This window comes from Streptomyces sp. NPDC001108, assembly GCF_053598535.1.
Genome location: NZ_JBSFKL010000026.1, coordinates 1 through 55,262, shown reverse-complemented (window position 1 = coordinate 55,262; position 55,262 = coordinate 1). Strand labels below are relative to the sequence as shown.

Genomic DNA, 55,262 nt, shown 5'->3' with positions numbered 1-55,262 from the left:
GCGTGCGCGTGCCCCTGGCTCCCGTAACCGATGACCGCGACCTTACGGCCCTGGATGATGGACAGGTCGGCGTCGTCGTCGTAGAACAGCTCGGCCACTGGGTTTCTCCTTGGTGTGCAGGTGTTGCGTCCCACCGTACGGCGGGGTGCGTCAGATACGTTTTCGGGTCTCGCCATACGGGCGGCGAGCGGCGGGCCCTTCGGGGGCTACGCCGTGCGGTCGAGGGCGCGCAGCGACCGGTCGGTGATCGAGCGCGCGCCACGGCCTATGGCGATGGTGCCCGACTGGACCAGCTCCTTGATGCCGTACTGCTCCAGCATCTTGAGCATGGCCTCCAGTTTGTCGGTGCCGCCGGTCGCCTCGATCGTGACGGCCTCCGGGGAGACGTCGACGGTCTTGGCGCGGAACAGCTTGACGATCTCGACGATCTGGGAGCGGGTCTCGTTGTCGGCCCGGACCTTCACCAGGACGAGTTCGCGCTGGATCGCAGCGGAGTGCTCGAGTTCGACGATCTTCAGGACATTGACCAGCTTGTTGAGCTGCTTGGTGACCTGCTCCAGGGGCAGGTCCTCGACACTCACCACAATGGTGATGCGGGAGATGTCGGGGTGTTCGGTGGTGCCGACCGCGAGCGAGTCGATGTTGAAGCCGCGGCGGGAGAACAGGGCGGTGATCCGGGCGAGGACACCGGGCTTGTTCTCGACCAGGACGGAGAGCGTGTGCTTGGTGGACATGGCGTCGGTCTCTCTCTGTCTCTCAGTCGTCTTCGTTGTCGCCGAAGTCGGGGCGCACCCCGCGGGCGGCCATGACCTCGTCGTTGGAGGTGCCGGCGGCGACCATCGGCCAGACCATGGCGTCCTCGTGGACGATGAAGTCGATCACGACGGGGCGGTCGTTGATCGCGTTGGCCTCTTCGATGACCTTGTCCAGGTCGGCCGGGTCCTCGCAGCGGATGGCGTGGCAGCCCATGGCCTCGGACAGCTTGACGAAGTCCGGGACCCGGGTGCCCTTCGCCGGGGCGCCCTCGGTGTCCGCGCCGGAGTGCAGCACGGTGTTGGAGTAGCGCTGGTTGTAGAACAGGGTCTGCCACTGGCGGACCATCCCGAGGGCGCCGTTGTTGATGATGGCGACCTTGATCGGGATGTTGTTGAGCGCGCAGGTGGTGAGTTCCTGGTTGGTCATCTGGAAGCAGCCGTCGCCGTCGATCGCCCAGACCGTGCGGTCCGGCATCCCGGCCTTGGCGCCCATCGCGGCGGGGACCGCGTACCCCATCGTCCCGGCACCGCCCGAGTTCAGCCAGGTGGCGGGCTGCTCGTACTGGATGAAGTGCGAGGCCCACATCTGGTGCTGGCCGACGCCCGCCGCGAAGATGGTGCCCTCGGGGGCGAGCCGGCCGATGCGCTCGATGACCTGCTGCGGCGAGAGGCTGCCGTCCTCGGGCAGGTCGTAGCCGAGCGGGTAGGTCTCGCGCCAGCGGTTCAGGTCCTTCCACCAGGCCGTGTAGTCGCCCACATGGCCCTCGGTGTGCTCGGCCTGGACGGCCTGGACCAGATCGGCCAGGACCTCGCGGGCGTCCCCGACGATCGGGACGTCGGCGGCGCGGTTCTTGCCGATCTCGGCGGGGTCGATGTCGGCGTGGACGACCTTGGCGTACGGGGCGAAGCTGTCCAGCTTGCCGGTGACGCGGTCGTCGAAGCGGGCTCCGACGGCGACGATCAGGTCGGCCTTCTGGAGCGCGGTGACGGCGGTGACCGCACCGTGCATGCCCGGCATTCCGACGTGCAGCGGGTGGCTGTCAGGGAATGCGCCGAGCGCCATCAGCGTGGTGGTGACGGGCGCTCCGGTGAGTTCGGCGAGGACCTTCAGTTCGGCGGTGGCGCCGGCCTTGATGACACCGCCGCCGACGTACAGCACCGGGCGTTTGGCCTGGGTGATCAGCTTGGCGGCCTCGCGGATCTGCTTGGCGTGCGGCTTGGTGACCGGGCGGTAGCCGGGCAGGTCCAGGGTCGGCGGCCAGCTGAAGGTGGTCCGCGCCTGGAGGGCGTCCTTGGCGATGTCGACCAGGACCGGGCCCGGACGGCCGGTGGAGGCGATGTGGAAGGCCTCGGCGATCGTGTGCGGGATGTCCTCGGCCCTGGTGACCAGGAAGTTGTGCTTGGTGATCGGCATGGTGATGCCGCAGATGTCGGCCTCCTGGAAGGCGTCCGTGCCGATCGCCTTGGAGACGACCTGGCCGGTGATCGCGACCATCGGGACGGAGTCCATGTAGGCGTCGCCGATCGGGGTGACCAGGTTGGTGGCGCCGGGGCCGGAGGTGGCCATGCAGACGCCGACCCTGCCGGTGGCCTGGGCGTAGCCGGTGGCCGCGTGCCCGGCACCCTGCTCGTGGCGGACCAGCACGTGGCGGACCCGGCTGGAGTCCATCATCGGGTCGTACGCCGGGAGGATGGCGCCGCCGGGAATGCCGAATACCGTGTCGGCCCCCACCTCTTCGAGGGAGCGGATGAGGGACTGCGCGCCCGTGACGTGCTCAACGGTGGCGGCGGACGATCCGCCGTTACGGGCCCGCGGCTGGGGATGGTGGGCCCCGGTGGCCTGCTCGGTCATCGGCATTCTCTTCTCGAAGCTGAGGGTTTCTGCGGGTGCTTTGCGACAGTTTGCGTAGTGCCAGTGCAACAAAAAACCCCTCGTGCCGTGAGGCAAGCGAGGGGAGCGCGTCGGTATGGGTCTGCGGAGTGCCGTGCGGGACTCAGCTTCAGCCGACGCGCTGTCCAAGTACGAGAATTCGGGTGCGCATGGCAATGACCCTCTCTCCGACGCACTCGCGATGTCAAGTGGGTGGGATGGGCGTCTCACCATGTGATCCGCTGAGGAGGGGTACGGAACCGCCGGTCAGTACCGGCTGGGCCAGCCTCCCGCCGGGCACCTGGAATTCGCCGCGGGCCAGCGTGCGCCGCAGCCGGTACTCGTCGAGGGGGCCGGAGAAGGCCATGCCCTGGCCGTGCGTACAGCCCATGGCGCGCAGCGCGAGGACCTGCTCCGGCCGGTCCACCCCGTCCGCCACCGACTGGAGGCCGAGATCGCAGGCGATGCGGAGCAGACCGCTGGTGATCTTGTGCAGCCGGGCGGACTCCACCACGCCCTCGACCAGCTCCCGGTCCAGCTTGAGCACGTCGATGGGGAGCCTGCGCAGGGCGTTGATCGCGGCGTAGCCGCTGCCGAAGCCGTCGAGCGCGATACGGACCCCGATGCGGCGCAGGGCCACGAGACGCTGTTCCAGCTCGTCGAAGGAGATCCTGGGGTCGCTGTCGGCGACCTCGATCATCAGCGCCCCGGACGGCAGGCCGTGCCGGGTGAGCAGCGCCTCGACGGAGCCGGACGGCATCCCCTTGTCGAGGAGGCGGCGGGCGGGGAGCCGTACGGCCACGGAGGCCGGGTGCCCGGCCCTGGCCCGCTCGGCGGCCTGCTCGATGGCCTCTTCGAGCAGCCAGCGGCCCAGCTCGGCGGTGCGGTCGCCGTCCTCGGCGACGCGGAGGAACTCGGCCGGGGTGAACAGGATGCCCTGGGTCGAGCGCCAGCGGGCCTGGGCGGAGACGGCGGCGACCGTGCCGCTGGCGAGGTTCACCACGGGCTGGTGCAGCAGGGCGAACTCGCCGTCGCGCAGGGCGGTGCGCAGCCGGGCCGCCAGCTCGGAGCGGCGTACGACGTCGGCCTGCATCTGCGGGGCGTACAGCTCGACCCGGTCCTTGCCGCCGGCCTTGGCGCGGTACATGGCGAGGTCGGCGTTGCGCATGAGGTCGCTGGGGCTGATGCCCGGTTCGGCGAAGGCCACTCCGATGGACGCGGCCACCCGGACGTCGCCGGTGCCGACCCGGTACGGCTGGGAGAGGGTGAGGCGGAGCCGGTCGGCGATCTCGTGGACCTGGCATTCCCGGGCCGACTGGTCGCGGGTGCCGTCGCCGAGGATGATCGCGGCGAACTCGTCGCCGCCGAGGCGGGCCGCCGTGTCGCCGGCCCGGACGGATTCCTGGAGGCGGCGGGCGGCCTGGACGAGGAGCTCGTCGCCCGCCTGGTGGCCGTGGCGGTCGTTGACCGCCTTGAAGCCGTCGAGGTCGATGAAGAGGACGGCGGTGCCCTGGTCGCCGGAGCGGCGGCCGCCGAGGGCCTGGCGGACCCGTTTGGTGAACAGGGCGCGGTTGGGCAGGTCGGTGAGCGGGTCGTGCTCGGCGTTGTGCTGCAACTGGGCCTGGAGGCGCACTCTTTCGGTCACGTCGCGGCTGTTGAGGATCAGCCCGCCCTGGTGCCGGTTGACCGTGGACTCGACGTTGAGCCAGTCGCCCGTGCCGGATCTGAAGCGGCACTCGATCCGGGTGGTGGGCTCCTCGCTCGGCGGGGCGGCGAGGAACCGGCGCACCTCGTGGATCACCCGCCCCAGGTCCTCGGGGTGGATGATCGAGGAGAGCTCGGCCCCGACCAGTTCCTCCGCCTCCCGCCCGTACACCCCGGCGGCGGCGGGGCTGACGTAGCGCAGGACGCCGTTGGGGGCGGCGATCATGATGACGTCGCTGGAGCCCTGCACCAGGGAGCGGAAGTGGTTCTCCTTCTGGGCCAGTTCCTGGGTGAGGGCGATGTTGTCGACGAGCATGATGCCCTGCCGGACCACCAGGGCGAGCACCACCGTGCAGCCGGTGAAGATCACGACACGGTCCACCCGGCGGCCCTCGATGGCGTTGTAGAGGATGCCGAGCGTGCAGACGGCGGCGGCGAGATAGGGCGTCAGGGCGGCCAGGGAGCCCGCGATGGGGCGGCTGGCCGGCTGCCCCCCGCGGGGCGGGAGGGCGGCGGGGCCGTCCGCCGTCCGGTCGGCCCCCCAGGGGGCGTAGGCGAGGAGCAGGGAGCCGGCGAACCAGCCCGCGTCCAGCATTTGGCCGGAATGATAGGTCTGCCGCAGCAGCGGTGAGGTGAACAGCGCGTCGGACAGTACGGTCAGGGCGAGCGCGGCCACGGCGGTGTTCACCGCGGAGCGGTTGACGCTGGAGCGGCGGAAGTGCAGCGCCAGCACCATGGAGACCAGCACGATGTCGAGGAGCGGATAGGCCAGCGCGAGCGCCACCCGGGCCACGCTCACGCCCTCGGCGTCCACCAGGTGCGCGGTGTGGGCGAGGGCGAGGCTCCAGGAGAGCGTGAGGAGCGATCCGCCGATCAGCCAGGAGTCCAGCGCGAGACAGAGCCAGCCGGCCCTGGTGACGGGGCGCTTGGCGAGGACGAGCAGCCCGACGATGGCGGGCGGCGCGAAACAGAGGAACAGCAGGTCGGCCAGGGAGGGGGTGGGTACCGGGCGCCCGAGCACCACCTCGTACCAGCCCCAGACCGCGTTGCCCGCGGCGGCCATGAACGAGGAGAGCGCGAAGAGCATCCAGGCGGGCCGGAACCGGCTGCTGCCCTCCCGCGCGTACCGGTAGCAGGAGACGGCGGCGACCAGCGCCGCCGCGCTGAGGCCGAAGTCGCCCATGAACAGGGCGATTTGCGAGGAGCCCCAGCCGAAGGCCGAGCCCACGGCGTATCCGGCCCAGACGACACCGAGAAGGATCTGCCAGAGCAGCGGGGACACGCCGCCCGCGGCCGACCTCCGGAAGAGCAGCGCCCCGAGGGCGTCGGCCGGCGCGCTCACCGGGGGGCCCCGGGAATCGCCGCGTACTCCGGCCCTCGTCGGTTGTCCGGTGGTGTCGGATCGTGCGCCCATCGCCCGTGCATCACCCGTCGCCCCCTCGCGTGTCGCGTCCTCCCCGGCGCCGTCCCTCCACTCCGCGGCTCAGCGCCCCTTTCGGGACGATACACCAGACTCGTCACACAGGGACATAGTCCCTCTACTCTCCGTGACGACCTGGGAGGTTGTCCGGTACCGTGCGCGACGGCGCCCCCGCGTTGCGTGGTCAGCCGGTGGTGAGCACCACGTTCCGCACCGGTTCTCCCGCGGCGAACCGCCCCAGCTGTGCGGCCAGCAGGCGCTTGGCGCGCGGGAGGAAGGCCGAGGAACTGCCGCCCACGTGCGGGGTGATCAGGACGTGGGGAGCATGCCAGAGCGGGTGGCCCGGCGGCAGGGGTTCCGGGTCGGTGACGTCGAGCGCGGCCCGGAGCCGGCCGGACTCCAGTTCGGACAGCAGGGCGGCTGTGTCGACGACGCCGCCCCGTGCGACGTTCACCAGCAGCGCCCCGTCCTTCATCGCGGCCAGGAACCCGGCGTCGACCAGCCCCTGGGTGGACGGGTTGAGCGGGGTGGACAGCACGACGACGTCGGCCTCGGGCAGCAGCCGGGGCAGCTCGTCGAGCGCGTGCACGGGACCGCGCGCGGATGCCCGTGCGGAGCGCGCGACGCGCACCACCCGCGCGCACTCGAAGGGTTCGAGCCGGTCCTCGATGGCGGCGCCGATGGACCCGTACCCCACGATCAGTACGGACCGGTCGGCGAGCGCCGGGTAGAAACCGGACCGCCACTCCTCCGCGTCCTGGCCGCGTACGAAGCCGGGTACGCCGCGCAGGGAGGAGAGGATCAGGGTGAGGGCCAGCTCCGCGGTGGACGCCTCGTGGACCCCCTTGGCGTTGCAGAGCCGTACCCCGGCGGGCAGCACGCCGAGCCCCGGCTCGACGTGGTCGATGCCCGCGGTCAGCGTCTGCACGACCCGGACGCCCGTCATCCCGGCGAGCGGCCGCACCGACACCTCGGCCCCCTTCATGTACGGCACGACGTAGAAGGCGCAGTCGGCGGGGTCCGCGGGGAAGTCGGGCCCGCCGTCCCAGTGACGGTACGTGAGCGACTCGGGGAGCCCGTCGATCCCTCCGGCCGGGAACGGAAGCCACACCTCGGTCGTCCTCGCCGGTGCGGGGCTGTCGGGGATGTTCGTCGAAGTCATGGTCAGGAGGCTAATCCTCACCGGAGGGGTGATCGTCGGAGGCCGTGCGCGGTGCGGTTAGCGGCAGAGGTTACTTTGGGGTGTGCGGTGCGGTCCCGCCACGGCGGGGCATGGGCCCGGTTCGGCGGTGGGCCCGGGGAGGATCGGGGAGTTGGAGCGCAGGAGTCTCGGTGCGGCGGCGCTCGCCGTGGGGGCGGTCGGTCTCGGCTGCATGCCGATGAGCTGGGCGTACAGCGCCTCGCAGCAGCGCGGTGACCGCGCGTTGCGTACGGTGCACGCCGCGCTCGACGCGGGCGTCCAACTGCTCGACACGGCCGACATGTACGGGCCGTTCACCAACGAGCTGCTGGTCGGCCGGGCGTTGAAGGGCCGCAGGTCGGAGGCGTTCGTCTCCACCAAGTGCGGTCTGCTGGTGGGTGATCAGCACATCGTGGCCAACGGCCGTCCCGGCTATGTGCGGCGGGCCTGCGACGCCTCGCTGCGCCGGTTGCAGACCGATGTGATCGATCTGTACCAACTGCACCGGCCCGACCCCGAGGTGCCGATCGAGGAGACCTGGGGCGCGATGGCGGATCTGGTGACCGCCGGGAAGGTGCGGGCGCTCGGGCTCTGCGCGGTCGGGGCGCGGGCCTCACGGCGTTCCGGGTCCCGCATGTACGACGAAACGATCCGTCAGCTGGAGCGGGTGCAGCAGGTCTTCCCGGTGAGCGCGGTGGAGGCGGAGCTCTCGGTCTGGTCGCCGGAGGCGCTGGAGTCCCTGCTGCCGTGGTGCACCACGCGCGGGGTGGGGCTGCTGGCCGCGATGCCGCTGGGCAGCGGCTATCTGACGGACACGCTGACGCCGGGGCAGGGCTTCGAGCCGGAGGACCTGCGGGCCCGGCACCCCCGGTTCACCGCGGAGATGATGGCGGCGAACCAGCCGGTGGTCGTGGGGCTGCGCAGGATCGCCGAGCGGCACGGGGCGAGCGCCGCGCAGGTGGCGCTGGCCTGGGTGCTGCGGCAGGGGCCGCACGTGGTGCCGGTGCCGGGGACCAAGCGGGAGCGGTGGGCGGTGGAGAACGCGGGGGCGGCCGGGCTGCGGCTGACCGCGCGGGACCTGGCGGAGATCGCCGCGCTGCCCCGTGCGCAGGGGTCGTGGGACTGAGACGCCGCCCCGGTGGCGGCTCGCGTTCATGGGGTAGGAACGGTGGTCGGGTGTCCGTCGAAGGGATCGGTGCTGTGCGCGGTGTTCTGTTCGGATCTGTACGAACCCCTGCCGGGCGGCGGGGGCGCCGGGGCCCGGGCGGCCCGGTGGTGGCCGCGCTGGCGGCCGGGGCGCTGGCGCTGACCGCGGGGTGCTCCTCGGGCGGGGGCCCCGGCGCGGCGGGCACCGCGAGCACACCGCCCGCCTCGCACCCGGCTCCGGCGTCCTCCTCCCCCGCGGCCCCGCCGCGGCCGCCCGCCAAGGGCTCGGTGAAGGTGGTCTCGACGCTGACCGGGGGCCTGGACTCGCCCTGGGGGCTCGCGGCGCTGCCCGGCGGCGATCTGCTGGTCTCCTCCCGCGACAAGGGGACGATCACCCGGATCGACGGCACGACCGGGAAGAAGACCCTGCTGGGCTCGGTGCCGGGGGTGGCGCCCTCCGGTGAGGGCGGGCTGCTGGGCATCGCCGTCGCCCCCACGTACGACGTGGACCACATGGTGTACGCGTACTTCACGACCGCGTCCGACAACCGCATCGCCCGGATGCAGTACGACGAGGACGGCACCACTCCGGGCCGGCTGCTCGGTGCGCCGGACACGATCCTGCGCGGCATCCCGAAGGGGTCGCTGCACAACGGCGGACGGATCGCGTTCGGTCCGGACCGGATGCTGTACGCCGGGACCGGCGAGACGGGGGACACCGGGCTCGCGCAGGACAAGGAGTCGCTGGCCGGCAAGATCCTCCGGATGAGCCCGGACGGGCAGCCGGTGCACGGCAATCCGGCGGCCGACTCCGTGGTGTATTCGTACGGTCACCGCAATGTGCAGGGGCTCGCCTGGGACGGGCAGGGGCGGCTGTGGGCGTCCGAGTTCGGCCAGGACACCTGGGACGAGCTGAACCGGATCGTGCCGGACGGGAACCACGGCTGGCCGCAGGCCGAGGGGAAGGCGGGGAAGAAGGGGTTCGTGGATCCCGTGGCGCAGTGGAAGACGTCCCAGGCGTCCCCGAGCGGGATCGCCTTCGCCGAGGGGTCGATCTGGATGGCGGGGCTGCGCGGCAAGCGGCTCTGGCGGATCCCGCTCTCCGGCGGTGAGCGGGAACCTTCCGCCGCGCCGCAGTCGTTCCTGGAAGGGAAGTACGGCCGTCTGCGCACCGTGCTCGCCGCGGGCGGCGACAAGCTCTGGCTGGTCACGAGCAATACGGACACCCGTGGCACCCCCGGGCCGGAGGACGACAGGATCCTGCTGCTGACCGTGCGGTAGCGGGGCGACAGCGCGGGAAGGACGTGCGGCCGGTGTTCAACTTCTTCGAGGAACTCTTCGCGCCGGGCCGCAAGCACACCAACGACGAACGGAAGCGGCTGGAGCTGTCCCGGGTGGATCTCGGCACCGGCGATCCGGGGCGCGGCCCGATAGACCTGGCCTCCGGGAAGGTGGTCGTCAGATCGCCCGGCGCGGACCGGGAGTCCGGTCCGGACGCGGCGCCGGGCGATCCCGACGACCAGGGCTGAGCGGGGTTCCCGCCCGGCCTTCGCGGGTCAGCCCGTCCGTCGGACGCGGGCCGAGGTGATCGTGCCGTCGAGCACCGTGTAGGTGCCGGTGTACGTCTGCCGGGAGCCGTCCGTCTGGTACGCGGTGATGTCCACGTGGACGGTGTCTCCCACGGTGTCCGTCACCCGGACGTCGTCGCTCGCCGTTTCGGCGAAGCCCGAGGTGAACGCGGAGAAGCTCTTGGTGAGGTTCTTGCCGCCGAGTTCCCAGGCCGTGTCGTAGTCGCCGCTGTTGATCGCCTCGTAGTAGCTCCGCACCGTGTCCGCCGGTCCGTCGGGCGCGGGCGGGACTTCCTCCTGGGCCGGCGGGTCGGGCTCGTAGGTGTCGCTCCCGTACGGGTCGGGCTCGTAGGTGTCGTCGCCGTACGGGTCCGCGGTACCGGGGAGGTCGTCGCCGAAGGCCGTCGGGGGCGGGCCGGACGGGGTGGTGAGGACGGTTCCCCCGCCCCCGGCGCCGTCGTCGCCCGACCGCACCCAGACGGCCGTGCCCGCCACGGCGAGCAGGAGGACGACGAGGGCCGCCACGATCAGCACGCGGGACAGGTCGCTGTCGGGGGGCGGCTCCCCGCTGCCCGTCGCCGGGGAGGAGCCCGGCACCCAGCGCTGTCCCTCCGCGTCCCACTGGCTCATCGGACTCCGCTCCTCATCCGCCGAGCTGGGCGATGGCCTGGACCACCGCGGCGGCCGAGGCGAGCCCCGCCGCCGCGGTCGCTCCGACGTCCAGCCGGTCCCGGAGCCAGCGCAGGCGGTCCCGGCGCACCCGGCCGTCGCCGGCCGCCGCCCCCTCGACCTCCGCGAGCCCCGCGTCGAGTTCCGCGACCTCGTCGGTCCTGGTGAGCACCCCGAGGTGACCGCGCAGGGTGGCGACGGCCGCGAGCAGTTCGGGCGACGCGGCGACCAGTTCCCGCGAGGAGTCCACCGCGTGGGCGTCGTCGCCGGAGGCCACCGCGCCGCCCGTCATCGTGCCGATGCCGATGCCGCCCGCGACGGCCGGCGGGGCGGACGCGGCACCCGGCGGGTGCTCCATCGTCGCGGAGTCCGCCACCCGCTCACCGCGGTCCTCGGCGTGCGCACGCGCTCCGGTCGCCGCCGCGCCACCGGTCATCAGGCCGATGGAGATCCCACCGGGCGCCCGGTCCGCCGTGCCGGCGCCGCTCCCCCGGTCCTCCCGGCCGTCCGTGTCGTCCCCGCGTTCCCCGTCATGGATGCTGTCGCCGTTCCCCGTCATCGGATGTCTCCCTTCCCGTGGGCCGCCGAGGCGCCCTCGCCCGTGGCGACCGCGCCGCCGTGCATCGTTCCGATGAACACCCCGCCGCCGCTGACGGTGACGACCTGGCGTTCGAAGTCTCCGGTCTCGTAGTTCTTCGCCCGCAGCGCCTCGCGCACTCCGGTCGCGATCCGGTCCTGCACCGTCCGTACGTACCGCTTGACGTCCATCTCCTGGAACACCGACAGTTCGGCCGTGCTGCCCAGCTCCCGTACGGAGGTGACCGGTCCGTCGGGGAAGGCGCGGCGCGGGTTGGCCAGCCAGGTGCGGAACTCGGCCATGACCGCGTTCGCCAGGGAGGTCCCCGCCGCGAAGTTGGCGGCGGGCGTCGCGAGCACGGCGCGGACCGCGTCGCGCAGGGGGTCGGGTTCGCCCCGGGCCTCGATCACGTCGACGGCCTGGAACTCCGGCCGCACCGGGGTGAGGACGTGCGGGACGACCTCCAGGACGAGCATGCCGCCCTGGGTGTGGACGCGTACGAGCACCGAGACCACGATCTGTTCGTCCCATGCCCCGACCCGGATGCGCAGGAAGTGGCGGCGGCCCTCCGCGCCCTCGCCGACCGCCTCGGCGAGGTGCCGGTCGACGGCCGACGGTCCGTAGTCGACCTCCCAGCGGGCCGAGCCGGTCGGGAGGTAGACGAACTCCTCGACCTCCAGGGCCCGCAGACGGTCCCTTCCGGAGGCCGCGGCGGAGGTGCGCAGGGCTTCCAGCTGCGGCTTGATGAGGTCGATGACCTCCCGTCCGGTGAGCGGACCGGCCGCGGTGCCGGAGTCCGGCTCCGGGCGGGGGCCGGGCAGGCCGTCCGCCCGTCCGCCGTCGCGCTTCCTCAGCTCCATCACCAGCGACCACGGCTCCTCGTAGGGCCGTCCGGCACCGATGAAGGGACGGAACGGGTCGTAGATCGTGAGGGTCGCGTACTGCTCGCGGGCGATGGCCCCGGCGATGCGCCGGTAGCGGGCGGTGTCGGGGAGCGGCTCGCGCTTCATTCCGGGGAAGTCCGCGGAGCCCAGCTCCGTGCGCATGACCCGGGTGACGTGGCTGCGGTACGCCCACACCGGCAGCGTCAGCAGCAGGGGGAGGACCACCGCCGTCCAGGCGCCGGTCCCGCTGACGAGGGCGAACACCGCGGCGACCCAGTACGTGAGCGCCGCGACGGCGGGCAGGACCGGGAGCAGCATCTTCAGCCGGCCGCTGGTGGCCTGTTCGACCATCCGCCGGTCCAGGGTGAAGAGCGCGACCCCGAGTCCGGTCGCCACGCGTACGCCGCCGAGGAGGACGCAGACCAGGGCGTACCCCAGCCACCAGGGCAGCGGCAGCAGGGGCTCGGACCCCACACCGGCGAATCCGAGCCCGATGAACAGGACCCACAGGACCAGCAGCATCAGCGCGGTCCGGACCTCCGCGCGGCGGGCGCGCAGCGCGTGCGCGAGGACCGGCAGCGCGTCGACGCCGAGCGAGGGGGCGACCGGGCGCTCCTCGTGCAGGACGAGTTCCTGGATCACGCGTCGCCGGAAGTCGCTGTCGAGGTGGACCCCCGCGCACAGCAGCCGGGTGGCGTCGCTGCGTCTGCCTTCGTACGGGGCGTTGCCGGGGCGCCGCGCCCTGCCGTCGTGGGAGGCCGGCCGGCCGGCTCCGCCGCGCCCGTCGCTCGTTCCCGGGCGCTGCCCGGGTCGCTGTTCGGTCATGTGGCGCTCTCCTCCGTTGTCCTCGCGATGTGGGGGGAACCGTGCCCCGGCGGGTCGCGCCGGGGCACGGCCCCTGCCGCCGGTGCCGGGTCAGTCCGCGGCGTCGAAGGCGGACGTGAGACGGGGTATGTAGTCGGCGAAGGCGGCGGCCCAGCAGCCGTAGTTGTGGCCGCCGTTGCACTGCGGCGAGAGCGAGGAGCCGTCGCCGTAGTCGACGAACCGGCTCTTCAGGCCGAGCGCGTCCAGCCGGGACTTGACGTTCCGGGAGGCGATCGCGGTGTAGTGGTCGATGAGGTCGTTGTCGCCGGTGTAGAGGGTGATGCCGGTGCCGTCGAGCCTGGCCAGGTTGACCGGGGCGGCCGGGTCGACCGCCTTCCAGATCCGGTCGGCGTCGAACACCGGGTACGGGGAGCCGAAGATCGCGTCGCTGTCGACGACGGGCCCGTAGCCGGTGCAGTCGCCGGTACCGGAGGTGCTCAGGGCGCACCAGGCGCCGGGCAGGTTGAGCTCCGTGGCCAGGACGACCGCGCGCACCTCCGCCATGCCGAAGTCGATGCCGCCGGAGAGCGCGGCGACATGGCCGAAGAGGTCGGGGCGGGCCTCGGCGTAGTGCAGGGCGCCGAAGCCGCCCATCGACAGCCCGGTGACGGCGCGGTGGCCCCGGTCGGCGAGGGTGCGCAGATTGGCGTCGATGAAGGGGACGACCTGCTTCAGGTGGAAGGTCTCCCAGTTCGCCGCGCCCTCGGCGGTGTTCTGCATGACCCAGTCGGCGTACCAGCCCTTGCGTCCGCCGTCCGGTACGACGGTGATCATCTTGTCCGAGCGCAGCGCGGGGACGGCCGCGGCGTCGTCCGGGCTTCCGGGACCGCCGTGCAGGAAGTACGTCACCGGCCAGCGCTTGTCCGGCTGGGTGCGGTAGCCGCTGGGCAGGAAGACGCGGATCTTGTGCTGCCCGGAGAGCTGCGGGGTGGTGACGGTGATGGTGAAGTCGGTGTCCGAGTGGACCTCGGTGCCTCCGGCGACCTGGGTCAGGCCGAATCCGTCGGTCAGTACCGGCGGGGCGGCGGGCCCCTCGGCGTGGGCGAGCGGGGTGGTGAAAGCCAGGGCCGTGGTCAGCGCGGCGACGGCCACGACCGTTCTCGTCCGGGCTCGCCAGGTGGTCGGCGGGGACGTTCTCATCGGGGGTCCTCTCCGGGAAGGGTGGGTGGACGGCACGCGTGGGTGGCGCCGGCGGAGCGGGTCACAGTGCGCAGAACGCGTCCGTCAGGGCCTTGCCCGTGTGGGCCTGGCCCGGCGTGCCGCCCTGCATGTGGAACTCGTTGTTGACGTGCAGCACCTGTTCGGTGCCGTCCTCGCTGCTCAGCCAGTTGTTGAAGTAGCCCAGCACCGCGCCGTTGTGGCCCCAGGCCCACTTGCCGCAGGGCAGCTTCTGGCGCTCGATGCCCAGCCCGTAGCCGACGTCGGTGGTCACGGGAACCGTAGTCTTCAGCTCGGTCATCTGCTGGGGCTTCAGGAGTTTTCCGGTCATCAGCGCCCGGGAGAACGCGGCCAGGTCGTCCAGGGTCGACACCATGGCCCCGGCGCTGCCGGAGACCTGCACGTTGGAGACCGTGTCGTCGTTGACGAAGATCGCCCGGAGTGCGTAGCCGTGCAGGTGGTTGCCGTGGAGGGCGGGGTCGGAGGTGGGGAAGCTCGTGTCGTTCAGACCGAGCGGGGCGATGATGCGGCGCTGGATCTCTGCGGCCGGTTCGGCACCGGTGACGGCCTTGACGACCATGCCGGCGAGCGCGTAGTTGGTGTTGGAGTAGCCGAATTTCTCGCCCGGGACGCTCGTCGGCGCGTGCAGCCCGAGGGCGACGTCGACCAGGGTCTGCGGCGGGTACGCCTGCCGCTGGTTGATGTTGAGGAAGTACGGCGTGCTGATCTGGACGGAGCGGAGGTAGTCGGGCAGGCCGGAGGTGTGGTTCAGCAGCTGGCGGATCGTGATCCGCTTGCCGTCGTAGCCGTTGGCGGCGACCGCACCCGGCAGCCAGTGGTCGACGGTGTCGTCCAGCGAGAGCCTGCCCTCGCCCTCCAGTTGGAGCAGGACGGTGGAGACGAACGCCTTGGTGTTGCTGCCGATGCGGTACTGGGCCTTCGGGTCGGCGGGGACCTTGTTGGCGACGTCGCCGTAGCCGGCGTGCACGTACTGGGCGGTGTCGCCCTTCCTGACCATGCCGGTCACGCCCGGGTAGCCGTCGGCGACGCCCTGCTGGGCCCCCGCCCGGAGGATCTCGGCCGGCGTCTGCCCGGCGGCGGCCGGGGCGGCGACGGCCGGGCCGACGCCGGTGGCGAGCAGGCAGGCGGCGGTGGCCACCGGCAGCAGCCACCGGCGGTGGCGGCGCGGCGGCGGTCCGTCGAGGTTCGTCATCTTCTTCTCTGTCCCTTTCGGTTGTCCGGGCGTTCCGTGACCGCCCCGCGCGACGCTGCCGTTCCTCAGTACCGGCACATGGCCGTGAGGATCAGGAGGAGGACGAGAACGCCCACGGTCCGCAGACAGCCGGATCTTCCCTCCGGGTTCTTCCGGTTGGTCTCCACATGGCCGCCCGCGGGAATTCCCGGGTGCTGTTTCGCGTAATGCTCCAATTGCCGCTGGGCGCCCTCGTATTCGGCGAGCCACGCCGTCTTGAATCCGCATTCGCCGCACCAGAACCGGAAGGCCATGTCAATTCCTCATGAGTCGCGGAAGGAGAGAGCCACGAGAGGCGGCCGGGTCCGGCGTCGGGCCGGTCCGTGTCCCCCGGGCGCCGTTCGCGCCCGGGGTCCCGACGGGTGCGCCGCCCCGTGTCGGCGCTCCCTGCCGGGCACCACCGATCGTCGCGTTCACGCCGATCGGCGTACAGGACATGCGACCGGCCATATATGACCGGTCGCCGCCGGTAGGGTCTTCGCGACCGCGCACGGTGGTGGGAGGGGTGTCGAAGTGGCGGACCGGCTGGGCACGTTGTTGCGTCGGCTGCGTCATGGAGCGGGACTGACGCAGGAGCAGTTGGCCGAGCGGTCCGGGGTGAGCGTGCGCACGATCCGCAGACTGGAGACCGGCGGATCCGGCGACTACCGGCTGGGGACGGTGGAGTCGCTGGCGGACGCGCTGGAGGCGGGGGCCGAGGACCGGCGGCGGCTCGTGGCCACGCTCGCGGGACCGGCCGCCGGGGCTCCGGCGCCCTCCCCCGTTCCCGCCCGGAATTCCGGGACGGAGGAGAAGAAGGAATCCGGGAATTCACCCGTTCCGGCGGACCGGAATTCCCCTGCGGCCGTATCCGTTCCTCGCTCCATCGCCACCGCGGCCGATGAATTGGCACGGGAGATCCGGCGGCGTTGGCAGCGCGAGGAGGAGCACCGCCGGGTGCACGATCCCTTTCCGCTCCCGGTGCGCTGGCGGGACGCCCCCGCATCGCTGACCGACTTCTCGGAGAACATTCAGCGCCTGCCGCCCGGGGCAACCCCGGACCGGATGGACCTCAGCGGCGAACTGGGCGGCGTCGCCGACGTCTACCGGCGCGTCCTGTCCGGGCGGCTGGTGGTGCTGGGCCGGGCCGGTTCCGGCAAGTCGGTGCTGACGATCCGGTTCGTGCTGGACCGGCTGGCGGACCGGCGGGAGCGGGAACGGGTGCCGGTGCTCTTCAGCGTCGGCTCCTGGGACCCCACCGCCGTGGCGCTGCGGGACTGGCTGATCGACCGGCTGCTGCGCGACCACCCGCATCTCACCCGCCGCGCCCCCGGCGGGTCGACGCTGGCCGCCGCGCTGGTCGACTCGGATCTCGTCCTGCCGGTCCTGGACGGGTTCGACGAGATCGCGGAGGGACTGCGCGGTACGGCCCTGGAGGTGCTCAACGCCACCTCGGTCCCGCTCGTCCTGACCAGTCGGCGCGCCGAGTTCGCCGAGGCCGTCGAGAAGGTCCGGGCCCCGCTGGTCTGGGCCGCCGGGATCGAGCTGACCGATCTCACCCTCGACGACCTGGCCGACTACCTGCCCCGGACGGCCCGGCCGGTCCCCCGCGAGGACGGCGCGAGCCCGGCGGTCTGGACCGCCGTACTGGACCGGCTGCGTGCCCCGGGGGCCGGGGCCGCGCCTCCGCTGGCCCGGGTACTGCGCACCCCGCTGATGGTCGTGCTGGCGCGGACGATGTACAGCGACTCACCCGACCGCGACCCCGCGGACCTGCTGGACACCGGGCTGTTCCCCGACGAGAACGCGCTGGAGGAGCACCTGCTGGCGGGGTTCGTGCCGACGGTCTACCGGCGCCGCGTCGCCGAACGCGGCGCCACCGGCCCCCGCGTGCGCCACCCGGACCCGAAGCGGGCCGAGCTCTGGCTCGGCCATCTCGCCCACCACCTCGCCCGCTCCGACCGCGACCAGCAGGACCTGGCGTGGTGGCGGATCGGTGATTCGCTGCGGCTGTCCGTCCGGCTGCTGGCGGTGGTGGCGGCCTCGGCGCTCTGCGTCGCGCTCGCCTACTGGGTGGTCAACCTGTTCCGTCTGCCATTTCCGAACGGCGAGGTGCTGCTGGTGGGCGGTTCGATGGGGGTGGTCGCCGGTCTCGCGTTCGGGTGCGTCCACGCGGTCCTGGTCCGCCTCGGCGGGATGGCCTTCGAGCCCGCCCATGTGCGGCTGCGGCTGCCCGGGACCGGGACCGGGGTCGGCCGCGGACCGGTGCGCACCTTCGCCGCCCGGTTCGGTGCCGTGCTGCCGGGCGGGTTCGTGATGGGCGTCGGCTGCGCGCTGGCCCTGGCCCTCCAGCGCGCGGTGTTCCACGGGGTTCCGCTCACCGACGGGGCGGTGATCGAGGGCACCCTCATCAACATGCTGGTCTTCGGGCTGATCTTCGGGACGGGCGCCGGGCTGGTCTTCGGGGTCATGGCCGCGCTGGAGGCGCCGCTGGACGTCGCCTCGGCGGCCACTCCGGCCGGGCTGCTGGCCTCGAACCGGGCGACGGTGGTCCGTCAGGTTCTCGTCCTGGCCCCGCTGCTGACCCTGGCCATCGCGGTGGGCGGCCGCCTGTTCGCCGAGCTGCTCGACGGCGTCCTCGGGCCGCTGTACTGGCCCTTGGCGGACGCGGTGTTCATCGGGGCCGTCGGCGGGCTCGGCGGCGCCTTCGCGTACGCGCTCTCGTTCACCGCCTGGGGGCGCTGGCTGGTGCTGTCGCGGGTGTGGCTGCCGCTGACAGGCCGACTGCCCCGGGACCCGATGGCCTTCCTGGACGACGCGTACCGCCGGGGCGTGCTGCGGCAGACCGGTGCGGTGTACCAGTTCCGGCACATCCGGCTCCAGCACCATCTGGCCCGCTCGTACCGCGAGCACCGCAGGGGATACGCACCGGCCCGCTTCGACGCCGCGCCGCCCTCCCGTCAGTCCTGACGCGAGCGCCACTCCGGGGCGAGCACCGCCCAGATCTCCGAGTCGTGCCGCTCGCCCCGGTACAGGTAGCTCTCGCGGAGCACCCCGTCGCGCGTCATGCCGAGCCGGCGGGCGACGGCGGTGCTGGCGGTGTTCCCGGCCGAGGCGATCCACTCCACCCGGTGCATGCCGCGCTCGTACACCGCCCAGTCGATCAGCTTCCGGGAGGCGCGGGTCACCAGTCCGCGGCCCTGGCCCGCCGGCTCCAGCCAGCAGCCGATCTCGCAGTTGCCGGAGGCGGCGTCGAAGACGCGGAACAGCACGCCGCCGACGAGGGTGCCGTCCAGCCAGATGCCGTAGAGCCGCCCGGTGTCGGACGCCTGCTTCTCCGCGTACCGCCGCAGCAGGTCGCGGGCCGAGGCGAGGTCGGTGGCGAAGGAGGCGAACGGGATCCACGGGTCGACGACTTCCCGGGCCCGGTCCACGTGGTCGAGGAACTCCTGCGCCTGCCAGATCTCCAGCGGGCGCAGCTCCGCCCCGTCGTCCCCCAGGGATACCGCGAACATCATGCTCCTTCTCGTACCGCTTCCGGTGTCTGCGGGATCTTCGCACGGCCCGATTCCCGCGCGTCGGGGATTTCGATGCTGATCCGGGGCAGCAGCCGGTCCAGCCGGCGCGGCAGCCACCAGTTCGCCCCGCCCAGCAGGTGCATCAACGCCGGGACCAGCAGGGTCCGCAGGACGAAGGCGTCGAGCGCGACGGCCGCGGCGAGGGCGATGCCGAACATCGCGATGACCCGGTCGCCGCTGAGGACGAAGGCGAGGAAGACCGAGATCATGATCACGGCGGCGGAGTTGATCACCCGGCCGGTCTCCGCGAGGCCCACCCGGACCGCCCGCCGGTTGTCGCCGGTCTCCAGCCACTCCTCGTACATCCGCCCCACCAGGAACACCTGGTAGTCCATCGAGAGCCCGAAGAGCACCGAGACCATGATCACTGGCAGGAAGGGTTCGATCGGACCGGAGCTGCCGAGCCCCAGCGCCTCGCTGCCCCACCCCCACTGGAAGACCGCGACGACGACCCCGAAGGAGGCGGCGACCGCCGCCACGTTCATCACGGCGGCCTTCAGCGGGATGGCGACCGACCGGAAGGCCAGCAGCAGCAGGAGGCAGCCCAGGCCCACGACCACGCCGACGAAGAGCGGTAGTTTGCCGACGATGATCCGGGCGAAGTCGTCGTAGCTCGCCGTCACTCCCCCGACATGGGCCTGGAGCGAGGTGTTCTCGGCGGTGCGCGGCAGGACGTCGGTGCGCAGCCGGTCCACGAGGTCGCTGGTCTCCCGGGACTGCGGCGCGGAGTCCGGTACGACGGTGACGAAGGCGGTGTCGCCGCCGCTGTTGTACGTGACCGGGCCCACCGAGGCCACGCCCGGGGTGGTCCGCAGGGTGGTGGGCAGTCCGTCCATGGCGAGCCGGTCGTCCGCGCCGTCCAGCTGCGCGGCGATCGTCAGCGGCCCGTTGACGCCGGGGCCGAATCCGTCCGCCAGCAGGTCGTACGCCTTCCTGGTGGTCGACGTGGCGGGGTTGTTGCCCTGGTCGGAGCTGCCCAGGTGCAGGGAGAAGGTGGGCAGCGCCAGTACCAGCATCACCATGGCGGCCAGCGCCCCGAGCAGTGTGGGGTGGCGTTCGACGAAGGCGGACCAGCGGGCGGCGAACCCGGTGGGCACCTCGGGCCGCGGGCCGTGCTCGGCGAGCCGCCGGCGCTCGCGCCTGCTCAGCGCCCGGGTGCCGATGAACGACAGCAGGGCCGGGAGCAGGGTCACCGAGGCGGCCACGGTCAGGACGACGGTGAGCGAGGCCGCGATCGCCACCCCGTTGAGGAACCCGAGCCGCAGGATCAGCATGCCGAGCAGCGCGATGCAGACGGTGGCCCCGGCGAAGACCACCGCGCGGCCGGTCGTCGCGACGGCGTTCTGCGCGGCCTCGGTGACGGAGAGGCCGCCGCGCAGCCCTCTGCGGTGCCGGGTGACGATGAACAGGGCGTAGTCGATGCCGACGCCGAGCCCGATCAGCATGCCCAGCATGGGGGCGAAGTCGGCGACCGTCATCAGATGGCCGAGCAGCACGGTGCCCGCGTAGGCGGTGCCGACGGAGACCAGGGCCGTGGCGATGGGCAGCGTGCTGGCGGCGAGCGAGCCGAAGGCGAGGAACAGGACGCCCGCCGCGACGAGGACCCCGACGACCTCGCTGAGATGGGCGGAGGGCGCCTCGGTGAGGGCGACGGCGGGGCCGCCCAGCTCCACCTGGAGATGGTCCCCGGCGGCCGCCCGCGCGGTGTCGACGACGGCCCCGACCTGCTGCGCCGGAATGTCCTCGACCCGCTGGTCGAAGGTGATCGCGGCGTAGGCGGTGCGTCCGTCGGCGCTGATCTGCGCGGTGCCGGACGCCCCGTACGGGCCGGTGACCGCGCCGACCCCGGGCAGTTCCTCGACGGCGTGCAGGGTCCGGGTCATCGTCTGGCGGACGTCGTCGGCCCGCACGGTGGAGTCGGAGGTGTGCCAGACGATGGTGTCGGTGTCACCGCCGAGGTCCGTGAAGCCGCTCCTGAGGAGATCGGCGGCCCGGCCGGACTCGGTGCCGGGGACGTTGTAGTCGTTGGAGTACGCGGAACCCGCGAGGACCGCCGCGGTGGCCGTGCCGCCGAGGGCGAGCAGCCAGAGGAGAACGGTGAGGAGACGGTGCCTGATGCACCAGCGGGCGATGGCGGCCAACGGACGTGCTCCCTGCTGGTTCGTGGCCCCGGGGCAGCATGGAACACGGATCTGCCGCGCAGGACGCATGACCTGAGAACTGTCACTCTTGCAGCCGAATATGATCCTTTGTCTCTTTCGTGGCCTTACTCACAACAGCTGCGGAAGGGGCGCCGCGGCCCCCCTCCGCGACGGCGGTCCGGCCGTCTCACCCGGCTCGTCGTTCCTCCGCCTCCAGTTCGTCCTCGAACTGCTCCTCGATCTCCGCGATGCCCTTCCTCACGGCCTCCGCCAGATGGACGGGGCAGGTCAGCGGCTCGCTCCCGAAGCCCTGGCCGGAATCCGCTCCGGGGGTGTGGAGGCGCACGATGCGTGCCAAGCGGTCGGAGACGCGCTCACGGTCGGGCGCATGGCCGTCCGCGTGGTCGCAGGCGCCGCCGGGCAGGGTGGTGGCGGCGGTACGGAGGATGCCGAGGATCTCGCGGGCGATTCCGTACGACAGCTCCAGGGAGTCGGCCGCCGTGCCCATCAGGAGCAGCAGGACGGTCCGCTCGGGGTCGGGTCCGTCCGGGTCGAGCCGCTCGTAGCGCCGGGCCGCCCAGAGCGCCGCCTCCTCGGAGGCCGTCCCGTCCTGGAACGGGGCGTGCCGCGCGCTCAGCGACTCGATGTCGAGCCGGCCGTCGGGGCGCAGGTACACCCGGTCCAGATGTGCCGTCTCCCGGGTGCCGAAGAGCCGGTCGACCGCTTCGCGCAGATGGTCCCGGGCCTCGACGGCGAGGGCGCGCAGGAAGGTGGGGCATGTCCATGCCTCCAGCGGGGCCCCGTATCCGTCCGCGTGCTCCTTACGCAGGACGGCACGGCCGCCGGGGCTCTGCAGGTGGATGCCGTCGGCGGCCTGCTGGTCGCTGCCGGAGCCCAGGGCCGGGTGGTCGCCGCCCCCGTGCGCGCAGGCCCCGTCCGGCAGCAGCGGCAGTACGGACTCCAGGCCCTCGATCATGTCGTCGAGCAGCGACCGCTGTCTGATCCGGCCCGACCCCGCGTACCAGCAGTTCGCATGGGCGACGACGACATAGCCGGCGAGAGCGGCCCGGGATGGGTCGCCGGGCGGTACGGCGTGGATCTCCAGGTCCCAGAGCGGTTCACCGTTCGGATAGTCGTTGAGCACACTGCCCAGGCGGCGGATGTACCTCTGATGGTCTTCGGGGACGATCTCGGGGATGCCGTCCGCGCTGCCCGGCAGGATCACGTCGGCGGCCGTCCGCGCCCATCCGGCGGCATTGCGGGGGCAGGAGTCGGCCCCGTCCCACTCGTCGAACGGAACCTCGACGTCCGGCGCGTCGGACAGTCCGTCCACGTCCGACTCCCACTCCTCCAGGCTGTCGGTGTACGGATGGTCCGCGTGCCCGCACCCGCCGGCCCGGAGGCCCCGCCGGCCCAGGGCGTCGGCGGCGGCGCCCAGCGCGTCCACCACGGCCCGCTCGACGGCCGCGCCGCGTCGCCCGAGGACGTACGGCGCCATGTTCACCAGCCCGAAGACCAGCAGGACCGCCTGCTCGCCGTCCGGTTCGGCGGCGAGCAGGCGGGCGCACTCCAGGACGACGGGATCCGCCTCCTCGGGGGCGGCGCCCGCCGTGACTCCGTACCACTTCTCGATCAGTTCGTTCATGATCAGGGACACGTGGGCCACGCCGCCGTGGTTCCGGTGGGCACCGGGCTCCCCTGCGGAGGGCCTGCCGGGCGGGCCGTCAGCCCGAGACGCTCGCGCGGCCGTTCTCGATGTGCCCCATCAACCGGCGGCGGAAGACGTCGTCCCCGTCCACCGTGACGGCCAGGTCGTACCAGCCGTGCGCGTCGGCCGCGGAGTGCACCACCGTACGACTGCGGCCCGGCTTCACCGTGACGGTGCGGGTCCAGTCGCGCAAGTCCGCCTCCTCGACGTAACCCAACGGGCGCACGGTGAAGGTGAGCGTGGTGCGGCCGGTGTTGCGCAGGGTGAGGTGGAGGTCGCGCTCGTGGGCGTCGATCCGGGAGGCGACCTCGGCCGCGCCGTTCCGCGCCGATCCGGCGAACTCGCGGCGGAAGCCGTTCGGCCCGGTGACCGTGAAGCGGTACGCCTCCCCGGCGACCGGCACCGTCCACCGGGCCTCGCCCTTCACGTCCCGGTGGACCGGGGCCGGGAACTCGCCCGCGTACGGGTAGAGGGCGAAGTGGGCGGAGGAGCGGCCGGTGTTGCTGAGCACCACCCGTACCGCGCCGTCCACCAGGCTCGCCCGCGCGTCCGGCTGGTAGGGCAGCGGGCGGGCCGGGCGGCGGCCGGGCTCCTGCTCGGGCATCCGCTGCACGGCGGGCGGCTTCGGCGCCCAGCGGCCGCTGAACGGCGGGATGGTGCCGGGCCGCTCCACCTCGGGACGGCGCCGGGCGCGGGTGAAGTCGAAGGCGGAGGTCAGATCGCCGGTGACGGTGCGCCGCCAGGCTCCGATGTTCGGCTCCTTCACCCCGGTCCAGCGCTCCAGGAAGCGGATCACGGAGGTGTGGTCGAAGACCTCGGAGCAGACGTAGCCGCCGACGGTCCACGGGGAGACGACCAGCATCGGGACCCGGACGCCGAGGCCGGTGGGCTTGCCCTCCCACTGCTCCTCGGTCACCTCGGCCGGGGCGACCGGCGGCGGCACGTGGTCGAAGAAGCCGTCGTTCTCGTCGTAGTTGATGAAGACCGCGGTGTGCCGCCACACGTCGGGGTGCTTGCCCAGGGCGTCGAGGATCTTGTAGACGATCGTGGCGCTGTGCACCGGCGAGGAGACGCTCGGGTGCTCGGAGTCGGCGGCGGACGGCACCAGGTAGGAGACCTCGGGCAGCGTCCCGGCCGCCACGTCCTTGGCGAACTCCTCGGCCAGCTTCCCGGTCTCCACCCGGCGCAGCGCCCGCTCGAAGAGGCTGCGCTCGGCCTTGTCCAGGGTGGCGACGCCCTCCTCCAGCAGCCCGAACAGCCGCTGCCGCTCGGCGTCGTCGGCGTCGCGTATCGCGGAGTAGAACGACTCCATGTACGTGTGGCCGCCGGTCCGGGCCAGCGCCTTGCGGGCGACGCGCTTGAAGGTGGCGAAGAACTCGATCTGGTTGTCGGTGAAGTTCTCCCACTCGGTGTATGTGCGCCAGCTGTGCCCGGCCTTCTCCAGCCGCTCGGCGTAGGTGCCCCAGTCGTAGCCGGGGTGGGTGCCCTCGTCGTACGCGTCGTTGCCGACGGCCCGCTTGCCGTTCGGCTCGTTGCCGGTCTTCCCGCTCCAGAGGTGGTTGCGGTTGGGGCTGGTGGAGGAGTGGATGGAGGAGTGGTAGGCGTCGCAGACGGTGAAGGTGTCGGCGAGCTCGTAGTGGAGCGGGAGGTCGCGGCGGTCGTAGTACGCCATGGTGGCGGCGGTCTTCGCGGAGACCCAGCCGTTCATCCAGCCGCCGGCCCACGCCTTGCCGCCACCGCTCCAGGAGTGGTCGAGCGCGCCGATGTACTGGAGATCCTTCTTCTGCGCCTCGGCGGCGTCACGCACCGGGAACGGCAGTACGGAGGCGCCCGCCGGTGCGGGCTGCTCGAAGACCGGCTTCCCGCCGGGCAGTTCGACGGCGTTGCGGTCGCCGAAGCCGCGTACGCCGCGGAGCGTGCCGAAGTAGTGGTCGAAGGACCGGTTCTCCTGCATGAGGATCACCACGTGCTTGATGGCGCCGAGCCCGTCCCGGCCGCCCCCGCCCGCCTGGGCGGGCTGTGCGGCGATCGCGGCCTGGAGCGAGGGCGGCAGCAGCGACCCGGCTGCCGCGGCGCCGAGCGCGCCGCCGCCGATCGCGAGGAGCCGACGCCGTGAGATGTCCGTGGTCAAGTGGGGCCTCCCGAGTCCTGTCGTTCAGCCCGGAAGCTAATCCGGGCGGGTGGCGGGCGGAAGGACTCGGGACGGCTGTGCGGTGAACGTCCAACAGGTCGGCCGGGAAGTCCAAGGCTGCCCGGAGCGGCGGCGCCCGACCGGCAGGACCCGTCCGGAGGCGTTCGCGCATTGACCGGCCCCCTCCCGGGCGGCAACCTTATGCCTCGTCAATTACCTTTATGGGGGGACCAGTTGAACAGCGCTTCGCACCACATCGGGCCGGATTCCGCTCCGGACAGATACCGCCTGCTCAATTCGATCGGACGGGGCGGTGAAGCCGTTCTCTACCGGGCCGAGATCGAGCTCGACGGGGCGCCGGAGACCGTGGTCGTCAAGGTCATGGACTCCAGGACCACGGTCACCGTCGAACAGTTCCAGCGGCTCAGCGCGAAATGGCGGGAGCAGGCGGAGCTGCTGCGGTTCGTGAACCGTCCTGGTGTGGTGGGGGTGCGCGAGCACTTCGAAGGACCGCCGATCCACGGGCGGGGCGCGTCCTCCACCGCCGCCGGGCGCTCGCTCGTCCTGGTCATGAACCATGTGGAGGGTCTCGACCTGCGCGACTGGCGGGAGGAACGCACCCTCACCAGCCACGCCGAGCGGCGCGAGGTGCTCCGGACGCTGGAGCAGCTGGCCGACGTGCTGGACTGGCTGCACTCGGGCCGGGCGACCCCCTCCGGCCGGACCGTCGTGCACGGCGACCTGTCGCCGGGCAATGTGATGATCGACGTGCACGGGCAGGCCACGCTGGTCGACTTCGGGCTGAGCAAGCTGACGGCCGACCACCGGACGGCGGAGGTCTGGTTCACCCCGGGGTACGCGGCGCCGGAGGTCTTCGAGGGCAAGCGAACGCCGCACACCGACCGGTACGCGTTCGGCGCGATCGCCTACTTCCTGCTGAGCGGCCAGTCCCCGCCGAGCACCCCTGAGCAGCTGCGGGCCGCCCTGTCCGCCCTCCCCCAGGTGGCCGCCGCGGCCCCGGACCGGGTGGAGCGGCTGCTGCGGATCTGCGCTGCCGAGCCGGACCGGCGGCCGGAGAACCTGACGTCCTGGGTGAAGGACGTGCGCTCGGCGGTGGTGTCGACCACGGTCACCGGGGCGTCGGCCGTCGCCCCGGTCCACGACGCCGTACCGGGCGCGAGGGCGGCGGACGCGGTCCCGGCCGCCCCGGGCTCGGAAGCGCCCGGCACGGGAACAGCGGGTACGGAGACGGCGGGTACGGGAACAGCGGGCGGGGAAGCGGGTACGGCGGTACCGGGCGTGGGAATGCCCGCCGTGCCACCGCCGCCCTCCCTGCCGCCCGCCGTCCCCGGTGCCGACGCGGCCCCCGCCTTCCCGCCGCCGATCACCGCTTCCGCCGCTCCCGGGGTGGCACCGCCCACCACCGTCCGCGGGCCTGCGACCGCGCCCCCGGCCGCGCCCGCCACCGCCCCGGAGCAACGGCCGGACGTCTCGCGGGGGCCGGGCGTCCCGGACCCGCCACGGCCCTCCGGGACGCCCGGGAAGAAGAAGGGGAAGCGGTCGGCCGTCGCCCTGACGGTGGCGGCCGTGCTCGTCGCCGCCGCGCTCGGCGCGGGCGGGGCATGGGCGCTCCTGCACGAGAACGGCGACAGCGGCCGGACGGACCACGCCGCCGACACCGCCTCCCGGACCCCCACGCCCCCGGAGTCCGGCACCGACGGCGACACGCCCGAGCCGGATTCCGACGGCACGGACGGCGGGGACAGCGACCCGTCCGCCACCCCTTCGACGCCCGGCACCGTCGCCGATGCCCGTGAGGTGTCGCTGACCACGCTGAGCCCGATCGCCGATCCCAACTACTTCGAGGTGGGGTCGGCGACCATCAACGCCCAGCAGCACCCGGAGGCCTACGTGGCGTCGCCCGAATGCAGCGAGGCCCCGTACATGGAGTTCGGCCTCGGCCGCGCCTGGCGGACCTTCGAGCTGACCGCGGGCATCGACGACGACTCGTACTACGAGTCGGGGCGGCTGACCATCAAGGTGGACGACACCACGCTGTGGGTCGGCAAGCTCGTCCTGGGCAAGCCCCAGAAGCTGTCCCTGAACGTCGAGAACGGGTTGCGGCTGCGCATCGCCGTCGACGAGGACTGCAACGGCGCGAAACTCGCGCTCGGTACCCCGCTCCTCAAGAAGTGACCCCCTCCGTGGCGGGTCCGCCTCACACCCCGATCAGTTGCAACGACCCCCACAGCGCCACCGTGGACGCGACCAGGGTGGCCGGTACGGTCAGCAGGCCGAGCCGGGTGAAGTGGCCGAGTTCGGGGGCGATGCCGTGGGCGTGCAGGATGCGGCGCCAGAGCAGGGTGGCGAGCGAGCCGACGTAGGTCAGGTTCGGGCCGAGGTTCACGCCGATCAGGGCGGCGAGCAGCGGTCCCGGGCCGGCCGCCGCGACGACCGGGAGCAGGGCGAGGATCGCGGGCAGGTTGTTGATCAGGTTGGCGAGTACGGCCGCCACCGCGGCCACCGCCAGCAGTGCGGGCAGCGAGGAGCCGTCCGGCAGGAACGCCTCGATGCCCGCCCCGAGCCCGTTGTCCACCACGGCCAGGACCACGACGCCCAGTGCGAGGACGAAGAGGCAGAACAGCGGGTGGGCGGAGCGGACGATGCCCGTGACGGTGGTGTCGCGACGGGCCAGCGCCCGGACCCCCAGCACCGCGGCGCCCGCCAGCGCCGCCCAGAGCGGCTCGGCGCCCGCGAACGAGGTGGCGACGAATCCGGCCAGGGTGAGGGCGAGGACGACGAGGGTGAAGACGGGTACGGGGCGGCGGTCCGCGTCCGGCTCCGGCGGGTGGGCCCCGGCCGCCAGGTCGTCGGCGAAGAACCCGCGGAAGACGGCGTACTCCACGGCGATGGCGGCCGCCCACGGCAGGGCCATCAGCGCGGCGAACCGGGTGAAGGAGAGACCGCTCGCGGTGAACGCCAGCAGGTTCGTCAGGTTGGAGACCGGCAGCAGCAGGGAGGCCGAGTTGGCGAGGTGCGCGCAGGCGTGAACGTACGGCCGGGGGCGGGCGCCCACCCGGGCGGCGGTGGCGAGGACGACCGGGGTCAGCAGGACGACCGTGGCGTCCAGGCTGAGTACGGCGGTGATCACGGCCGCGACGAGGAAGACCCCGCCGAGCAGGGGCCCGGTCCGCCCCCGGCAGGCGCGGGCGACCAGATCCCCGGCGGCCGTGAACAGCCCCTCGTCCGCGCAGAGTTTCGCCAGGACCAGGATCGCCGCGAGGAAGCCGACGACCGGGAGCAGGCTCTCCACCTGGGCGCGGGCCTCGGGCCAGGAGACCGCCCCGACGGCGGTCACCAGCACGGCGGCGGGTACGGCGACGGCGGCCTCGGGCAGCCCCCGCGGGCGCACCACGGCGAAGACCAGCACCCCGAGCAGCAGGGCGACGGAGACGATCTCGGCGGTGACGGTGTTCAGCGGACCCTCCGTCCGGACAGGTGAAGGGGCGGCACACCCTCCACAGGTGTGCCGCCCCTCGGGAAAGGTACCGGGTCAGCCCTCGACGCCGAGCTTCTCCAGGATCAGCTCGCGGACCCGGGCCGCGTCCGCCTGGCCGCGGGTGGCCTTCATGACCGCGCCGACGAGCGCGCCCGCCGCCGCGACCTTGCCGCCGCGGATCTTGTCTGCGATGGCCGCGTTGCCCGCGATGGCCTCGTCGACGGCCGCGGAGAGCGCGCCCTCGTCCGAGACGACCTTGAGGCCGCGCTTCTCGACGACGGTGTCCGGGTCGCCCTCGCCCGCGAGGACGCCCTCGATGACCTGGCGGGCCAGCTTGTCGTTGAGGTCGCCGGAGGCGACGAGCGCGGCGACCCGGGCGACCTGCGCCGGGGTGATCGGCAGCTCGTCGAGACCGCGGCCGGTCTCGTTGGCGTTACGGGCCAGCTCGCCCATCCACCACTTGCGGGCCTGGTCCGAGGGGGCGCCCGCGTCGGTCGTGGCGACGATCAGATCGACCGCGCCGGCGTTGAGGATGGACTGCATGTCGTGCTCGGAGACGCCCCACTCCTCCTTGAGCCGGGCCCGGCGCAGCCGGGGCAGCTCGGGGAGGCCCTTGCGGAGCTCCTCGACCCATGCGCGGGCCGGGGCGACCGGCACCAGGTCGGGCTCGGGGAAGTAGCGGTAGTCCTCGGCGTTGTCCTTGATGCGGCCGGCCGTGGTGGAGCCGTCCTCCTCGTGGAAGTGCCGGGTCTCCTGCACGATCGTGCCGCCGGAGGACAGCACCGCGGCGTGGCGCTGGATCTCGAAGCGGGCGGCCCGCTCGACGGAGCGCAGCGAGTTCACGTTCTTCGTCTCGGAGCGCGTGCCGAAGGTCTCGGTGCCGTTGGGGCGCAGCGACAGGTTGACGTCGCAGCGCATCTGGCCCATCTCCATGCGGGCCTCGGAGACGCCGAGCGCCTTGATGAGCTCGCGGAGCTCGGCGACGTACGCCTTGGCGACCTCGGGGGCGCGGGCGCCCGCGCCCTCGATCGGCTTGGTGACGATCTCGATGAGCGGGATGCCGGCCCGGTTGTAGTCGAGCAGGGAGTGGGACGCGCCGTGGATACGGCCGGTGGCACCGCCGACGTGGGTCGACTTGCCGGTGTCCTCCTCCATGTGGGCGCGCTCGATCTGGACGCGGAAGATCTCCCCGTCCTCCAGCTGCACGTCGAGGTAGCCGTCGTAGGCGATCGGCTCGTCGTACTGGGAGGTCTGGAAGTTCTTCGGCATGTCCGGATAGAAGTAGTTCTTCCGGGCGAAGCGGCACCACTCGGCGATCTCGCAGTTCAGCGCGAGGCCGATCTTGATGGCGGACTCGACGCCGATCTCGTTGACGACCGGCAGCGCGCCGGGCAGGCCGAGGCAGACCGGGCAGGTCTGGGAGTTGGCGTCCTGCTTGAGCTCGGTGGAGCAGCCGCAGAACATCTTGGTCTTGGTGCCGAGCTCGACATGGACCTCCAGGCCCATGACGGGGTCGTAGGACGCGAGCGCGTCCTCGTACGGCACCAGGTCGGTGACAGTCACGGTGAAACTTCCCTCTCAGCCCAGCAGTACGTCGTCGTCGCCGAGGCGCTTGAGCTCGCGCAGCAGCAGGGCGACACCGGTGGCGATGGCGGCGGCGGAGACGACGGCGTCGATCAGCCGGAGCGTGTCGTGCTCGGAGCGGGCCTGCCTGGCCTGCTTGAGCACGCCGACCGCGCCGAAGGCGGTGGTGCCGATGGACAGGTACGTACCGGCCTTGGACTTCTTGAATCCCTTGGCCTTGGTCAGTGCGCTCACAACGACGGAGCCTCCTCCAGCAGCGGGTGACCCCACTTTTCCACGAACGCTGCCTCGACGGCGGCTCCGACCTTGTAGAGCCGGTCGTCCTTCATGGCGGGGGCGATGATCTGCAGCCCGACCGGCAGCCCGTCCTCGGGGGCCAGACCGCACGGCAGCGACATGGCGGCGTTGCCCGCGAGGTTGGTCGGGATGGTGCACAGGTCCGCGAGGTACATCGCCATCGGGTCGTCGGCGCGCTCGCCGATCGGGAAGGCGGTGGTGGGCGTCGTCGGGGAGACGATGACGTCGACCTGCTCGAAGGCCTTCTCGAAGTCCTGCGTGATGAGCGTGCGGACCTTCTGGGCGGAGCCGTAGTACGCGTCGTAGTAGCCGGAGCTGAGCGCGTACGTACCGAGGATGACGCGGCGCTTGACCTCGTCGCCGAAGCCGGCCTCGCGGGTGAGCGCGGTGACGTCCTCGGCGGACCTCGTGCCGTCGTCGCCGACCCGCAGGCCGTAGCGCATGGCGTCGAAGCGGGCCAGGTTGGAGGAGCACTCGGACGGCGCGATCAGGTAGTACGCCGAGAGCGCCAGGTCGAAGGAGGGGCAGTCCAGCTCGACGACGGTGGCGCCGAGCGACTTCAGCAGCTCGACCGACTCGTTGAAGCGCTGGACGACACCGGCCTGGTAGCCCTCGCCGGAGAACTGCTTGACGACGCCGACGCGCATGCCCTCGACGCTGCCGTTGCGGGCGGCCTCGACGACCGGCGGGACGGGGGCGTCGATGGACGTGGAGTCCATCGGGTCGTGGCCGCCGATCGCCTCGTGCAGCAGGGCCGCGTCGAGGACGGTGCGGGCGCAGGGGCCGCCCTGGTCCAGGGAGCTGGAGAAGGCCACCATGCCGTAGCGGGAGACGCCGCCGTAGGTGGGCTTGACGCCGACGGTGCCGGTGACGGCGGCGGGCTGGCGGATGGAGCCGCCGGTGTCCGTGCCGATGGCGAGCGGGGCCTCGTACGACGCGAGGGCGGCCGAGGAGCCGCCGCCGGAGCCGCCGGGGATGCGGGTGAGGTCCCAGGGGTTGCCGGTCGGGCCGTAGGCGCTGTTCTCGGTGGAGGACCCCATGGCGAACTCGTCCATGTTGGTCTTGCCGAGGATGACGACGTCGGCGGCCTTCAGCCGCTGGGTGAGGGTCGCGTCGTACGGCGGGACCCAGCCCTCGAGGATCTTGGAGCCGACGGTGGTCGGCATGTCCTTCGTGGTGAAGATGTCCTTCAGCGCGAGCGGGACACCGGCCAGCGGGCCGAGCTTCTCGCCGGCGGCCTTCTTCGCGTCGACGGCGCGGGCCTGCGCGAGGGCGCCCTCGCGGTCCACGTGCAGGAAGGCGTGGACCTTCTCGTCGACCGCGTCGATCCGGGCGAGGTGGGCCTCGGTGACCTGGACGGCGGTGAGCTCGCCGGAGGCGATCTTCCCGGCGATCTCGGCCGCGGTGAGCTTGATGATCATGCTGTTGTCCGTCATGGCTTCTTAGTCCTCCCCCAGGATCTGCGGCACCTTGAAACGCTGCTGCTCCTGGGCCGGGGCGCCGGAGAGCGCCTGCTCGGGGGTGAGCGACGGACGGACCTCGTCCGCGCGCATGACGTTGGTCAGCGGCAGCGGGTGGGAGGTCGGCGGTACGTCTTGGTCGGCGACCTCGGAGACGCGGGCGACCGCGCCGATGATGTCGTCGAGCTGACCGGCGAAGTGATCGAGCTCTTCGCTCTTCAGCTCCAGACGCGCCAGCCGGGCGAGGTGGGCGACCTCCTCGCGCGTGATGCCAGGCATGCAGCGATCCTCAGGGGTTGGTGTGTGGTTTCGGCCGGGGCCGGCGGCAGGTGGAAATGTGCCACCGGCCCCCAATCCTATGGGGTCGCCCGCCGCGTCTTCCGCCACCTGGGCCATCGTCCGGGCCGGAGCGGGATTTCCGGCAGCGGGACGGATTCCCGGACGGCCCGTCGCCCGTCGCCCGGCCCGGTGCCCGGACGGGGCGGGCCGTCGCGTGCCGGTGCCGGCCGCGCGTACCGGCCCGGAGCCCCGGCCCGGTCAGGTCGCCGCGCGGCCCCGGGGCGGCGCGGGGCGCGGCGCCGGGCGGGGGGCGGCCGTCCGGGCGCCCGGACGCTGCTCCGGTTCCGGCGCTCCACCCGCGGCCGCCGCCGCGGCGGCCGCCAGCTCGGCCGGACGCCGCCAGCCGTGCCGCCCGCGCGCCCGCAGCCAGGCCGTGGTCTCCTGCGGCGGCATCGCGGCGGCCACCAGCCAGCCCTGCACCGCGTCGCAGCGCAGATCGCGCAGCCGCTCCCAGGTCTCGTCGTCCTCGACGCCCTCCGCGACGACCAGCAGGCCGAGCGAGTGGGCCAGGTCGATCGTGCAGCGGACGATCTCGGCGTCCTCGTTGTCCACGGCGAGCCGGGCCACGAACGAACGGTCGATCTTCAGCTCGCTGACCGGCAGCCGCCGTAGATGGACGAGGGAGGAGTACCCGGTGCCGAAGTCGTCGAGGGACATCTTCACGCCGTGCCCGGTCAGCCCGGCGAGCGTGTCGGCGGCCCGCTGCGGGTCCTCCAGCAGCACATGCTCCGTGATCTCCAGCTGGAGGGCCCCGGCCGGGACGCCGTGCCGGGCGAGCCGGGCCGCGACGCCGCCCGCGAACCCCGGGGTGTGGACGTCGCGCGGGGAGACGTTCACCGCGACCGGGACGAACAGGCCCTGGGCCCGCCACCGGGCGACCTGGGCCAGCGCCGTCTCCAGCACGTACTCCGTGAGGTGCGGCATCAGGCCGGACGACTCGGCGATCGCGATGAACTCGTCCGGAGGGACCCGCCCGCGCTCCGGGTGCACCCAGCGCACCAGCGCTTCGAGCCCGGCGACCTGCCCGTCGAAACGGACCTTCGGCTGGTAGTGCAGCTCGACCTCGCCGGCATCGAGCGCGCGGCGCAGATCGCCCAGCAGTCCCAGCCGGTCCGGGGTGTTGCTGTCCCGCTTCGACTCGTAGACCTCGACGCCCGTACGGTCCCGCTTGGCCTGGTACATCGCCACGTCCGCGCGCCGGAGCAGCCCCTCGGCGTCCAGCGCGTGATCGGGGTGGACGGCGACTCCGGCGCTCGCCTCCAGCACCAGGGTCAGCCCGTCGAGGTCGAGCGGGGAGGAGAGCTCGGCGACCAGGTGGCGGGCGACCCGCTGGGCGCTGGTGGTGGAGTCGGCGGTCGGCAGCAGCACCGCGAACTCGTCACCGCCGAGCCGCGCGGCCTCCGCGCCCCGGGGCAGCGCGAGCCGGAGCCGGTCCGCTATCTGGAGCAGCAGCCGGTCCCCGGCGAGATGGCCCAGGGTGTCGTTGACCGCGCGGAAGCGGTCGAGGTCGATCAGGACCAGCGCGGCCCTGGCCCCGACGGACTCGGCCTCCTCCAGCGCCGTCCAGGTGCGCTCCAGCAGCCACTGCCGGTTGGGCAGCCCGGTCAGCGGGTCGCGCAGTTGCTCCTCGGCACGGGCCCGGGCGATCCAGAGGGCGGAGTCCAGGGCGATCAGCGGGACGGCGAAGAGCGGCAGAAGGATCGGGGTGGTCATCGCGACGACGCAGATCAGCGGCGCGATGGCGACCAGGCCGAGCGCGGCCGTCCCCTGCCGCAGCAGGGCGGTCCGGGCGATGGTCGGCAGCCCGCCGCCCTGGGGGGTCCGCGCGTACCAGAGCAGGACCCGGGTGACCAGGAGGTAGGTGGAGGCGGCCAGGAGGACTTCCGGGACGGCGCCGATGCCCCAGTCGAGTGGGTGCCAGGGCGAGACGACGGTGTGCGCCTCGCCGAACGCCACGAGCACCAGGCCCGCCGCGCCGATGCCCAGGACGTCCACCGCGCCGTGCAGCAGCCCCTGGTACCAGCGGTGCCGGCGGGCGACACCGACGAGGACGACCACCACCAGGCTGACCAGCCCGGCGGAGACCCAGCCGTAGAGCAGCAGCACGGCCAGGGTCAGGGAGGCGCCGGAACCGGTCCCTCCCCACCAGCGGTCGCGGCCGAGCGCGACGAGATGGCCGACGATGATCCCGGTCAGGACGGCGAGGGCCCAGCCGACCCGGCCGTCGGGGAAGAGCGCTTCGCCCCCGCTCACCGTGCGATAGAAACCGGTCGCGATCAGAGCGGCCGCGATCACGATGAGAACGGCCCCCACGCTCGGTGCGAGGCCGACGAAACCTTGCGGCCGCGACATCGGTGCGGCGCTCTCGGTCGGTTTCATTCCGTCCCTCTCACAGCCGGCGATGCCGATGTCACCTGTTGGTTCCGCTCCCCGCGGCACGGCCCGGTCTCCCACCCCGCGGCCGGGCACGGCGGGTGCACGTCTCAACAGTAGGCCGCGGAAGGTGCTTACGGGCAGCGCTCGGACGCTCTTGCCCGAATGCGAACCGACCGTCCGTCAGCATCTGCTATGCACCGATCGGGTGAACCGGACATCCGCCGGGACGCTCGCCCCGTTCCGTCCGGTGACGCCCCCGATCCACCGATTCGCCCCGGCCCGCGGGGCGTCCGCCCGTCGCCGGTCCCGGACGGGCGGCCACCGCCGTCGGCGCCCGCCGGGGCCCCCGTGTCCGCCCCGTGCCGCCCGGTGGCGGCGTTCCGCCCCCGTTCCTCCGCTTATCCGCTGCCCTCCGCCGCCCCCTCGGCCGGCACCGCCGCCTCGCGCGCCGCGTCCGGACCCTGTTCGAGCAGGACGGCGAAGCCGCTCTCGTCCAGTACCGGAACCTTCAGCTGCACGGCCTTCTCGTACTTGGAACCGGGGTTGTCCCCGACGACCACGAAGGAGGTCTTCTTCGAAACGGAACCCGTCACCTTCGCACCACGGCTCTGGAGCGCCTCTTTCGCGCCATCCCTGGTGTGGCCCGCGAGCGTGCCCGTGACGACGACGGTGAGCCCTTCGAGGGGGCGCGGCCCCTCGTCCTCCGCTCCCGTCTCGTCCTCCATCCGGACCCCGGCCTCGCGCCACTTGCGCAGGATCTCCCGGTGCCAGTCCTCGGCCAGCCACTGCTTCACCGAGGCGGCGATGATCGCGCCGACCCCGTCCGCGTCGATCAGCTCCTGCTCGGTGGCCTCGTCGATCCGGTCCATGGAACGGAACTGACGGGCCAGCTCCGCGGCGGCGACCGGGCCCACATGGCGGATGGAGAGCCCGGTGAGGATGCGGGCCAGCGGGGCGTTCTTCGCCGCCTCGATGGCGTCGAGCATCGCCAGGGCGTTCTTCCTCGGCTCGCCCTGCTGGTTGGCGAAGACCCGGGCGATCTTCTCCTCACCGGTCTTCGGATCGCGCTTGGGCAGCCCGCTGTCCTGGTCCAGGACGTAGGCCCGGATCGGCAGCAGCTCCTCGACGGTCAGCCCGAACAGATCGCCCTCGTCGCGCAGCGGCGGTTCGGCGGGCTCCAGCGGCCGGGTGAGCGCCGCGGCGGCGACATAGCCGAAGTGGTCGATGTCGAGGCTCTTGCGCCCGGCGAGATAGGCCACGCGCTCGCGCAACTGGGCCGGGCAGGAGCGGGCGTTGGGGCAGCGGAGGTCGATGTCGGCCTCCTTCATGGGCCGCAGCTCCGTACCGCACTCGGGGCAGTGCGACGGCATCACGAAGGCCCGCTCGGTGCCGTCGCGCAGGTCGACGACCGGGCCGAGGATCTCCGGGATGACGTCACCGGCCTTGCGGAGCACCACCGTGTCCCCGATGAGGACGCCCTTGGCCTTCACCACGTTCTGGTTGTGCAGGGTGGCGAACTCCACCTCGGAACCGGCCACTTCGACCGGCTCGACCTGGGCGTACGGCGTGACCCGGCCGGTCCGGCCGACGCCGACCCGGATGTTGACCAGCTTGGTGTTGACCTCCTCCGGGGCGTACTTCCAGGCGATCGCCCAGCGCGGGGCGCGCGAGGTGGAGCCGAGCCGCCCCTGGAGCGGGATCTCGTCGAGCTTGACGACCACCCCGTCGATCTCGTGCTCCACCGAGTGCCGGTGCTCCCCGAAGTACGCGATGAACTCCCGCACCTCGGCCAGGGAGCCGACCACCTTGTTGTACTTGGCGGTGGGCAGCCCCCACTCGTGGAGCAGCTCGTAGGCGTGCGAGAGGCGGTCGATGTCGAAGCCCTCGCGGGCGCCGATGCCGTGCACCACCATGTGCAGCGGGCGGGTGGCGGTAACCTTCGGGTCCTTCTGGCGCAGGGAGCCGGCCGCCGCGTTGCGCGGGTTGGCGAACGGCTTGTCGTCGGCCGCGACGAGCCGGGCGTTCAGCTCCTCGAAGGCGTCCATCGGGAAGAAGACCTCGCCGCGGATCTCGACCAGCTCCGGCACCCGGTCGCCCTTCAGCCGGTGCGGGATCTCGGCGATCGTCCGGACGTTGGGGGTGATGTCCTCGCCGGTGCGGCCGTCGCCCCGGGTGGCGGCCCGGGTCAGCCGTCCGTGCTCGTAGGTGAGGTTGACCGCCAGGCCGTCGACCTTCAGCTCGCACAGGAAGTGGTGGTCGGTGGTGCCGACGTCCCTGGCGATCCGCTCGGCCCAGGCGGCCAGCTCCTCCTCGTCGAAGGCGTTGTCCAGCGAGAGCATCCGCTCGCGGTGCTCGACGGAGGTGAACTCCGTGCGGTACGGCCCGGCGACCTTCTGGGTCGGCGAGTCCGGCGTGCGCAGCGAGGGGTACGTCTCCTCCAGCGCCTCCAGTTCGCGCAGCAGCCGGTCGAACTCGGCATCGCTCACGATCGGCCGGTCGTTCACGTAATAGCGGAAGCGGTGCTCCTCGATCTGCTCGGCGAGGAGCTTGTGGCGCTCCTGGTCCTGTGCGGGCACCGTCGTCTGCTGTTCGCCGGCCATCGTCTCGTCCTCCCGTTACCCGTTGCCCCGTTACTCAGGGTTGTCCGCGAGCGATCTCGCGGCCCGGACGCAGTGGGCGAGCGCGGCGCGCGCGTAGGCGGGCGAGGCACCCGCCAGCCCGCACGACGGGGTGATGGCCACGGACTCCGACAGAGTCCCCGGATTCAGCCCCAGCCTGCGCCACAGCGTCCTGACCCCCATGACGCTACCGCCCGGGTCCGACAATCCGCCCGAGGCCGGGTCGGTGCCCGGCACCACGCCGAGGAAGAGGTGGGTGCCGCCCTCGACGGCTTCCCCGATCGCCTCCTCCTCACGCTCGGTGAGCAGCGAGAAGTCGAAGGAGATCCCGTCGGCCCCGGCCCGGCGCAGCAGCGCGAACGGCACCTCGGGGGCGCAGGTGTGCACCGTCGTCGGCCCGTCCCCGGCGGCCGCGAGGACGTCGCGCAGCGTGCTCTCGACGATCTGGCGGTCCACGGCGCGGTGGGTGCGGTAGCCGCTGGCCGTCCTGACCCGCCCGCGCAGTACGGCGGTGAGCGAGGGTTCGTCGAGCTGGAGGACGATCCGGGCACCGGGCACCCTGCGCCGCACCTCCGCGAGGTGGGCGCGCACCCCTTCGGCGAGCGAGCCCGCCAGGTCGCGGCAGGCGCCGGGGTCGCCGAGCGCGGCCTCGCCGCCCCGGAGTTCCAGCGCGGCGGCCAGCGTCCACGGCCCGACGGCCTGGACCTTGAGCGGCCCTTCGTACCCCTGGGTGAACTCCTCCAGGGCGTCGAGGTCCTCGCCGAGCCAGGAGCGGGCCCGGCGGGTGTCGCGGCCGGGCCGGTCGCTGATCCGCCAGCCGCTCGGCTCGACGTGCCCGTACAGGTCGACGAGGAGGCCGATCGTCCGTCCGATCATGTCCGCGCCGGGTCCGCGGGCGGGCAGCTCCGCCAGGTACGGCAGCCCCTCACCGCCCGCGAAGGAGCCGGTGACGGTCTTCGCCGCCTCCCGGGCGTCTCCCCCGGGCATGGACCCGATTCCGGTGGCCTGACAACCGCTGAACCCGCTCTTCTCGCTCACCCGGAAAGACTAAGGGCTGTCCCGTCGGGGATGACGGAACAGCCCTCGGGGCCTGTCCGGAGCCGGTCCGTGGTCGGCGGTCAGCGGCCCGGGCGGACCGTCAGGTCGTTGACCTCGGCGTCGCGGGGCAGGTCGAGGGCCATCAGGATCGTGGTGGCCACCGACTCGGGATCGATCCAGCGGGCGGCGTCGTACTCCTTGCCCTCCTGGCGGTGGACCTTGGCCTGCATGGGGGTGGCGGTGCGGCCGGGGTAGACGGAGGTCACCCGGACCCCGTTGCCGTGCTCCTCGTGGCGCAGCGAGTCGGCGAGGGCCTTCAGGCCGTGCTTGCTCGCGGCGTACGCGCTCCACTCGGCGTGCGCGGCGAGGCCGGCGCCGGAGTTGACGAAGACCACGTGGCCCTGGGCGACGCGCAGTTGCGGCAGGAGGAGCCGGGTCAGCTCGGCGGGGGCGACCAGGTTGGCGTTGAGCTGGAGGTGCCATGCCTTGGGCGTCAGCTCACCGACCGGCCCCAGCTCCACGGTGCCCGCGACGTGCAGCAGCGAGTCGACCCGCTCGGGCATCTTCTGGTGGGCGAGCGCCCAGGAGAGCCGGTCCGGGTTGGAGAGGTCGCCGACGAGCGTGCGCGCGCCGGGGTGGAGCTCGGCGAGCTCCCGCGCCCGGCCCGCGTCCCGGGCGATCAGCACGGTCTCGTCACCGCGCTCCAGCAGACGACGGGTGACGGCGGCTCCGATGCCGGATCCGGCGCCGGTGATGACATGAGTGGACATGCCCTTCATGATCGCACCCCGCCGCCCCGTCACCGCAGCCCGGACCACTCCTCCAGGTAGGCCAGGGCGCCCACCCCGTCCTTGGCGAAGAACACCAGGTCGGTGAGGGGCACGGGCAGGAAGCCCTCGTCCTCCATGCGCTGGAACTGCTGGCGCAGCCCGTCGTAGAAGCCCGCCGTGTTGAGCAGGACGACCGGCTTGTCGTGCTTGCCGTGCTTCTTCAGCTCCAGGATCTCGGTCGCCTCGTCGAGCGTCCCGGTGCCGCCGACCATGATCACGACCGCGTCCGCCTTCTCCAGGAGGAGCGCCTTGCGCTCGGCCAGGTCGCGGGCGATCACCATCTCGTCGGCGTTGGTCCGCGCCTTCGCGGCGAGGAAGTCGACCGAGACCCCGACCAGCCGTCCGCCCGCTTCCTGGACCCCGTCGGCGACGACCTTCATCAGCCCGCTCTCGGAGCCGCCCCAGACGAGGGTGTGCCCGCCCCTGCCGAGCAGTTCGGCGAACTCACGGGCGGGCACGGTGTAACGCGCGTCGAGGTCGGCGGCGGAGAGAAAGACACAGATCTTCATGCGACCACCGTAGACGCCACCGCCGACAGCCGGTCCGCCCACCGTCACGAACCGGCCACCAGAACGGGTTCTACCGCCCTGACCTGCGATTTCATGGAATCTCAAAAAATCTTGGGCCGGAGCGATGAGTTTCTCCGGGGGCGGCGGTCCACCCTCGCATGGACAAGATTCTCTCCCGCGACGGCACGTCGATCGCGTACCGGCACCGGGGCGAGGGCCCGCCGGTGGTCCTGGTCGGCGGCTCGCTGGATACGGCGGAGACGGGGGCGCCGCTCGCGCGCCTGCTGGCGCCGCGCTTCCGGGTCGTGACGTACGACCGGCGCGGCCGGGGCGCCAGCGGTGACGGCGGCCCCTACGCGCGCGAGCGCGAGATCGAGGACCTGGCGGCGCTCGTCGGGTCGGTCGGCGGCGCGGCCTCGGTGTTCGGTGTGGGCGCCGGCGGCGCGCTCGCCCTGGAGGCGCGGGCCGCCGGGGTGCCCCTGGACCTGGTGGCGGTGTACGAGCCGCCGTACACGCCGGGCGCCGCCGGGCTGCGCTACAAGGCGTGCTGCACGGACCGGCTGCGCCGGCTGCTGGACTGCGGGGACCGGGCGGGCGCCGTCGAGCTGTACCTGTCGGTGACCGGGGTGCCCTCCGACCTGATCGCCCGGATGCGCCGGGCCCCGCTGTGGAACGGCCTGGTGGCGATGGCCCACACCCTGGCGTACGACGACGCGCTGCTCGGGGACGGCTCGATCCCCGCCGAGCGGTTCGCCGCCGTCACCACGCGCACACTGGTGGTCTGCGGCGGCTCCAGCCCCACCCCGGCGCGGCTGTCCGCCCGCGCCCTGGCGGACGCCCTGCCGCGCGCCCGGCACCGCATCCTGACCGGGCAGACCCGGGACCTGGCGCCGCAGGCGGTGGCGCCGGTCCTCGCGGAGTTCTTCGCGCAGGGCGGCCTGGACCTCCGCCGGGCGTCCTGAGGCGGCGGCTCCACCCCGCGCGTCCCCGCCCGTACGGGGGTCGGACGCGGACGCGCGGGGGCGCGGTCGCTCAGGCCGTCGTGACCTGGCGGCGGGCCGTCGTGGCGATCGTCGCCGAGCCGACGACGCGGGTGCCGTCGTAGAGCACGACGGCCTGGCCGGGGGCCACGCCGCGGACCGGCTCGGTGAAGGCGACGTGCAGGGTGCCGTCGACGAGTTCGGCGGTGACCTCGGTCTCGCCGCCGTGGGCGCGCAGCTGCGCGGTGTACGTGCCGGGGCCGGCCGGGGCGGTGCCGCACCAGCGGGGCCTGATGGCGGTGAGCGCGGTGACGTCGAGGGCCTCGGCCGGGCCCACCGTCACGGTGTTGTCCACCGGGGAGATGTCCAGGACGTAGCGCGGCTTGCCGTCGGGGGCGGGGTGGCCGATGCGCAGGCCCTTGCGCTGGCCGATGGTGAAGCCGTACGCGCCCTCGTGGGTGCCGACCTTGCTGCCCGACTCGTCGACGATGTCGCCCTCGGCGGTGCCGAGCCGACTCGCCAGGAAGCCCTGGGTGTCGCCGTCGGCGATGAAGCAGATGTCGTGGCTGTCGGGCTTCTTGGCGACGGCGAGGCCCCGCCGTTCGGCCTCGGCGCGGATCTCGTCCTTGGTGGTGAGGGTGTCGCCGAGCGGGAACATCGCGTGGGCGAGCTGCTTCTCGTCCAGCACCCCGAGGACGTACGACTGGTCCTTGGCCATGTCCGAGGCCCGGTGCAGCTCCCGGCCGCCGTCCGCGTTCCGTACGACGGTGGCGTAGTGACCGGTGCAGACGGCGTCGAAGCCGAGGGCGAGGGCCTTGTCGAGGAGCGCGGCGAACTTGATCTTCTCGTTGCAGCGCAGGCAGGGGTTGGGCGTGCGCCCGGCCTCGTACTCGGCGACGAAGTCGTCCACGACGTCCTCGCGGAACCGTTCCGCCAGGTCCCAGACGTAGAACGGGATGCCGATCACGTCCGCGGCGCGGCGGGCGTCGCGGGAGTCCTCGATCGTGCAACAGCCGCGCGCCCCGGTACGGAAGGACTGCGGGTTGGCGGAGAGGGCGAGGTGCACACCCGTCACGTCGTGGCCGGCCTCGGCGGCGCGGGCCGCGGCGACGGCGGAGTCGACACCGCCCGACATGGCGGCGAGCACGCGGAGGGGGCGCTGGGAAGTCTCAGTCATAGCCTCACCAGAGTACGGGGCGCCGGGAACCGAACGCTCCTCGATATGCGTTGTGGATCACATGGGGAGCAAGGGGACGTCGGGGGCCGGGAGCGGCGGGGAGAAGTCCGGGAGCGGCATCGGCCGGCGCGGGCTGCTGATCGGCGCCGCCGTCACGGCCGCGGGCGCCGCGGCGCTGGCGCGGGACGATCTGCGGCGCGCCTGGTGGCGGCTGCCCGGGGTGGAGAAGCCGCGCAAGCCCGGCGAGGTGGATCACGCCGGGGCCCGCTGGGTCGAGGCGTCCCCGGCGAACTGGCGCCGGGCCGACCGCCCCGACGACTACGTGATCGACCGGGTCGTCGTCCATGTCACCCAGGGCGGCTACGCGGGCGCCGTGCGCGCCTTCCAGGATCCGGCGCACGGGGCGGCCGCGCACTACGTGGTGCGCGAGGACGGCCGGGTGACACAGATGATCCGCGAGCTGGACGTGGCGTTCCACGCGGGCAACCGCGCGTACAACGAGCGCAGTGTCGGCATCGAGCACGAGGGCTTCGTGGACCGCCCGCAGGACTTCACGGCGCGGATGTACGAGGCCTCCGCCCGGCTCACGGCGGCGGTCTGCGAGCGGTACGGGATACCGGTGGACCGGAAGCACATCATCGGGCACGCCGAGGTGCCCGGCGCCGACCACACGGACCCGGGCCGGCACTGGGACTGGGACCGCTATCTGAAGCTGGTCCGGGCGGCGCGCCCGCGGTGACGTCCGGACCGCAGCCGGGCGCAGGCGGTCGGCGGGGCCGGGCGGTCAGCTGAGCCCGGCCGTACGGGCCCGCTCCACCGCCGGTCCGATCGCCCGGGCCAGCTCGTCGACGTCCGCCTTGGTGGAGGTGTGGCCGAGCGAGAAGCGCAGGGTGCCGCGGGCCAGGTCGGGATCGGTGCCGGTGGCCAGGAGCACGTGGCTCGGCTGGGCGATCCCGGCGGTGCAGGCGGAGCCGGTGGAGCACTCGATGCCCTGGGCGTCCAGCAGCAGGAGCAGGGAGTCGCCCTCGCAGCCGGGGAAGGTGAAGTGGGCGTTGGCGGGGAGCCGGCCGCCGGGGGCCGGGTCGCCGCCGAGGATCGCGTCGGGCACGGCGGCCAGCACGGCCGCCGCCAGGTCGTCGCGGAGTCCGCCGATCTCGCGGGCGAAGTCCTCCCGCCGCCCGGTGGCCAGCCGCCCGGCGACGGCGAAGGAGGCGATGGCGGGCACGTCGAGCGTGCCGGAGCGGACGTGCCGCTCCTGGCCGCCGCCGTGGAGCACGGGCACGGGGGTGTGCTCGCGGCCCAGCAGCAGCGCGCCGATGCCGAACGGGCCGCCGATCTTGTGCGCGCTGACGGTCATGGCGGCCAGTCCGGACGCGGCGAAGTCGACCGCCAGCTGTCCGACGGCCTGCACCGCGTCCGCGTGCATGGGGATCTCGAACTCCTGGGCCACCGCGGCGAGTTCACGGACCGGGAGGATGGTGCCGATCTCGTTGTTGGCCCACATCACGGTGATCAGCGCGACGTCGGAGGGGTCGCGGAGGACCGCCTCGCGCAGCGCGTCCGGGTGGACGCGGCCGTGCCGGTCGACGGGGAGGTACTCGACGTTCGCGCCCTCGTGCCGGGCGAGCCAGTCGACGGCGTCCAGCACCGCGTGGTGCTCGACCGGGCTGGCCAGCACCCGTGTGCGGCGCGGGTCGGCGGCGCGGCGGGACCAGTAGAGCCCCTTCACGGCGAGGTTGTCGGCCTCGGTCCCGCCGGAGGTGAAGACCACCTCGCTGGGGCGTGCGCCGAGGGCTTCGGCGAGGGTCTCCCTCGACTCCTCGACGGTACGGCGGGCCCGGCGCCCGGCGGCGTGCAGGGAGGACGCGTTGCCGGTGAGGGCGAGCTGGGCGGTCATCGCCTCGATCGCTTCCGGAAGCATCGGCGTGGTCGCGGCGTGGTCGAGGTATGCCATGGTGGGCCCGATTCTACGAGGCGGGGGCGGGGCGTACGGCGGGCGCATGGCGCCCCGGCACCCGCGCACGGCCGGGTGCGGCCCTCACCGCCCCGTTCCCGGGCGCGTCCGGGCGGGTGGCGGCACCGGGTCCCGCGCCCGGTCCGACCCGCGGGTTCCCGGGCGGCGAGGGGGTCTCCGGCGGCGGGGAGGGGCGCCCCGCACCGGTGGTCCCGCCGGTCCGCGCGGCGGCGTATCCGATCCGCGGCGGAGCCACCGTGTCGTCTTGGCGACATGTCGCAAGCACGGCACCGGAGAGGTCTGGTGCGGCGATCAGTGCGGGCCCCAGTCTTGAGCCGCACCGCGTGTCCGTTTCCTTGCCCCCTGGAAAGGTTCCGATGCACATACGGCATCGCTCCGCCGCCGTTCTGGCGGCGGGCGTCCTCATCGCCACTCTGTCCCCCGTCGCCTCCGGCGCGAACGCCGCTCCGCTCTCCCCCTCCGTCGGAGCGGACTCCGCGGGCCGCCCCAAGGTCGTCTCCGTCACCCTCGTGACCGGTGACCGGGTGCGGCTGGAGACCTTCCCCGGCGGCCGGAAGGCCGTCTCCGTCGAACCGGCCCCGGGCGCCACGCAGGCCGACTTCACCCAGCTGGAGATCGACAAACAGACGTACGTGCTGCCCCGCGCCGCGCTCCCGTACATCTCCTCCGGGAAGCTGGACCGGCAGCTGTTCAACATCACCTCCCTGATCGAGCAGGGCTACGACGACGCCCACACCTCCGCCATCCCGCTGATCGCCCGCTACACCCGCGGGACGAACCCCACGGCCAAGGGAGCGCCCACCGGTTCGCGCAAGGGCCTGGTCATCAAGAGCCTGCGCGGCTCGGCGCTGAAGGCGGACAAGAAGCAGGCCGGGCGGTTCTGGAAGGCCATCGACGACGACGCGCTCGCCAAGAGCCTCGCCGGGAGCGGCGCGAAGAGCGCCTCCAGGGGATCCGCCTTCAAGAACGCGGCCTTCGAGGACGGCGTCGAGAAGCTGTGGCTGGACGCGAAGGCGCACGTCTCCCTCGACCGCAGCACCGCGCAGATCGGTGCGCCCGAGGCGTGGCAGGCCGGTTACGACGGGAAGGGCGCGACCGTCGCCGTCCTGGACACCGGAGTCGACGCCACCCACCCCGACCTGACCGGAAGGCTCGACGAGGTACGCAACTTCACCACGGACCCCACCGCGAACGACGGCCACGGCCACGGCACCCATGTCGCCTCGACCGTCGCCGGCAGCGGCACCGCCTCGGGCGGCTCGCGCAAGGGCGTGGCACCGGGGGCGCGGCTGATGATCGGGAAGGTGCTGGACCACACCGGCTCCGGCCCGTACTCCGCGATCCTCGGCGGGATGGAGTGGGCCGCCAACGCGGGCGCCGACGTCATCAGCATGAGCCTGGGCGGCGGGCCCACCGACGGCAACGACATCCTGAGCATCGCCCTCGACCAGCTCACCGAGGACACCGGCGCCCTCTTCGTCGTGGCGGCGGGCAACTCGGGCGCGGACTACCAGGTGGGCTCCCCGGGCGCCGCGGCCCGCGCGCTGACCGTGGGCGCCGTCGACCGCGACGACCAGCTGGCCTCCTTCTCCAGCCGCGGCCCGCGCGTCGGGGACAACGGCGCCAAGCCCGACCTCACCGCTCCCGGCGTCGGCATCGTCGCCGCCCGCGCGGCCGGCACGTCCATGGGCAGCCCGGTGGACGCCTCGTACACCGCCGCGTCGGGTACGTCCATGGCGACCCCGCACGTGGCGGGCGCGGCGGCGATCCTGGCCGGCCGGCACCCGGACTGGAACGCCCAGCAGCTCAAGGACGCGTTGATGAGCACGACGCGGACCACCCCGGACCGGACGGTCTACGAGCAGGGCACCGGCCGGGTGGACGTGGCCCGCTCGGTGCGCCAGCAGGTGCGCGCCACCGGCACCACCGGCTTCGGCTCCCTGGACCCCGACTCGGGCCCGCAGCAGGTGCACGTCACCTACACCAACGACGGCGACACGCCTGTCACCCTCGCCCTGGACACCACCTTCGACGGGATGTTCGACTCCCCGGCCCCGGCGGGTGTGGTCAGCGCCCCCGCGCAGGTCACCGTGGCCGCCCACGGCACGTCCGACGTGACCGTGACCCTCGACGCGTCCGCACTGCCGCAGGGCGTCTACGGCGGTCGTCTCACCGCGACCTCGGCCGACGGCGGCACCGTCACGCACACCGTTCTCTCCGCGTCGAAGGACCCGGCCAAGCACAAGGTCACCCTGCGCGGCATCGACCGCGCCGGACAGCCGGCGGACATCTCCCCGCTGATCCTGCTGGGCCCCGTGGGCCGCTTCGACATCATCGGGTCGGTGCCGGCCGGGGAGACCGCGGCGGTGGAGGTGCCCTCGGGCACGTACTACCTGCACGGCGTCATCCCGCAGGCCACGGAGGAGAACGCGAGCGCCAGCCTGGTGGTCGACCCCCAGCTCCGGGTGGACGGCGCCACCGACGTGGTGCTCGACGCGCGCAAGGCGGTCCCCGTCGACATCCGGACCCCCAAACCGGCCGAGCACCGGGGCACGGTGGTCTTCTCCACGCACTGGACGGCCGGGGACCGGGACTTCATCAGCTTCTACACCAGCGGGCACAGCGGCGGATACCGCCTCTACGTCACCCCCACCAAGAAGTACACCGAGGGGGAGTTCGAGTTCTCCTCCCGCTGGCAGCTGGCCGCGCCGCTGCTCACCGCACGCGCCGTCTCCCGCACCAGCACCGCCGGGGTCCCCCTCCGCCTGCTGCACAACTCCCCCGCCGTGGAGAGCAAGCGGCGCCTGAAGGTGGTGGACGCCGGTCACGGACGCCCCGAGGACTACGCGGCGCTGCGCGCCCGCGGCACGGACGTCCGCGGCGCGGCGGTGCTCGTCGCGCTGGAGGGACTCGAGTACGACGAGGCGGTGGCCGAGGCGGCCCGCGCCGGAGCCGCCGCCGCCCTCACCACCGCCGAGGGCAACCTGTACTCGTCCGCGTCCTGGCAGCCGGTGGGAGCCCGGCTGCCGGCGATCGGGTTGTACGCCTCCCACGCCACCGCGGAGCGGCTGCGCGAGCCGGGCACCGTGCTGGAGCTGAAGGGCACCCCGGACAGCCCCTACGTCTACGACGTCGTGCAGTCCTCCCGGCAGCGCGTCCCCGAACGCGTCGTCCACACCGTCGAACCGGGGAACACCGCCACCGTGGTCTCGCGCTACCCGGACACGAACGGCGTCCGCTACGTCACGGAGGACCGGCCGTCCTGGCGGCCGTGGGAGGGGGACAACGGGGTCCTCTCCATCCGGTCCCGGTACGTCCGCACCGGGCAGGTGCGTACGGAGTACCTGAGCGGCCCCGCCGACACCCGGTGGCTGCACTGGGTCAACCCGCGTACCGCCTGGGCGATCCAGGCGGTGGGGACCGGCATGTTCGGCCCCCAGCGCACCTACCGGCCCGGTGAGCGCGTCACGGAGAGCTGGAACGGGGCCGTGGTGCGCCCGGCGATCCCCCGGGGCGTCGACGGGCTCGCGTTCCGCAAGGGCGACCAGCTGACCATCGGCATCCCCGAGTTCGCCGACAGCACCGCCGGCCACTACGGCTTCGCCCTGCCCGCCACCAAGGCCGACACCCCGTACCCCGACGGGACCAGTGCCGTACTGCGCCGCGACGGCAAGGTCCTCGCCGAGGGGCCCCGGGCGTGGGGGGTCTTCCCCGCGGGCGGGGACGACGGCCGCTACCAGCTGGACCTGGACGTGAGGCGCAGCAGCCCCGAGGGCACCCTCTCGCGGGCCACCAGCACCCGCTGGTCGTTCACGGCCCCCCGCCCGGCCGAGGGTGAGCGGTCCCTGCTCCCCCTCCTCCAGCTCGACTACGACGTGGCCACCGACCTCCGGGGCGCCGCCCCCGACTCCGGGGCCTTCGCGTTCGGAATGAGCGCCCGCTACCCGGACGGTCTGACGGGCCGCTCCGTGAAGGGCATGGAGGTGTCCGTCTCGTACGACGACGGCGGGCACTGGCGGGCCGCGACGGTGTCCGCCCGGGGTGACGGCGCCTACCGCGTCCGGGTCACCCACCCCTCGACCGCCCGCACCAGCGGGTACGTCACGCTGCGGGTCCGCGCCTGGGACGACGCGGGCAACGAGGTGACGCAGCGGGTCGAGCGGGCGTACGCGCTGAGGTAGGAGGCAGTACGCGGGATCCGGAAGCCGCGGCCGACCTCCCGGTCGCGGCTTCCGTGCGTCCTACGACAGCCAGTCGCGCCGCGCCGCCTGCCACACCAGTTGGGTGCGCGTCCTCGCGCCCGCCCGCTGCATCAGCGCGGTGATCCGGCGCTGCACCGTGCGGTGGCTGACCCCCAGCTGGGTGGCGATGGCCTTGTCCGCCACGCCCGCGACGACCAGGGAGAGCAGATAGCGCTCGTCGCCGGCGAGGCCTCCGCCCGGTCTCATGCCGCCGGCGAAGTCGGCCAGTTCGCCCGTCTCCGTGACGTGCAGCGGGGTCCCCGCCGCCCACTGGATGTCGAACAGGGCGACGAGGGCGTCCAGGAGCGTGCTGCTGCGGATGATCGCGGCGGTCGGCTCGCCGCGGACGCCGGTCGTGCTGCTCGGCATCAGCGGGCAGACGGCGACGGAGCTGTCGACGATGACCATCCGTACGGGGATCGTGCTGGTGGCGCGGGCCACTTCACCGGCGCGGATGCCCTGGGCGACGTTGTCGACCATGCCGGGCGCCTCCAGGCAGGCCCGTTCGTAGATCGCCTCGTAGCGGATGCCCCGGGCGAGCAGCTCGAACTCCTCGTGGTTGTCCTGGGCACGCAGCGCCACGGGGTTGGCCTTGCAGAACCACCGCAGGTCGCTGCGGGCCCCGTAGGCGAGTTGGCGCAGCTGCTGGCGGATGGCGCCGGCCCCGGTGATCACCTCGACCAGCTGCCCGGCGTCATGGCGCCGGCCGCCCGCCCGGTACTCCTCGGCCAGCTGTTCCACTCCGCGCCGCGCCCACTCCAGCGCTTCCTGGCCGCGCGTCAGCAGGGGCTGCAGCGCCACGTCCGGCGGGACGGGTACGTACCGCATGCCCCCGTCGCCCGGCAGCCGCCCGACCATGCCCTTGTCGTGCAGGGAGGACAGGAGCGACGCCGCCTCGTGCTCCTGGAGGTGGAGCTGTTGGACGATCTCGTCCACGCCCGCACCCCGTACCTCCACCAAGTGTCGGTAGAGCCGCTCCTCCGCCGCCCCGATCCCGGCTATCTCCAGCACGCGCCTTCTCCCTCCCCGCAACCCACCCCGAGCGGACGCCCACTGTGCCGTCCATGATCGAACAGGATGCGGTCGCCCCGCCGGGCGATCAAGGAGACACCACGGTTCCATGGCCCCCGCCGCTGCCGCCGCGCCCGGTTCAGCCGCCGAAACTCCAGGCGACGGCGCCGTTTCCGGTGACGAGGAGGGCGAGGACCACGAGGTCGGCGACGCCGAGGCCGAGCCCGAGCCAGGCACGGCCGCGGCGGGTGGTGGACCGGACGAGGGCGAGGATCGCCATCACGATGGCGGCCGGGCCGAGCAGGATGTTCATCACCAGCAGGCCGACGAGCCCGAGCACGAAGGAGGCGACGGCCAGCCCGTCCGCGTCCCGGACGGAGCGGTCGGCGCGTACGTCCTCCGTGTCGGGGTGGCGGGCCGGCGCGGTGAGGGTCATGGGTGCGGGCTCCTTCGGTGCTGCGGTGGGGGGGAACGCGGGCGGGGCCGGGCGGGGTCAGTGGGAACGTCGCTGCGCGCCGGTCCGCTCCCGTACGGCGAAGACGAGCAGCCAGCAGCCGATCAGGGCGGCGAGCGCGAAGCTCAAGGGCAGGGGGATCTGGGCCACCGCCCCGATCACGACCCCGAACAGCAGCAGTACGGCGACAAGAACGACCATGTTCAGCCTTTCCCCGGACCCTCACGAGCACTTGAGAGTACGACTGTTCACTGACTCGTCAGTCTAAACACACGCACGGCTTCCCCACTCCGGAGAACAGTTGTTTACTGAATGGCATGAGTCACACCGCCGGCACCCGGCTGGCCCAGAAGATGAGGACGCGTCAGGCGCTGCTGGACGCGGCGCTCGCGCTTCTGGAGCACCAGAGCCTCAGCAGCCTCGGGCTGCGGGAGGTGACCCGCGCCGCCGGGGTCGCGCCCACCGCCTTCTACCGGCACTTCGACGACACGGCGGCGCTCGGCGTGGCACTCGTCGAGGAGGCGCTGGGCAGCCTGCACGGGGTGATCGGCGCGATCCTCACCGAGTCCGGGGACAGCGAGGAGCGGCTCGGGCGCGGCATCGGGCTGATCCTGCGCCATGTCGCCGAGCAACCCGCGCACTTCCGCTTCATCGCGCGCGAGCAGCACGGCGGTGTGGGCCCGGTGCGGGAGGCCATCGCGGCCGAACTGCGGCGGTTCGCCGAGGAGGTGGCGGCGTCGCTCGCCGAGGAGCCCGACTCCCGGGGCTGGAGCGACGGGGACCTGCTGATGCTGGGCGGCTTCTACGTCGACCACATGGTGATCACCGCGTCGGCCCTGCTGGACGCGGGCCCGGAGGGCGAGCGGGAGGTGGCCGAAACGGCCCGCCGCCGGCTCCGGCTGGTCACCCTCGGCCGGGCGCACTGGCTGGACGACGGGGGCGCGTGACCCGCGCGGGGAGGGGTGGTCGGGCATCCCCCGCGTGCGCGGGGACAACGGCCGGACGGCCGCCGCGGCGTCGGCCTAGTCCGGAACACCCCCGCACCCGCGGGGACGACAGGTATCCGCGCCGCTGGAGACCGAGCAGTGCCGGACCACCCCCGCACACGCGGGGAGAACGTTCAGAAGGTCGATCACGCCCTTGATGGCGCCCGGACCACCCCCGCACACGCGGGGACAACACTGCGCGAGGGCCCGCCCCCGCCCCGGCCGGCGCCCTGCCCCCGTCGCGCCTCACGGGGCGCACGGGGGGGGCAGGGCCGGGGGCGTCAGGGGCGCGGGGCGCGGGCGAGTTGGCGGGACTGGGCCACGAGGCGGTCGGCGCTGTCCCAGACCTCCGCGTCCTCCTCCAGGAAGCCGCCCGCGAGGTTGCGGGTGGTGATGGAGACGCGGAGCGGGCCCGGGGCGGGGCGGCAGCGGACGTGGGTGGTGAGCTCGACGGTGGGCGTCCAGCCCTTGAGGCCCAGCTCGAAGGAGGTGGGCGGCAGCGCGTCCACGGTGAGCAGCAGCGAGAGCGCGTCGGCGTCGCGACCGTCCGCGAGGCCGAACCAGCCGCGCATCTCACCCTTGCCCGAGGGTGCGCCCACGGCCCAGCCGACCGTCGCCGGGTCGAGCCTGATGTCGAGCCGGCCGGTGATGGCGGAGCTGCCGGGGATCGGAGCCGGGCCGTCGTTGGCGCCGAGGCACTGCTCCAGCGGCGGGATGGCGGGCGGCTTCGCCTCCGTACGGACCTCGTCGGACAGCGCGTCGAGGTCGCCGTAGGTGGCGATGACCCGGATGCGCTCGATCTCCGAGCCGTCCTCCGCGTACTGGAAGAGGGATGCCTGGCCGGTGGAGAGGGTGCGGCCGGTGCGGACGGCCTGGGTCCGGATCACCGCGGGGCCGGGGACGGACGCGGTGAGGTAGTGCGCGGAGACCGAGAAGGGGTCCGGGTGCGGCAGCGCCTGGCCCAGCGCGCGGCCGAGCATGGCGAGCAGATAGCCGCCGTTGACGGCGTGGATGATCGTCCAGCCCGCGGAGAGCTCGGCGTCGTAGACGCCCTCCTCGCGAAGGGTGACCGCGGTGTCGCGGTCGAACTCGCTGTCACCGATGGTCGCCGGGGACCCGATGGTCGCCGGTCCGGTCTGCGCCGCCTGCTCTGCTGCCTGTGCCATGCGACGCACCGTACACCGATTGTATTACTGAGCGGTAGCTTTTTGGTGCGGATCACAGCGGTGCGCGGCTCAGGCCGCCGCTGCGCTCTCCTCGGCCGCCGCCGACTTCCGGTTGAAGGCGCGCGGGGCCCGCCAGTGGTAGCGCATCGCCATCAGCCGGAGCACGAAGGCCACGATCACGGCGGCGCCGCTGGTGAGGGCGTTCAGCATGCCGAAGCGGATGCACAGCACGGTCATCGCGGCGCCGACGACGGCGGGCACCGCGTACAGGTCTCGGTCCCAGCGCAGCAGCGAGGGCACCTCGTTGGCCAGGACGTCGCGCAGCACACCGCCGCCCGCCGCGGTGGCGAGCCCGAGCGCCGCCGAGGCGGTGAGGCCGAGCCCGTAGTCGTACGCCTTGACCGTGCCCGTCACGCAGAACAGCCCGAGGCCCGCCGCGTCGAAGACGTTGACGGCCACCTGGATGCGCTCGACCTGCGGGTGGAGGAAGAACACCAGCACGGCCGCGAGCAGCGGGGTGGTGAAGTAGCCGAGGTCGGTGAAGGCGGCGGGCGGGACCGCTCCGATGACGATGTCACGGAACAGCCCTCCGCCCAGCGCGGTCACCTCGGCGAGCACCGCGATGCCGAAGACATCGAAGTTCTTGCGTACGGCGAGCAGAGCGCCGGAGATCGCGAAGACGAAGATTCCGACGATGTCGAGCGCATGCTGGACGGAGGGCGTGAACAGTTCGGTGAGCACCGGGCAATTGTGCCGGTACTACCCCTCTGTGCTGTCCTCCGGCGTATCGGACGCCGCGGCCGGGGCGGCCGGACCGTCCGTCGGCACGCTCTCCGGGTGGTGGCAGGCCACCTGGTGGCCGGTCCGCAGCGCGGCCAGCGGCGGTTCCTGCGTCTTGCAGACCTCCGTGGCCTTCCAGCATCGGGTGTGGAAACGGCATCCGCTGGGCGGCGAGATCGGCGAGGGGACGTCGCCCTTGAGCAGGATGCGCTCGCTCTTGGCCGAGCGGCGCTTCGGGTCGGGGATCGGGACCGCGGAGAGCAGCGCCTTGGTGTACGGGTGCATCGGCGCCCGGTAGAGCGACTCGCGGTCGGCCAGCTCCACGATCTTGCCGAGGTACATCACCGCGATCCGGTCCGAGACGTGCCGGACCACCGACAGGTCGTGGGCGATGATCACGTAGGTGAGGCCCAGTTCGGCCTGGAGGTCGTCGAGCAGGTTGACCACCTGCGCCTGGATCGACACGTCGAGCGCGGAGACCGGCTCGTCGGCCACGACCAGCTTGGGCTTGAGCGCGAGCGCGCGGGCGATCCCGATGCGCTGGCGCTGGCCGCCGGAGAACTCGTGCGGGTAGCGGTTGTAGTGCTCGGGGTTGAGGCCCACGACCTCCAGCAGCCGCTGCACCTCCTTCTTGATGCCGCCCTCGGGCGTGACGCCCTGGAGCTTGAAGGGGGCGCCGACGATCGTGCCGATCGTGTGCCGCGGGTTCAGCGAGGAGTACGGGTCCTGGAAGATCATCTGCATGTCCCGGCGCATCGGGCGCATGCCGCCCACGCCGAGGTGCGTGATGTCCCTGCCCTCGAACTCGACGCTCCCCGCGGTGGGTTCGAGCAGCCGGGTGATCAGGCGGCCCATCGTCGACTTGCCGCAGCCGGATTCCCCGACGACGCCCAGGGTCTCGCCCGAGCGCACCTCGAAGTCGATCCCGTCGACCGCCTTCACGGCGCCGGTGGTGCGCTGGAGCAGCCCCTTCTTGATCGGGAAGTGCTTCTGCAGCCCGGTCACCCGGAGCAGCACCTCGCCGGGAGGGATGTCGCCGGCCGGGGCATCGGGCGCGGCCGACCTCTGCTCGGGCACGTCCGCGCCCTTGTCCTCGCTCGTCACGGCCTTGTCCTCGCTCACAGCTTGGGCGCAATCTCTTCGGTCCAGATACGCTCCCGCTGCTCCTGCGACATGTGGCAGGCCGCCCAGTGCCGGCTGCCGACCTCCTGGAGCTCGGGCCGTACGGTGCGGGTGACGTCGTCCTTGGGTACGTCCGCGTACGGGCAGCGCGGGTTGAAGGCGCAGCCGGACGGGATGTTGATGAGTGACGGCGGGGAACCCTTGACCGGGATGAGCCGGTCGGTCTGCTCGCGGTCGAGGCGCGGCATGGAGCCGAGCAGCCCCCAGGTGTAGGGGTGGCGGGGCTCGTAGAACACCTTCTCGGCCGGGCCGCGCTCGACGCAGCGTCCGCCGTACATCACCAGGAGGTCGTCGGCCAGCTCGGCGACGACGCCCAGGTCGTGGGTGATGATGATGACCGCGGAGCCGAACTCCTTCTGCAGGTCCCGGATCAGGTCGAGGATCTGCGCCTGGACGGTCACGTCGAGCGCGGTCGTCGGCTCGTCGGCGATCAGCAGTTCGGGGTTGTTGACCAGCGACATCGCGATCATCGCGCGCTGGCGCATACCGCCGGAGAACTCGTGCGGGTAGCTGTCGACGCGCTTGTCGGGCTGCGGGATGCCGACCCGGTCGAGCATCTCGATCGCCCGCTTGCGGGCGGTCTTCTTGTCGACGTCGTGGTGGACCCGGTACGCCTCCACGATCTGCTTGCCGATCGTGTAGTACGGGTGCAGCGCGGACAGCGGGTCCTGGAAGATCATGGCCATGTCGCGGCCGCGCAGCCTGCGCACCTCGTCCGGGTCGGCCGAGAGCAGTTCCTTGCCGTCCAGCCAGATCTCGCCGGAGACGCGGGGCTTGCGCTTGCCGTACTGGCCGGTGGTGTGCAGGCCCATGATGCCGAGCGAGGTGACGGACTTGCCGGAGCCGGACTCGCCGACGACGCCGAGGGTCTTGCCCTTCTCCAGCTGGAAGCTGAGCCCGTCGACGGACTTGACCAGGCCGTCGTCGGTCGGGAAGTGCACCTTGAGGTCGCGGACCTCCAGGAAGGCGGTGGGGGCGGGCGAGCCGGAGCTCGTGGGCTCGCCCAGCGCGGCACCGGTCTTGTTCGGTTCGGTCATCCCAGCCTCACTCGCGGGTCGATGACGGCGTACATGATGTCGACGACGAGGTTGGCGACCGCGATCGCGAGTGCCGCGAACAGGGTGACGCCGAGAATCACCGGAAGGTCCTTGCTGCTGATCGCCTGGACCGCGGCGAGCCCGAGACCGGGCAGGTTGAACGTGGACTCGGTGAGCACGGCGCCCCCGAGGAGCACGCCGATGTCGAGGCCGAAGACGGTGAGGATCGGCGTCATCGCGGAACGCAGGGCGTGCCGGGTGATGACGGTGCCCTCGCCGAGGCCCTTGGCGCGGGCGGTGCGGATGTAGTCCTCGCCGAGCACTTCGAGCATGGTGGCCCGGGTGAGCCGGGCGTACATCGCGGCGTTGAGGAAGGCGAGCACGATCCACGGCAGGATCAGCGACTGGAACCAGACGCCGATGCCGTCGTCGGTGGAGAGGTTGTCGGCGATCCGCACCCAGCCGAGGGTGTGCACGAACAGGCCCATGGCGACCATGCCGGTGAAGAAGATCGGCAGCGAGACACCGGCGAGGGCCGTGGTCATCGCGGCCCGGTCCCAGACGGTGCCGCGGCGCAGCGCCGAGACCACACCGGTGGCGACACCGCCGAGGAGCCACAGGACGCAGGCGCCGGCGGCGAGCGCGCCGGTGACGGGCAGCGCGTCCTTCAGGGTGGTCCACACCGGGACCTCGGTACGGAAGGAGTACCCGAAGCAGGGCGCGGCGCAGTGGGTGACGTCGGCACCGTTCGCGTAGTCGCGTCCCATCGGGATGCCCTTGACGAACTCCCAGAACTGGACGAGGAGGGGGTCGTCGAGACCCAGCTTGATCCGGATGCCCTGGAGCTGCTCGGCACCGGAAGCCTTGCCGGCGAAGAGGACTGCGACGTCCTGACCCGCCCACTTGGGCAGCATGAAGAAGATGGTGAACGTCGCGAGCAGTACGACGAGCACCATGATGACTACGGCGAACAGGCGCCGGATGAGATAAGCAAGCACTGTGCGCGGCCCGGCGGGGGGGGGGGGGCCCCCCCGCCGGGGGCCCCCCCCCCCCCCCCCCCCCCCCCCCCCCCCGGGCCGGGGGGGGGGGGGGGGCGCGGGGGGCGGGGCGGCGCGCGGCGGGCGGGGGGGGGCCGCCCC

The 55,262-nt window shown here is 72.8% G+C and carries 44 protein-coding genes; 9 read left to right on the top strand and 35 right to left on the bottom strand.

The features are described from left to right. The 5 genes from ACWC97_RS32415 to ACWC97_RS32395 all read right to left on the bottom strand — a co-directional run. Positions 1-98: hypothetical protein (locus tag ACWC97_RS32415; protein WP_318273256.1), on the bottom strand; the 98-nt coding region annotated here is incomplete at its 3' end. 108 nt (positions 99-206) lie between these two features. After that, positions 207-734, bottom strand: coding sequence for an acetolactate synthase small subunit (ilvN, locus tag ACWC97_RS32410; protein ID WP_352280798.1), 528 nt, complete (start codon positions 732-734; stop codon positions 207-209). 22 nt (positions 735-756) lie between these two features. Next, complete coding sequence (locus ACWC97_RS32405) at positions 757-2,613, bottom strand: acetolactate synthase large subunit (RefSeq protein WP_385211740.1); 1,857 nt, start codon at positions 2,611-2,613, stop codon at positions 757-759. A gap of 217 nt (positions 2,614-2,830) precedes the next feature. Further along, the gene (locus ACWC97_RS32400; RefSeq protein ID WP_450653235.1) at positions 2,831-5,671 is read right to left on the bottom strand and encodes a putative bifunctional diguanylate cyclase/phosphodiesterase; all 2,841 of its coding nucleotides are present in this window, start codon (positions 5,669-5,671) and stop codon (positions 2,831-2,833) included. A 262-nt stretch (positions 5,672-5,933) separates the two neighbouring features. Continuing rightward, positions 5,934-6,911, bottom strand: coding sequence for a 2-hydroxyacid dehydrogenase (locus ACWC97_RS32395; protein WP_450653233.1), 978 nt, complete (start codon positions 6,909-6,911; stop codon positions 5,934-5,936). 151 nt (positions 6,912-7,062) lie between these two features. Here ACWC97_RS32395 and ACWC97_RS32390 point away from each other — a divergent pair, with 151 nt between their 5' ends. The 3 genes from ACWC97_RS32390 (at position 7,063) to ACWC97_RS32380 (ending at position 9,604) form a co-directional block, all read left to right on the top strand. Beyond that, complete coding sequence (locus ACWC97_RS32390) at positions 7,063-8,055, top strand: aldo/keto reductase (protein WP_352280806.1); 993 nt, start codon at positions 7,063-7,065, stop codon at positions 8,053-8,055. 74 nt (positions 8,056-8,129) lie between these two features. Next, positions 8,130-9,356 (top strand): PQQ-dependent sugar dehydrogenase, encoded by a 1,227-nt coding sequence (locus tag ACWC97_RS32385; RefSeq protein WP_450653231.1) that lies wholly within the window; start codon positions 8,130-8,132, stop codon positions 9,354-9,356. A gap of 32 nt (positions 9,357-9,388) precedes the next feature. Beyond that, the gene (locus ACWC97_RS32380; RefSeq protein ID WP_352280808.1) at positions 9,389-9,604 is read left to right on the top strand and encodes a DUF6191 domain-containing protein; all 216 of its coding nucleotides are present in this window, start codon (positions 9,389-9,391) and stop codon (positions 9,602-9,604) included. Positions 9,605-9,631: 27 nt separating this feature from the next. Here the strand turns inward: ACWC97_RS32380 and ACWC97_RS32375 are convergent, their stop codons facing one another. The 6 genes from ACWC97_RS32375 to ACWC97_RS32350 form a co-directional block, all read right to left on the bottom strand. Further along, positions 9,632-10,273, bottom strand: coding sequence for a hypothetical protein (locus tag ACWC97_RS32375; RefSeq protein WP_450653229.1), 642 nt, complete (start codon positions 10,271-10,273; stop codon positions 9,632-9,634). A 13-nt stretch (positions 10,274-10,286) separates the two neighbouring features. After that, entirely contained in the window at positions 10,287-10,871 is a 585-nt protein-coding gene (locus tag ACWC97_RS32370; RefSeq protein WP_450653227.1) for a hypothetical protein, read from the bottom strand. Continuing rightward, positions 10,868-12,598: a hypothetical protein gene (locus ACWC97_RS32365; RefSeq protein WP_450653225.1), complete on the bottom strand. Its 1,731-nt coding sequence runs from the start codon at positions 12,596-12,598 to the stop codon at positions 10,868-10,870. The genes ACWC97_RS32370 and ACWC97_RS32365 overlap by 4 nt, the downstream gene beginning before the upstream one ends. Positions 12,599-12,688: 90 nt before the next feature. Next, on the bottom strand, positions 12,689-13,777 hold the full coding sequence (locus tag ACWC97_RS32360; RefSeq protein WP_352280816.1) for an alpha/beta hydrolase: 1,089 nt from the start codon (positions 13,775-13,777) through the stop codon (positions 12,689-12,691). A 61-nt stretch (positions 13,778-13,838) separates the two neighbouring features. Then, the gene (locus ACWC97_RS32355; protein ID WP_450653223.1) at positions 13,839-15,008 is read right to left on the bottom strand and encodes a serine hydrolase domain-containing protein; all 1,170 of its coding nucleotides are present in this window, start codon (positions 15,006-15,008) and stop codon (positions 13,839-13,841) included. 65 nt (positions 15,009-15,073) lie between these two features. After that, entirely contained in the window at positions 15,074-15,301 is a 228-nt protein-coding gene (locus tag ACWC97_RS32350) for a hypothetical protein (RefSeq protein ID WP_450653221.1), read from the bottom strand. Positions 15,302-15,560: 259 nt separating this feature from the next. Between ACWC97_RS32350 and ACWC97_RS32345 the strand changes: the two genes are divergently transcribed. Beyond that, on the top strand, positions 15,561-17,996 hold the full coding sequence (locus tag ACWC97_RS32345; protein WP_450653219.1) for a helix-turn-helix domain-containing protein: 2,436 nt from the start codon (positions 15,561-15,563) through the stop codon (positions 17,994-17,996). On the opposite strand, the gene ACWC97_RS32340 is transcribed toward ACWC97_RS32345, so the two are convergent. The 4 genes from ACWC97_RS32340 to ACWC97_RS32325 all read right to left on the bottom strand — a co-directional run bounded on the left by ACWC97_RS32340 (position 17,987) and on the right by ACWC97_RS32325 (position 24,584). Continuing rightward, on the bottom strand, positions 17,987-18,541 hold the full coding sequence (locus ACWC97_RS32340; RefSeq protein WP_352280839.1) for a GNAT family N-acetyltransferase: 555 nt from the start codon (positions 18,539-18,541) through the stop codon (positions 17,987-17,989). The two genes, ACWC97_RS32345 and ACWC97_RS32340, sit on opposite strands and share 10 nt — an antisense overlap. Continuing rightward, positions 18,541-20,745, bottom strand: a complete 2,205-nt coding sequence (locus ACWC97_RS32335) for an MMPL family transporter (protein ID WP_450653217.1) — start codon at positions 20,743-20,745, stop codon at positions 18,541-18,543. The genes ACWC97_RS32340 and ACWC97_RS32335 overlap by 1 nt, the downstream gene beginning before the upstream one ends. Positions 20,746-20,932: 187 nt before the next feature. Continuing rightward, positions 20,933-22,411, bottom strand: coding sequence for a hypothetical protein (locus ACWC97_RS32330; protein ID WP_450653215.1), 1,479 nt, complete (start codon positions 22,409-22,411; stop codon positions 20,933-20,935). Positions 22,412-22,469: 58 nt separating this feature from the next. After that, positions 22,470-24,584, bottom strand: coding sequence for a phosphocholine-specific phospholipase C (locus ACWC97_RS32325; RefSeq protein ID WP_352280828.1), 2,115 nt, complete (start codon positions 24,582-24,584; stop codon positions 22,470-22,472). Positions 24,585-24,818: 234 nt separating this feature from the next. On the opposite strand from ACWC97_RS32325, the gene ACWC97_RS32320 reads away from it, so the two are divergent. Then, positions 24,819-26,780, top strand: a complete 1,962-nt coding sequence (locus tag ACWC97_RS32320; protein WP_450653212.1) for a protein kinase domain-containing protein — start codon at positions 24,819-24,821, stop codon at positions 26,778-26,780. Positions 26,781-26,802: 22 nt separating this feature from the next. Here the strand turns inward: ACWC97_RS32320 and ACWC97_RS32315 are convergent, their stop codons facing one another. The 10 genes from ACWC97_RS32315 to ACWC97_RS32270 form a co-directional block, all read right to left on the bottom strand. Continuing rightward, complete coding sequence (locus ACWC97_RS32315; RefSeq protein WP_450653238.1) at positions 26,803-28,062, bottom strand: SLC13 family permease; 1,260 nt, start codon at positions 28,060-28,062, stop codon at positions 26,803-26,805. 75 nt (positions 28,063-28,137) lie between these two features. Next, positions 28,138-29,646 (bottom strand): Asp-tRNA(Asn)/Glu-tRNA(Gln) amidotransferase subunit GatB, encoded by a 1,509-nt coding sequence (gatB, locus tag ACWC97_RS32310; protein ID WP_352280831.1) that lies wholly within the window; start codon positions 29,644-29,646, stop codon positions 28,138-28,140. Positions 29,647-29,661: 15 nt separating this feature from the next. Next, complete coding sequence (locus tag ACWC97_RS32305; protein ID WP_352280833.1) at positions 29,662-29,901, bottom strand: hypothetical protein; 240 nt, start codon at positions 29,899-29,901, stop codon at positions 29,662-29,664. Beyond that, positions 29,898-31,400: an Asp-tRNA(Asn)/Glu-tRNA(Gln) amidotransferase subunit GatA gene (gene gatA, locus ACWC97_RS32300; RefSeq protein ID WP_352280835.1), complete on the bottom strand. Its 1,503-nt coding sequence runs from the start codon at positions 31,398-31,400 to the stop codon at positions 29,898-29,900. Before gatA ends, ACWC97_RS32305 begins: the two co-directional genes overlap by 4 nt. A 6-nt stretch (positions 31,401-31,406) precedes the next feature. Continuing rightward, positions 31,407-31,703: an Asp-tRNA(Asn)/Glu-tRNA(Gln) amidotransferase subunit GatC gene (gene gatC, locus ACWC97_RS32295; RefSeq protein ID WP_007266718.1), complete on the bottom strand. Its 297-nt coding sequence runs from the start codon at positions 31,701-31,703 to the stop codon at positions 31,407-31,409. Positions 31,704-31,961: 258 nt separating this feature from the next. After that, positions 31,962-34,142, bottom strand: a complete 2,181-nt coding sequence (locus ACWC97_RS32290; protein WP_450653209.1) for a putative bifunctional diguanylate cyclase/phosphodiesterase — start codon at positions 34,140-34,142, stop codon at positions 31,962-31,964. 395 nt (positions 34,143-34,537) lie between these two features. Continuing rightward, a complete protein-coding gene (ligA, locus tag ACWC97_RS32285; protein ID WP_450653207.1) occupies positions 34,538-36,739 on the bottom strand; it encodes an NAD-dependent DNA ligase LigA in 2,202 nt (733 codons plus the stop codon). Between the two features lie 30 nt (positions 36,740-36,769). After that, positions 36,770-37,795 carry a methionine synthase gene (locus ACWC97_RS32280; RefSeq protein ID WP_450653205.1) on the bottom strand — a complete coding sequence of 342 codons (1,026 nt, stop codon included), beginning with the start codon at positions 37,793-37,795 and terminating at the stop codon, positions 36,770-36,772. 80 nt (positions 37,796-37,875) lie between these two features. Further along, complete coding sequence (locus ACWC97_RS32275) at positions 37,876-38,565, bottom strand: SDR family oxidoreductase (RefSeq protein ID WP_352280749.1); 690 nt, start codon at positions 38,563-38,565, stop codon at positions 37,876-37,878. A gap of 29 nt (positions 38,566-38,594) precedes the next feature. Further along, a complete protein-coding gene (locus ACWC97_RS32270) occupies positions 38,595-39,134 on the bottom strand; it encodes an LOG family protein (RefSeq protein WP_352280747.1) in 540 nt (179 codons plus the stop codon). Between the two features lie 158 nt (positions 39,135-39,292). Here ACWC97_RS32270 and ACWC97_RS32265 point away from each other — a divergent pair, with 158 nt between their 5' ends. Beyond that, a complete protein-coding gene (locus tag ACWC97_RS32265; protein WP_352280745.1) occupies positions 39,293-40,096 on the top strand; it encodes an alpha/beta fold hydrolase in 804 nt (267 codons plus the stop codon). Positions 40,097-40,166: 70 nt separating this feature from the next. On the opposite strand, the gene mnmA is transcribed toward ACWC97_RS32265, so the two are convergent. Next, the gene (gene mnmA / locus ACWC97_RS32260) at positions 40,167-41,291 is read right to left on the bottom strand and encodes a tRNA 2-thiouridine(34) synthase MnmA (protein ID WP_352280743.1); all 1,125 of its coding nucleotides are present in this window, start codon (positions 41,289-41,291) and stop codon (positions 40,167-40,169) included. 61 nt (positions 41,292-41,352) lie between these two features. On the opposite strand from mnmA, the gene ACWC97_RS32255 reads away from it, so the two are divergent. Continuing rightward, entirely contained in the window at positions 41,353-42,030 is a 678-nt protein-coding gene (locus tag ACWC97_RS32255) for an N-acetylmuramoyl-L-alanine amidase (protein WP_352280741.1), read from the top strand. Between the two features lie 45 nt (positions 42,031-42,075). On the opposite strand, the gene ACWC97_RS32250 is transcribed toward ACWC97_RS32255, so the two are convergent. Continuing rightward, a complete protein-coding gene (locus ACWC97_RS32250; RefSeq protein WP_450653201.1) occupies positions 42,076-43,245 on the bottom strand; it encodes a cysteine desulfurase family protein in 1,170 nt (389 codons plus the stop codon). Between the two features lie 377 nt (positions 43,246-43,622). Here ACWC97_RS32250 and ACWC97_RS32245 point away from each other — a divergent pair, with 377 nt between their 5' ends. Beyond that, a complete protein-coding gene (locus ACWC97_RS32245) occupies positions 43,623-47,447 on the top strand; it encodes a S8 family peptidase (RefSeq protein WP_450653199.1) in 3,825 nt (1,274 codons plus the stop codon). Positions 47,448-47,507: 60 nt separating this feature from the next. Here the strand turns inward: ACWC97_RS32245 and ACWC97_RS32240 are convergent, their stop codons facing one another. From ACWC97_RS32240 to ACWC97_RS32230, 3 genes are all read right to left on the bottom strand, one after another. After that, entirely contained in the window at positions 47,508-48,518 is a 1,011-nt protein-coding gene (locus ACWC97_RS32240; protein WP_352280736.1) for a helix-turn-helix transcriptional regulator, read from the bottom strand. A gap of 139 nt (positions 48,519-48,657) precedes the next feature. Next, complete coding sequence (locus ACWC97_RS32235) at positions 48,658-48,954, bottom strand: DUF4190 domain-containing protein (RefSeq protein ID WP_450653197.1); 297 nt, start codon at positions 48,952-48,954, stop codon at positions 48,658-48,660. Between the two features lie 57 nt (positions 48,955-49,011). Then, the gene (locus ACWC97_RS32230; protein ID WP_450653195.1) at positions 49,012-49,173 is read right to left on the bottom strand and encodes a hypothetical protein; all 162 of its coding nucleotides are present in this window, start codon (positions 49,171-49,173) and stop codon (positions 49,012-49,014) included. 116 nt (positions 49,174-49,289) lie between these two features. On the opposite strand from ACWC97_RS32230, the gene ACWC97_RS32225 reads away from it, so the two are divergent. Further along, entirely contained in the window at positions 49,290-49,919 is a 630-nt protein-coding gene (locus ACWC97_RS32225) for a TetR family transcriptional regulator (protein WP_450653193.1), read from the top strand. A gap of 320 nt (positions 49,920-50,239) precedes the next feature. Here ACWC97_RS32225 and ACWC97_RS32220 read toward each other — a convergent pair whose 3' ends face one another. The 5 genes from ACWC97_RS32220 to ACWC97_RS32200 all read right to left on the bottom strand — a co-directional run bounded on the left by ACWC97_RS32220 (position 50,240) and on the right by ACWC97_RS32200 (position 55,121). Further along, complete coding sequence (locus tag ACWC97_RS32220) at positions 50,240-51,124, bottom strand: thioesterase family protein (RefSeq protein WP_450653191.1); 885 nt, start codon at positions 51,122-51,124, stop codon at positions 50,240-50,242. 69 nt (positions 51,125-51,193) lie between these two features. After that, positions 51,194-51,865: a trimeric intracellular cation channel family protein gene (locus ACWC97_RS32215; protein ID WP_352280726.1), complete on the bottom strand. Its 672-nt coding sequence runs from the start codon at positions 51,863-51,865 to the stop codon at positions 51,194-51,196. 18 nt (positions 51,866-51,883) lie between these two features. Then, complete coding sequence (locus tag ACWC97_RS32210; RefSeq protein ID WP_385212139.1) at positions 51,884-52,981, bottom strand: ABC transporter ATP-binding protein; 1,098 nt, start codon at positions 52,979-52,981, stop codon at positions 51,884-51,886. Positions 52,982-53,022: 41 nt separating this feature from the next. Beyond that, positions 53,023-54,123, bottom strand: coding sequence for an ABC transporter ATP-binding protein (locus tag ACWC97_RS32205; RefSeq protein ID WP_352280724.1), 1,101 nt, complete (start codon positions 54,121-54,123; stop codon positions 53,023-53,025). Beyond that, positions 54,120-55,121 carry an ABC transporter permease gene (locus ACWC97_RS32200; protein WP_352280757.1) on the bottom strand — a complete coding sequence of 334 codons (1,002 nt, stop codon included), beginning with the start codon at positions 55,119-55,121 and terminating at the stop codon, positions 54,120-54,122. The genes ACWC97_RS32205 and ACWC97_RS32200 overlap by 4 nt, the downstream gene beginning before the upstream one ends. Positions 55,122-55,262: the final 141 nt, after the last annotated feature.

Excerpts from the sequence above, each read along its gene's own strand:
- ilvN (WP_352280798.1), bottom strand. The coding sequence starts at position 734 with ATGTCCACCAAGCACACGCTCTCCGTCCTGGTCGAGAACAAGCCCGGT.
- ACWC97_RS32405 (WP_385211740.1), bottom strand. The coding sequence starts at position 2,613 with ATGCCGATGACCGAGCAGGCCACCGGGGCCCACCATCCCCAGCCGCGG.
- ACWC97_RS32395 (WP_450653233.1), bottom strand. The coding sequence starts at position 6,911 with ATGACTTCGACGAACATCCCCGACAGCCCCGCACCGGCGAGGACGACC.
- ACWC97_RS32375 (WP_450653229.1), bottom strand. The coding sequence starts at position 10,273 with ATGAGCCAGTGGGACGCGGAGGGACAGCGCTGGGTGCCGGGCTCCTCC.
- ACWC97_RS32370 (WP_450653227.1), bottom strand. The coding sequence starts at position 10,871 with ATGACGGGGAACGGCGACAGCATCCATGACGGGGAACGCGGGGACGAC.
- ACWC97_RS32365 (WP_450653225.1), bottom strand. The coding sequence starts at position 12,598 with ATGACCGAACAGCGACCCGGGCAGCGCCCGGGAACGAGCGACGGGCGC.
- ACWC97_RS32360 (WP_352280816.1), bottom strand. The coding sequence starts at position 13,777 with ATGAGAACGTCCCCGCCGACCACCTGGCGAGCCCGGACGAGAACGGTC.
- ACWC97_RS32355 (WP_450653223.1), bottom strand. The coding sequence starts at position 15,008 with ATGACGAACCTCGACGGACCGCCGCCGCGCCGCCACCGCCGGTGGCTG.
- ACWC97_RS32350 (WP_450653221.1), bottom strand. The coding sequence starts at position 15,301 with ATGGCCTTCCGGTTCTGGTGCGGCGAATGCGGATTCAAGACGGCGTGG.
- ACWC97_RS32340 (WP_352280839.1), bottom strand. The coding sequence starts at position 18,541 with ATGTTCGCGGTATCCCTGGGGGACGACGGGGCGGAGCTGCGCCCGCTG.
- gatA (WP_352280835.1), bottom strand. The coding sequence starts at position 31,400 with ATGACGGACAACAGCATGATCATCAAGCTCACCGCGGCCGAGATCGCC.
- gatC (WP_007266718.1), bottom strand. The coding sequence starts at position 31,703 with ATGCCTGGCATCACGCGCGAGGAGGTCGCCCACCTCGCCCGGCTGGCG.
- ACWC97_RS32290 (WP_450653209.1), bottom strand. The coding sequence starts at position 34,142 with ATGAAACCGACCGAGAGCGCCGCACCGATGTCGCGGCCGCAAGGTTTC.
- ligA (WP_450653207.1), bottom strand. The coding sequence starts at position 36,739 with ATGGCCGGCGAACAGCAGACGACGGTGCCCGCACAGGACCAGGAGCGC.
- ACWC97_RS32275 (WP_352280749.1), bottom strand. The coding sequence starts at position 38,565 with ATGTCCACTCATGTCATCACCGGCGCCGGATCCGGCATCGGAGCCGCC.
- ACWC97_RS32270 (WP_352280747.1), bottom strand. The coding sequence starts at position 39,134 with ATGAAGATCTGTGTCTTTCTCTCCGCCGCCGACCTCGACGCGCGTTAC.
- ACWC97_RS32265 (WP_352280745.1), top strand. The coding sequence starts at position 39,293 with ATGGACAAGATTCTCTCCCGCGACGGCACGTCGATCGCGTACCGGCAC.
- mnmA (WP_352280743.1), bottom strand. The coding sequence starts at position 41,291 with ATGACTGAGACTTCCCAGCGCCCCCTCCGCGTGCTCGCCGCCATGTCG.
- ACWC97_RS32255 (WP_352280741.1), top strand. The coding sequence starts at position 41,353 with ATGGGGAGCAAGGGGACGTCGGGGGCCGGGAGCGGCGGGGAGAAGTCC.
- ACWC97_RS32250 (WP_450653201.1), bottom strand. The coding sequence starts at position 43,245 with ATGGCATACCTCGACCACGCCGCGACCACGCCGATGCTTCCGGAAGCG.
- ACWC97_RS32245 (WP_450653199.1), top strand. The coding sequence starts at position 43,623 with ATGCACATACGGCATCGCTCCGCCGCCGTTCTGGCGGCGGGCGTCCTC.
- ACWC97_RS32235 (WP_450653197.1), bottom strand. The coding sequence starts at position 48,954 with ATGACCCTCACCGCGCCGGCCCGCCACCCCGACACGGAGGACGTACGC.
- ACWC97_RS32230 (WP_450653195.1), bottom strand. The coding sequence starts at position 49,173 with ATGGTCGTTCTTGTCGCCGTACTGCTGCTGTTCGGGGTCGTGATCGGG.
- ACWC97_RS32225 (WP_450653193.1), top strand. The coding sequence starts at position 49,290 with ATGAGTCACACCGCCGGCACCCGGCTGGCCCAGAAGATGAGGACGCGT.
- ACWC97_RS32220 (WP_450653191.1), bottom strand. The coding sequence starts at position 51,124 with ATGGCACAGGCAGCAGAGCAGGCGGCGCAGACCGGACCGGCGACCATC.
- ACWC97_RS32205 (WP_352280724.1), bottom strand. The coding sequence starts at position 54,123 with ATGACCGAACCGAACAAGACCGGTGCCGCGCTGGGCGAGCCCACGAGC.